The organism is Nitrincola tibetensis, from assembly GCF_003284585.1.
GTDB lineage: Bacteria > Pseudomonadota > Gammaproteobacteria > Pseudomonadales > Balneatricaceae > Nitrincola > Nitrincola tibetensis.
Map to the genome: position 1 here is coordinate 230,686 of NZ_QKRX01000004.1, position 57,671 is coordinate 288,356.

The following is a 57,671-nucleotide window of genomic DNA, read 5'->3' on the forward strand; positions in this document are numbered from 1 at the left end:
CTGGATCATCTTGCAAACTATGCCAGTTTCTTTTCTCCACAGCTCATAGGCGTCACTGGATCTAAAGAAGAAGTCGACAGTGTTGTACGCCAGTATGGTGCGTTTTACCGCAAGGTAGAAATGAAAGACTCAGCAATGGAGTATGCCGTCGACCATTCTTCTCGTCTTTATCTAGTGAACCCTGACGGTCAACTTGAAGCAACAGTCACGCACAATGTCGACCCTAACACACTGGTTCAAAACCTTAACAAACTGATTGGAAAATCTTAGGATCATTTATATGAAGAAATTACTCATTGCCTGTAGCCTTTTCACCTCTGCAAGCCTGTTCGCCTGTGAGGATTTACACATTGTTGATCCATACGCCCGGGCTATGCCACCGGGCCAACCCAATAGCGCCGCGTTTATGACGCTGTCCAATCATGGCAAGACAGACGTTGCCATCGTGTCAGCACAGTCAAGCGTTGCCAAGGTTACAGAGCTGCATACCCATACTGAAGTCGATGGCGTTATGCAAATGCGCCAAGTCTCTCAGATTGAAGTTCCCGCTGAAACCGATATCCATCTTGAACCAGGCGGCTTGCATGTCATGCTCATTGGTTTAAATACAACCTTGACGGAAGGCGAAGAGATCGACCTAACACTCAATCTTTCAGATGGGACGGAAAAACAATTAAGTATCCCCGTTCGACAAGTGATGCCAATGCGCTCAACTGAGCATGCGCATGGTCACTCGCATAAACACAGTCATTAAGTTAACCCAGCCACAAAGACCTGTATCTAAGTGGCTGTAAATCTGTAATTTGTCTTCGCAGCATCACAGCTAACGCAAGTTAGCCAAACTGAAGTGCTTAACACAAAGATCACTAGGTGTTTTATAAAAATCAGCCAACGCTCGGCGAAAAATGTCAGTCCGAGCGGGTAGACCCTCTTCACAGTAGTGACACACTTGCTGATACACTGCGCGCTTAAACTCACTATTGTCCGTGGGTTCCCCATTAAGATTATCGGTACTTACCCGAAAGCGATATCCAGCTGCTTCAGATAAAATCCACTCTGTTGCTTGAGGCTTAATTTCAACCCGCTCGAACAGAGCTTGCTGCGCTGCCGTGCGACCATCGGGTTCGTACCAATAGCCAAAATCTTCTAATAAACGCCGCTGAGGCCCAGCAATTAACCAATGAGAAATTTCGTGCAACGCACTGCTAAAGAAGCCATGAGCAAATACTATCTCGTGCAAAGCCTGCCCTGGTTGAGCAGGCCTATATAGCGGCTCAAAATCCCCTCTGACTAAACGAGTTTGGTATGTACCTTCAAAACACTCTTTAAAAATACGGATCAGATCGTCAACTCTGTGCTCCATCGTTAATTCAGTGCCTGCCAAGTGTTATCATTCAGCCACCAAGTACGACCATCACGCTTATCAATTCGGACAGCAACAAACCCTTTTACGTCTTGATCTGCTCGTTGCACCTGAACTTCAAAAATCGAATTACGAAGCGTGCCACTTTCACCAATATCGATCCAATTGCCGCGATCTGCCAACCAAGCCTTTCCTGACTCAGCATGATAGCGAATCAAAATCCAACCATTGCGTGTATACGCCGTTGATATACGGTAAGCACCGACAACAGACCCCATATCTGGAGACTGCATACTCAAAGCAGACAAAAGTTGCGCAACTGCCGAATCAATTTCCTGAACCGCTTGTTCTATATACTGTGTGTTTTCACTTTCAGCCTGCCCTGCTACAGAAGGACCTAGCGCACGACTCTCGGTTAAAAGTTGCAAGCGAGACATATTCAGCTGACCTTGTTCCAACGTCTGTTGGCTTAAAGAGCGAATTTGAATCACCTGCTCTTGTAACAGCGTTAATCGCCCTGAAATTTGATCCAATTGTTGTTGCAACGTCCCCGACATATCGCCTTGTCTTACTTCTATTGGTCCACCGTCACCTAAGCTAGCGGCTATCTCAGCACGCCCCTCAGAGCTATGTGGATCCACAACGTCAGAGCCACCCTCGTCTGGGCGTGTATTTGCTTGGTTACAACCTGCCAGCAAATATGACATTAACGACACGATGAGCAATTTTTTTAACATAATACTAAGACCTGATTCGGTTGGAATAACGTATTTTCTCGCACTGAGACACTAAAAGCATATATCATTTGAGTATAAAAAATGTTTATTTTATTCTTTTAAGAATCAATCAACCTATGCTAATTTTACACCTACTGAATAACTAACAACTAAGGCTGGACATATCATGATTTCAGGCTACCTGCCTTGCACTCGAAGCACGCTCATTAAGCTGCTCTCTAGTGCAACTTTACTCTTAGCAATCAATGCTCAGGCATCAGACCTTCCAGAGAGACAAGTCTCATTAATGTCGAGTTCCTGTGCCAATTGCCACGGTACAGATGGCAAGTTAGCTGGTGCTATTCCTGCAATTGCAGGCCGCCCTGCCAGTGTACTAGAAGCACAACTTTTGGCCTTCAAACAGGACTTACAACCGAATACGACGGTCATGAACCGAATCGCTAAAGGTTACACTGATGAAGAATTGAAATCACTGGCGAACTACTTTGCCAACGTCAAAAGAAAGTAAGGGTAACTGACTATGAGCAACAAGAATACGAATTTTTCTACGTCTCGCCGTCGCCTTTTAAAAGGCCTAGGCATGGTTGGTTTACTTCCTGCTATTCCTACTATCGCTGCCAACACCTCGGGTCACGCTGGGCATGTGATTGTTGTTGGTGGTGGGTTTGGTGGCGCAACGGCTGCAAAATATATCAAGCGCGGAAACCCAAAAATTGATGTCACACTGATCGAACCCAACTCCACTTTTTACACCTGCCCGTTTTCCAATTTAGTCTTAGCGGGTGAGCGCAGCCTTGACTCGATTGGACACAGCTATGAAGAGCTTAAAAGCGTGTTTGGTGTGAACGTCATTCATGCATTTGCTGAAGATATTGACGGTGTCGCACATAAGGTTACCCTCTCGAATGGTTCAGTGCTGAGCTATGATCGTTTGCTGTTATCGCCGGGCATTGATATGCGCTGGAACGCGATAGAAGGCTATGATGAAGCCGCATCCGAAAAAGCGCCTCACGCTTGGAAAGCGGGTAACCAAACGCTTCTGCTTCGCAAACAATTAGAAGATATGGAAGACGGCGGTACCTTTGTCATGTCGGTCCCTGCTGATCCTTTTCGTTGCCCACCGGGGCCTTATGAGCGTGCAAGCTTAGTGGCACACTATTTAAAACAACACAAACCTCGCTCCAAAGTGCTTATCTTGGACTCGAAAGATAATTTCTCAAAACAAGGTTTGTTTACGAGCGCTTGGAAAGATATTTATGGTGACATGATAGAGTGGGTGGGCGTTTCCGGCGATGGCCGCGTCGTTCGTGTTGATGCGGATAAGCGTGAAGTCGAAACGGAATTTGGCACCTTACACTCAGCATCAGCCTTGAATATCATTCCTCCACAAAAAGCGGGTTTTATTGCTGACCGCGCAGGTGTAACAAATGAAAGTGGCTGGGTTCCTGTAAACCCAAATACATTTGAATCACAGCAGGTAGCTGATATTTATGTTGTAGGCGATGCAACCTTAGCAGCCCCCATGCCAAAATCAGGATTTGCAGCCAATACCCAAGGCAAGGTTGCTGCGGCTGCCATTGTGGCCTCTTTAGCGGGCATTACTGCACCCGATCCTTATTGGGCAAACACCTGCTACAGCCTTGTGAACCCAGATTACGGGATCTCTGTTGCCGGTGTTTATAAGGTTGAAGACAATCAAATCATTACGGTTCCTGGTTCTGGTGGATTAAGTGCAGCGGATGCTAGTCTAGAAATACGCCAAGCCGAAGCAGCCTATGCTGTTGGCTGGTATGAAGCCATTACTCAAGACACCTGGGGGACCCAATACTAACGTTATGGACGCCTTCTTTAATGACCATGAGCAAGCCGTCCTAATCCTTGGAGCACTGTTAGGCATTGCCTACGGTGCCATTGGACAGTGGAGCCGTTTCTGCTTATACCGTGGTATAGAGCAACGCTTTACGCGCTCAGATACAGGCAAGCTGCATAGTTTTGCCTTGGCTATGGCCTGTGCATTGCTTTTAAGCCAAGTATTGGTTGAGCTAACAGGCATTCAGTTTAACCAAACTCACTATTTTCAGAGCAATCCTTCAATACCGCTTCTTATCGTTGGAGGGTTGATGTTCGGGATAGGCATGCAGTTAGCAAATGCTTGCGGTGCCCGTTCGTTAGTATTGTTAGGCAGTGGCAATCTGCGCTCACTCCTTGTGCTCTTATGCATTGGTTTAAGTGCTTACATGATGATGTCAGGTGTGTTTGCCAACCTTCGCATAGGATTAGAAAACCTTACTCGCGTTCCTCTTCCAAGTGCTTCAGTACCCGAAGCACTCACGATAATGGGCCTCTCCTCTTCAGTGTCTCGCTGGAGTGCGAGTCTTGTCATCGCTGCCGGATTATTGATGTATGCATCAAGATCTGAGCATTTACGTACAACACCCAGAAATTGGCTGGGTGCCGCAATCATCGGTGTTTTGATTAGTGCGGGCTGGTGGATCACTGGCGTAATCGGTGCAGATGACTTTGACCCTGTCCGACTTAGCTCATTAACCTTCGTTGCCCCCATCGGCGAATCCTTACAGTATTTAATGCTTGCGTCTGGAATGAGTTTAAGCTTTGCAAGCGTCGTTGTGCTCGGCGTCATTCTGGGCAGTTTTGGGCGTGCGTTACTCAGTCGAGAATTCCAATGGCAAGCCTATGACAGCGTTGGTCAAATGCAAAGAGGCATTGTGGGTGGGATTTTAATGGGAATAGGTGGCGTTTTATCCTTAGGATGCACGCTAGGCCAAGGATTAAGCGGTTTTTCGACGCTTGCATTCACCAGCCTAATAGCCTTACCCTCGATCATTTGTGGAGCGTACATATCCTTACGCGTCTTTAAATCTTACTAAAGGAAAATTCATGAGTGTAAGAAGTATCTTGGCCGCATTCGCGCTCGTCAGCTGTCTACCCGCGATTGCACAGACGACCAACGATTGGCAGCGCGTTGCCCCTCTGGCGCAAGCGGTTAATTCTGAAGTCGTATTATCCAAGGGTATCGATATAACTCTACCTCTCGTTGCTGAAAATGGTGCTGCTGTCCCTTTACGGGTCAACTTCGACACTTCGCAACTCGCCGAGAGTGAGTTTATTCGTTCAATTCGTGTTTTTTCAAGCGGTAACCCGAATGCCGAAGTGATTGATTTTCACTTCGAAGCCCCTTTCAGCCGGATTGAGCTATCGACACGTATCCGCCTTAGCGAATCGCAGAAAGTATTTGTACTCGCAGAAAGTAACCAAGGTCGGCAATGGTTGAGCCAACGTGATGTAAGAGTCACTGTGAGTGGCTGCTTAATGACGGGAGACGACTCGGTGGATGCAGCGGTCATGAGCTCTCCTCGAATTGCATTGCCTAGAAATGCTCGCTCTGGTGAAGCGGCAGAAGTCAGAACGCTCATTAATCATCCGATGGAGACAGGCTTTCGAGAAACAGCGGCAGGTGAAGTCATTCCTCAACAACTTGTTGAGTCACTGACCATCAAACAAAATGACCAACCTATCCTGCTTGTTAAGTTCCATACAGGTACATCAGCGAATCCCTTTGTGAGTGCTTTCTTAGATGAAGTTGATAATCTTCTCTTCAGATGGGAAGACCAACTGGGCGAGCATATAGAAGAAAAACCTTAACCAACACTCGCAACCTGTGACTCAGTGTTAACACGCGAAGTCACAGGTCATCTCGAATGTGAGAATTACGAATTACTCTGCTTCTTTCTCTTCAGCTAGCGCGCCCATCGATTCAACGATTTCCGACGCTTTTTCTGCAACGGCTTCTTCTGCTTGCTCAGCAAGTTCAGCAACGGCTTCAGCGTTTTCAACAGCAACGTTTTGCAAGGCATCAATAGCAGTCTGTGCATCGGCTTTTAATTCTTCAACCGCGTCTTCAACTTGTGCTTGTCCCGCTTCAGCGGCCTCACTAACGGCTTCTGAAACCTCTTCAACACGAGTTTCAATCGACTCAATGGTTTCTTCAATCAATGCTTCAGCCTCTGAAGTCGACTCTTCAACAGCTTCTTCCGTAGCCTCTATCGCTTCAACCACTTCAGGAGCTGTCTCTTGTTCAACCTGAGATGCCGCAGGAGGTGGCGTGACAGGCGCAGGCTCTTCTTTCTTGTCACATGCGGCCAAGCCTAATGAGGCCGCTAATACAAACGCTAAAGTCATGGGGGATTTCATATAGTACGGACTCCATTTTGTACAACATTATAGATACGCTGCAAGCTTATCATACTGCAACGCAACATGAAAAATAGAATTATTATCGATTAATATCGACTCAGGCTTAAGCGCCTGATTGAGATCAACATATTTTTACGTGTTTGGCAATTCTACATGAGAATCAGGAAAGTTTAGCTATTTACACTTGAGCAATTGTCATAGATGATCTCAGGTATAACTCACGCTGACTCTGAGTGGTATTTCTATGAACAACCCGAAGCATACAATTTTTTGGATGACGATTTTTTTAGCCATCGTCGGCGCCGTTTGTGCCTTGATTTTTGCTCCATTGAAAACGGTTTTCATGGCAAATTGGGTATTTAATTTACTTATTTTCGTAGTGCTTTTGGTTGGCATTGTCATCACCTATCGCCAAGTATTTATGCTGTTCCCAGAGATTCGTTGGGTGGCTCAGTTTAGAACCGGACGAACCGGACTCTCTATTTTACGGGAACCAAGACTCCTCAAACCCTTAGCCAGACAACTCGGAGAAGACTCTAAAAGAGATCGTTTTTCTCTGTCTAGCATGTCATTGCGTACCGTTTTAGATGGTATTCGTACGCGCCTTGATGAACAACGTGAAATCACTCGCTACTTTATAGGCCTTTTGGTTTTCTTAGGCTTATTAGGGACATTTTGGGGCTTACTTGGCACCATTTCCTCTGTCGGACAAGTCATCATGAGTTTAGATATGCAACAAAGAGACTTCGCTGAGGTGTTTACAGCGCTGCAGAGTGGCTTATTAAAGCCACTTGAAGGCATGGGAACAGCCTTTAGTTCGTCCTTACTAGGCTTAGGTGGTTCGTTGGTTTTAGGCTTTCTCGATATTCAAGCGGGCCATGCTCAAAACCGTTTTTACGATGGTTTAGAGGAGTGGTTAACAGGCGTGACCAATCTTGTTGAAAAAGCACGCTTCCATGGCGACCCAAATGACCCCGACGCAATTCCTGATGACAAAGCACACTTAGATGTTCTTCTGGAGATAGACCGATTACGGCAAGAAAATCTCAAGCTTGCGACTGAGCTAGCGCGCAAACAGTCATAATTGACGAAGGAGACTTTACTATGCTGAGTTCGGGACGTCGCAGTCGGAGTAGCATCAATATTTGGCCGGGGTATGTCGATGCACTTTCGGCCTTGCTCATGCTCGTCATTTTCATGCTAATGATCTACATGGTCACGCAACTTTACTTATCTCAAACACTTTCTAACCGAGACACTGAGCTTGCCAGTTTAAACGATCATCTAAGCGAAATTACTCGGCTGCTCGGTGTTGAAGAAGAACGAACACTTCAGCTATCAGCAGAACTTGACGCTCTTCAATCTGAATATGAACGAAGCCTATCACGTGAAGCCACTTTAGAATCAGTTTTAGAAAGCTTAGTGACAGAGCTAAATAATGCTGAAACTCAACTCAACTCAACTCAAGCCGAAATTCTAGAACTACAGGCGTCACTCGAAACAGAAAGGCTACACAGAGCGGCTCTTGAACGTTTGCAGCAAGAAGCCTTGTCCGCATTACAAGAATCCAACGATGCCCTCACTGCAAATCAAGAGCAAATCAGCGCATTAGAAACTCGCTTAATGGACGCACGGCAAGAAGCCGAAGGCTTACAACTACAGCTGGCCACCCAACAAAATCAAATTGTTGAACTCAGAGCCACATTAGAAGAAGAGCAATCCGCCCTTGCACAAGTGCGAGCAGAACTCATCCTAAGCCAAACCGAGCTGCGAAACCAAACCCTCGCCTTAACGAACACCCAGCAACAAGTCCAAACACTGACTCAGCGCCTGACGTCAACGGATGATGACTTAAGAGACGAGCGCCGCTTAACCACGAATCAAGAGGCTTCAATTCGACGTTTAACACATCGAATTGCTTTGTTACAACAACAGCTTCAACAAATCAGCAATGCATTGCGCTTACAGCTGTCACTCAATGAAGAGAAAGACACGGAGATTGCGGGGCTAGGGACACAAATCAATCGGCTTCTGGCAGAACGAGTCAATGAGTTAGAGCGCTATCAGTCTGTATTTTTTGGTCGATTACGAGAAGCACTGGAAAGCCATGCAAATATCCGTATTGTCGGAGATCGCTTCTTGCTGCCATCCGAATTGTTCTTTGAGTCAGGTTCTGCTCAAATTGGCGCGGCAGGACAAGTTGAACTCAATACCTTGGCCACTCTTCTACTAGATGTAGCAAAGGATATTCCATCGGATATTGACTGGATTGTTCGGATCGATGGACATACGGATCGCGTTCCCATCAACACCCCACTTTTCCCGAGCAATTGGGAGCTTTCAACGGCACGTGCCGTTTCAGTCGTGCGATATCTAATCGACCAAGGTATTCCTCCTCATCGCCTAGCGGCAACGGGATTTGGTGAGTTTTATCCAGTCGATAGCGGACAATCTGCACAGGCATTTCAGCGCAATCGACGTATCGAAATAAAACTCACTGATCGTTAATTGCTTAATTCCGCATTCGTTGCTATTTAACCAGTGGCCATTCTTATGGAAACCTCCTAGCGTTGAAAGCCGAGAGGTGTGTCGATGGCGAGTAAGCGTTTTTTGTCAATACACCAATGTGACCTACCGTTTAAGAGGACTGATACTCATAGAAGAGCAAGGCTCATTCTATTAACTACCCGTTTCACACCTCACTTTGCGAAGCACCTGAGGTGATTTGCCCACCGCCCGAGGTGCGACAGCCAACATAGGCGATAGGTTTACCGTCATCCAAGGCATGAGCAGCACCCTGAACGATCACGCAACCACATGAAACTCTATCTCCCATACGTGCCACAGGGCTGCCTACAACAATTGAATTGCCACCACTAACGATAGTCCCTCTTCCGTGCCCTTTTCTAGGACAAATATGTGAATCCCCAACACGCGCAATGGCTGGCATTTTTCATTCCTCTTATTAATCATTGTCTCACACCTGCAATCACTACTCTGTGACGCGCTTACGTCGTCCATGACTCGCTCAACTACCGCCGTCCTGGCGGCAGACGGTCACAGAGCAGCCATTGCAGGGCATCGGGTAAACTCCGCAGTTGCTTCTGGGCCAAGATCAAGGCTATTCAATCCTACGTATCAACAATCCTTGATCACCATTGGCTGACCTCTTCAGACAAATTACAAAATATCGGCTGAAATTCCTCTAGAGCACAATCGCAGCAACCATCAAAACACCCTCTTCATTCATATAAAATACAAAGCGAGAAAACGTCGTTTGCGTTGATCCCGGTCGCTTCCAGCGTATAGGGTCGGGCAACAGACGAACGACACGCCCATCGGCCATAAACTGTAAATGATCTAACTCAAGCGGCGTTTCTAATTGATCAAAATGCAAGGGTTGAAGTGTGCGACCATCTTCTCGTTTTTTAACAAACGCTTGCCGTGAATTGGCACTGCGAATAAAGTCATCTGCTGAATTGCCCATATTCAAGGAAATGGCCGCGTTTTTCCAACCCGGCTCCATGATCCTGCGCATACCACCAAAGTCACCATTCTCTATCAGCTTGTGAATATAACGATAGGCATCGCGAACTTCTCTGCGCAGTTTGGGTGTATCTTCCAATACAACCGCTTCGTCCAACCAATGGAAGCGTGGGAAACGGTCAGATGTCTTGAATTCGGCGATTAGGTGTTGGCTAGGAATCGGTGATTCAAGGCCATGATTCACCCAGACATGATTGCTTTTTAACTTTAACTCACCCGTGGTCTGCATATGCGGTTGACGATAAACAGGATCAGTATCAAATATCGTTTTTTCGTTACTGACAATTTGCCCTGTTTCCATATCATAGCGTGCATCCACTAGTGTAATTCGCTCTCTTTCCCGCGTTTTTAAATGAACGGATTCAATGGAAATGTGAATGAAAAAGTTTGAATTAGGTTCGACAATAACCTTACCAAACTCATCATACTTGAGCTCAGTGGGGCTAAAATTAAACGTCACGCGATTAATATCAGATTGCATTAAGCGATTGATAGGCAAGTTAAAGCTAGTTGAACCAACATCATTTTCTTTTTTAGTTGTAATGCCGTTAATAAATACATCATACGCTGCACCGTGAGCATGTACGATGACATAATAATTTCGATCAATCACATAATCCGATGCACGTGCCATCTGAGTTCCTTTTACATTCCATATCATTAACGTCACTGCAAGCAGCAGCACGCCACCCACAACCCAAGCCATAGGTTTTGTTTTCACTCACTACCTCCTCAAAAAAATTGAAACTCTGTCCAGTCCGGGCTATTCGCGTTCATAAAAGAATAACCACCTTCAATTTTCGGATTTAGAGTGCGCTTGGCTTTTCACTGGATATGTACAATGTCTATTAATGAGCTCTGCCCTGACGATATTCGTTTCTATGGGGGCGACGATGCCAAACCTAATGTGTGTACCACTTATTTGAGTGACTGTCAGGTTGATGTCATCGCCCAGCTTGATGGTTTGACCCATATTTCTTGTAAGTACAAGCACTTAAGCATTCCTTTGATTATGTTACAGTCGTGTTAATAGTGTAAGTTTGGCATAGTCTCACCCCTGTAATCACTACTCTGTGACGCGCTTACGTCGTCCATGACTCGCTCAACTGCCGCCGTCCTGGCGGCAGACGGTCACAGTGCAGCCATTACAGGGCCTCGGGTAAACTCCGCAGTTGCTTCTAGGCCAAGATCAAAGCTATTCAATACTACGTATCAACAATCCTTGATCACCCTTGGCCGACCTCTTCAGACAAATTACAAAATATCGGCTGAAATTCCTCTAGAGCACAATCGCAGCAACCATCAAAACACCCTCTTCATTCATATAAAACACAAAGCGAGAAAACGTCGTGTGCGTTGCTCCCGGGCGTTCCCACTGTATTGGATTGGGCAACAAACGAACGACACGACCATCGGCCATAAACTGCAAGTGGTCTAACTCAAGCGGCGTTTCTAAGTGATCAAAATGCAAGGGTTGAAGTATGCGACCATCTTCTCGTCTTTTAACGTAGCCTTTATATGGCTCCACGCTACGAATAAAGTCATCTGCCGAATTGCCCATGTTCAAGGAAATGGCCGCGTTTTTCCAACCCGGTTCCATGATCCTGCGCATACCACCAAAGTCGCCGCTCTCTATCAGCTTATGAATATAGCGATAGGCGTCGCGAACTTCTCTGCGCAGTTTGGGTGTGTCTTCCAATACAACCGCTTCGTCCAACCAATGGAAGCGTGGGAAACGGTCGGTTGTCCTGAATTCGGCGATTAGGTGTTGGCTGGGGATTGCAGGCCCATGTCCATCGACAAACTCAAATCCAGATTTAAGGCGCAGTTCACCCGTGGTAGACATATGCGCTTGCTGATAAACAGGCTCCATATCAAAAATTGTTTTTTCATTACTCATGATTTGCTCTGTTTCCATATCGTAGCGCGCATCAACTAACGTAATACGTTCACGCGCTCGAGTTTCTAAGTGCACAGATTCAATGGCAATATGTATAAAAAACTCTTTATTAGGGCCAAATAACGTCTGATCCTTATCATCCCGACCTTGAATGGGTACGAAATTATAAGTCACTCGATTGATATCTGACTGCATCAGATGATTGATTGGTAATGAAGTGCTAAATGTATCTGCACGACTGTACATCTGGGTATTAATTCCATTCACCATCACATTAAACCAAGCGGAGTTGGATTGAATAATAATGTAATAATTTCGATCAATCACATAATCCGATGCACGTGCCATCTGAGTTCCTTTTACATTCCATATCATTAACGTCACTGCAAGCAGCAGCACGCCACCCACAATCCAAGCCATAGGTTTTGTTTTCACTCACTACCTCCCCCAAAAAATTGAAATCTTGTCCACTTCGGGCTATTCGCGTTGATCGGATTGACCGTCGGTGCCAGTATTTGATGAACTCCTAAGCTATTCGGATTTTTCAAATCATGGTAATCCTTTGTAATCTCGCGCAAGAGGTTATCTAATGCAACTTGATTATCCACTTCATAAGGATGCAACCTTACACTGTTTTCTAAACGTTCCAGCTCTTCTCGCTGCGCAATTGGTTTGGGCAAGTCGTAGGTCCTTAACACATACTTCGCTTCTTCTACACTCAGTCTAGGGGGCTGCGAGGACTCACTGGCTCTTCGTTCCAGATCCTCGGCTTCTAAACGGGCAGCTGTACGATCCGACTCTGCAATGTTGGCGTCTACCGCATCAAAAATCGTTTGTGTGGTTTTGACGGTATCGACTTGGGTAGTTCTTTGATCAGAACGCCCACCATCCGCCGCTTTCGCGGCGGTGTCTTCATAAAACACCTCCGCATAGACATTCACCTCTGCCACGAGCCCTTCAAAATAACTTCTCGATTCCCATTCGCCAGCATCATCTGGGTTTTGACGCACTTCGGTGCACCAAGCGGTGTGCAGGGAGCCGTTGGCTCCGACTTTCGCACTAACGCCCCACACTTTGCCTTCTACGTGAAAACGCAGTTCGGCTTTGCCCATCACTTTTAACTGGCCCGATAGCGTCGATTTCTGCCAGAGCCCTTTAACACTCGTGTCATCTCCGTTCGCATGAAGCGTGAAGCTTGCGTTAGGGTGTATTTTTAGATTCACGTTACTGTCTGCGGCCAAGATGATGTTGGCCTGCAAATCACCATTGACACGTTCGCCATTGGCGATGGCTGTTCGCGTTTTCCTGATTGTGCTCGCGGCTGCGGGCATAAACATTTGTGCTGCGGTATCCAGAACGTCGATCGTCCCCGTCACACCTGCTTTTAAAGTGGCATTGACCTCGCCAAAGTTCAGTAGCAAATCGGGGGTTCTCGACTTTGCTTGTAACTCTATACCAATGAATCCCAGCCGCACGGAGGTACTAAGCGTCACACGGTTTCCGTGGGTAACGTTTGAGCCTGCAGTGTTTGATGGCGTACCCTTCCTCTGAGTGTCTGACACTTGATCCACTAATTGTTTTAGCAATCCAAACACACCGGGGGCTTTCTGCTCATTAGATGAGTGGCCGCCGGATGAGTCGGCAGATGAATAGACCGACTCCTTCGCCTCACCCTTGTACTCTTGTTTAAGATTGCCGTAGATATAGGTGAGTGCAGATTTTGCACCATACTCAATTTTCAGTGGCGCTGTTGTACTGAGACTGAACAGAAGGCTAACTTCTGCGGAACCCTCAAGCTTGATTTGAGGAAGCGGAATGACTTCAAACGTTTTTGTTGAGGGTGGATGATTGACGCACATACGAGGCGTGATACGAGTGGTATCCGAGCCTGATAACTGGCGGTGAAAGGTCACAATCGTATCCAGAATCATCAGTGCCGTCAGCACATCCTTGGGTATCCAGTTTACAAATGCAAAATAGGCTTTACCTGGCATCACAACTTTGGATTCAAAGCTGTAGTCCGTTTTGGTTTCAGTCCCCTCTTGGTTTTGAACCGAAAGGCTGACTCGCTGAGGATCGGGTTGCTTACAGTCTTGACCACACAGAAACTTTTGATAGCTAACCTTGACGTTGGCAAATAGCGTGCCTATGTCGCTTGCTTCACTGCCTTCCACTTGATCGGCAATCACTAATAGACGCAAGCTAGGGTTTGGATTGACGTCCGTTTCTGCAAAGGGCCATTGGATGTATCGCGACGAATCCTTCGCATCTTGAATTTTACCATTAAACTCGCAGCACTGATTGGCAGACTCACAGGGCACGCACGCTGTATCAAGTGGCATGTCATGAAGGTACAGTCGTGGTCCTCGCACAGGAGCTTGAGGTGTTGTTTTTTGCTCATTCATTGTCTACGTCCTGCTTCTCTTAAATGGGAGCGTCCATCTATTGCAAGGGGGGCGGCTGTTTTTATCGATTGCAACCAAGCGTACAGGTGCTGCAACCCTTGTGACTGGGGATCGTTGATTAACACTGCCGCATCAGGACTATTTTCTGGAAAGTTATGACCTAACCAGAGGAAACAGTCAGCCAGTACGGTCATTTCATTCTGTGTTGTAAAGCGATACTTGGGTGCATTTTGATAGGCGAGTTGAGCGGCATCCACGTAGTTATAAGCCGGAAATTGCTCATCATAGGCTTGGAAAAGTGCAACAGCTAAATTTAAGACACTCCGTTGATTAAGCAAATGAATGAACATTTGGTATTCATTAGGATTTACTTTAAAGCTCTGGTTAGAATTATGCTGAGCCAAGTCAGGTACATTTTCTAGTGCGAGTTTAATAAATCGAGTGGGTGAAGATGCTCTCTTGCCTAACTCTTCAGTCGCTATACTTGACGATGCAGGTAGCTGCATTTGAAACGTGAGGGGGACATAAAAGGACCCAATTCCGCTGTAAAACTGTGAGAGCTTTTGGATATTAAGAGCGCTCACCATATCCAGCAGTACTCTTGGATCGTAAAAACGAAAGTAAACTGGCGCATTCGGATTGACTGGCGTCCAAAGCATAGTGAAGTGGCGAAAATGATCACGCAGTTGACGCATCTCCTGTTCGCTGTGGAAAAAAATGACCGCATGGGTATTGGGATCTCTCTGCAACAACAGGCTCTGTATTTCTGAGTCAGATTCAACACAAATCAACCAAGGCGCACTGCGTTGCGAGTCTGGATCAGCCGTACTGTAAAGACAGATATGATGTGGCGCATAATCTGCCAAGATAGATTGAATTTCAGGCCAATTCGCACCATCAACCAATGCCCATAAACGAGAGGTTTTGATTGACTGGATTACTGGCCAAGTGGTTTCGGATATTGAAATACACGGTTTGTTATTCACATCCTGTTGAAAGGCGTCCATTGTTATTCTGTCCTTAGTAATTGCTTAAGTCGTTTTTGGGCAATGTGATACAAAGGGAGATCCTGCCCCCGCGGCGACTTCCAATATTTCAGGTATCGACGGTATAGCCGCTGTACCTGGGGATGCTGAGCCCACATTAATACTGGGAGCTATGTTGATACCTCCAGATGTGATCACAATCGAAGCACCACCTGACACCAAGGTAATTTTGCTGGCATCAAGTACGATTTCCCCCGATACTTTATACGTCATATCGCCGCCGACTTTAATGTGCTGGCTGCCTCCGAGCGTGACGCCCTGATTTCCGTCTATTTTTTCGGTTAGGTTGCCGATGATGGTGGTATGTTGATTTTGATCAACTTTTTCAATGCGATCCTGTGCAACAGCTAAATAGGAGTTATTTCCAATCGTCGCCGTGTCATCGTATTCAACTCGTTTGTGGTGTGAGTTTTGTACTTGAACTTCCATGTTCTTTTGAGCATGAATATAGATAAACTCATTACCAGCCTCATCCTCAAACGAAAACTCATTAAACCCTTTACCCTTATGGGTTTTACTGCGAATAGTAGAGCGGGGTTTATTGGCAGGTAGGCTGTTTGGCGGCATCTGCTCAGCATTGTAAACCCGACCCGTAATAATCGGACGATCCGGGTTGCCGTCGTAAAAGTCGACGATGACCTCCTGGCCTATGCGCGGGATGTAAATCGAGCCCCAGTTTCGGCCGGCCCACTGGTGGCTAACGCGCACCCAGCAGGAGCTGTTTTCATTGTTCTGGCCGTAGCGATCCCAAGGAAACTGGATTTTGACACGGCCATATTCATCGGTGTAGATCTCTTCGCCCTCAGGGCCGACCACCTTGGCATGCTGCGGGCCAAGCATTTTTGGCCAGCCAGTTTTAAGCGGTGGACGGTAAACACGCGAGGCAGGCATGCAGACAAATTCGTTTTCGTAGCCGCGACTTTCTTCATCACAGCTGGTGTAGCTGTAGTCTTCGGCTCGGTGCTGGACGCTGACCAGTAAGTAGGTGTCGAGTTCTTGGGCGGCGTCATCATGGCGCACCAGTTCAAATTTATGGCCGCTGCGAAAACTGCGACAGTGACTTTTGCCAAAGACTTGATCGTGCAGGGCTTCGTTATGCTCGGTGCGCAGGCGAATGAGTGGCTCACCCAGAAGTTTGCTTTGATAACGTCCGGGATAGGTAAACTGCTCGAAACGCTCAACGCCCGGCACGTCCATCATGGCCTTGTCAAAGGTTTGCAGGCGATCAGCAGGCTTGGTGAAGTCATAGTCACGGTGGACAAGACGCCCTGTGCGAAATTCGTGCTGGTGCGACCAAGCAAAGATGGCATCTTCGCTCAAACCGCTGCTGCGGTAACTGACCTTACCTTCCTCACAGACATTCGTTCCAATGTCGTGATCGGACAGAATCATGGTGTGTTTATTGGCTTCGTGCTTAAAAAAGTAATAGATGCCCTCTTCTTCAAACAAACGCGAGAGAAAGGTAAAGTCACTTTCTTGATACTGAACACAGTACTCTCGTACAGGGTGTTGGCCGAATAAGCGAAACTCGAAATCATTAAAGCCATTGTCAGCAAAGACTTCGCTGGCAATCTGGCGGATGTCTTTGTTTTGGAATATTTTTGAATCGCTGGTTTGCGTTAAAAACCAGAGCCAAGGCACCACATCTGCACGATAACTGCGCAGATTTTGGAGTTGCTGACCCTCTTCCCGAAAGCGTCGAACATGGGCATTGATAAAGGTGTAGGCATCCGTTTTTAGCCCCTCCTCATCGGTCTGCATAATTTTAAGCGTGACATTTTGGCCGACAATGTCGGCGGCCTTCACCGATGCGCGTTCGGAGTAGAGTTCGATTTCGAATGAAAAGAGGCTCGACATCGCCTCTTCGCCTTCTATTCGAGTCAATAAAAAAGCGTCTTCACCGAGAGGTGTGTCGATGGCGAGTAAGCGGGATTTTTGTGAATACATCAATGTAACCCACTGTTTAGCAGGACTGATGCTCATAGAAAAACGAAGCTGACAGCGATTAGGCTCAGCACAGAGGGGGTCGTTCATCCATGAAGCAGCGACTACTTCCTTGTTGTAAAGGGGGCATTTAAACAATTAATAGACAAGTAGGTCAACTGTAAGTGAACGATTGTTTAGAACTTTATAATAGTTCTAGAGCAAATCTGTATGTTAATCTTATCTAGTGGCTGCACCACAAGCGCTATCTTAAATATACAAGCATGGGACTTGAGTTTCGTGCAAAAGGTCTCAATATGTTACTTGATGGAAAAGAAATTTATCGCGGTTATGATGAATACGGCCCTGTTCTTGTTATCGATGATGGTACAAAACGTTATCTATCATTTGGTGAAGGTGACGAGCAGAGCTGTTGGTTAAAATCTGAGCCCCATCTACCTCAACTAGACTACATTCGCGCCATGTGTTTAGTGCTTCTTTTAACAGAACCTAAACGCATTATCAGTCTAGGCTTAGGTGCTGGCACACTCAACTCATGCCTGCACCATCACTTCCCCGAGTCGGTCCAACAAATTGTCGAACTTAGACGCGAAGTGATTGATGTTGCCCATCGCTATTTTCAACTGCCACGCGGCAAGCGCATTCAAACACACCATATGGATGCAAAATCCTATCTAGACTGTGTTGAGTCCAAGCCAGCTGACATTATTTTTAGTGACATTTATGATGAAAACGGGGTGGATGAGCAACAACATGATCCAGCGTATTTACATGAATGCTACGAGCGATTAAAACCTAAAGGTTGGCTTGTCTTAAATTGCTGGAAAGAGCACAAGGGGGAAACCTTACTCACCGAGCTATCGGGTCTTTTTGATGATATTCGCACCTGCACGACGCAAGAAGGCAACTGGATAGTGTTTGCCGGAAAACAAAGTGATACACAAACTCAAAAGCAATTGAAACAGCAGGCAAAGCTGCTTAGCCAAAAGCTCGGATTTGCTCTATGCCCTTATTTAAACCGAATGAACTCACTTAACGAGCCACATTTACTCTGATTGAGGCTCCAAGATTTTTTAAAATACTTAAGCAAAACCTTAAGCTGAGGGCCTTCGTTACTGCTTCTCGTCCGATTGGGCGTGGGTTTACACAGATTCTACTAAACTGGTGGAAAGCTGAGTGCAAGACTCGCTTTCTTTCCAGAGTAAAGAAGGCTTTCAACTCCCCTCTAGATAAACGCCGTCATATTACTATTTTAAAACAGAATATTTTCTAATATTTTGATATGAATTTGGAAAATATCTCTCACAAAACATTGATAAATAGAATTTTAAAACGAACATATCTACGAATACAGGAAATTCAAAAAAGCTCTGCTAGAATGTATTACATCGTCAATTGACGCCTATTTTTTAACGCATATTCCCAATCAATGGGGCAGGCTTTTAGTTAAGGAGAGTTCATATGTCCGGAAATACCATCGTTCTCGGTGCAGGAATGGTTGGAGTCAGCGTTGCTTGGCATCTTGCAAAACGAGGCCGCTCCGTCTTATTGATCGATAGACGCCCTCCCGGACAAGAAACATCCTTTGGCAATGCGGGTATTATTCAACGTGAGGCGATTGCACCTTATGCGTTTCCACATGATCTAAAAACCTTATTGCGCGTTCTGCCCAATCGTAGCATTGATATACGCTACCGTCCTGCCGGAATGATAGCAGCGGTTAGTCCACTCTTTAGTTATTGGCTTAACTCTTTTCCAAGCCGTTATAAAAAGATTGTCCCTCAGTACGCCTCAATTATTTCGTTATCAACGGATGAACATGCTCCGATGATTGAAGCCTCTGATGCCAATCACCTTGTTAAAAAAGAGGGCTGGCTTGAGCTCTACAGAACCCCAAAAGAGCTGGATCGCCGTGAAAATGAAGCCTTAGATGCAGCACGTCTATATGGTGTTGAGTTCAGACGCCTCAATCGTGCAGAGCTTGACCAAGTGCAGCCTGGGTTATCGTCGGATATTGTCGGAGCGATTCACTGGCTAAATTCATGGACTGTAGAATCTCCGGGTGATTTGGTACAAGCCTATGCCAAATCCTTCGAAGCCATGGGTGGACGTTTTGAGCTGGCCGAGCTAAAAGGCGTTCAAAAAACAGCAACAGGTTGGACAGTGAATACAAGTGAAGGCAGCCACGAAGCGGATGACGTTGTCATTGCTCTCGGCCCTTGGTCAAAAGATCTCTTAAAAACCTTAGATTATGACTTACCCTTGTTTGTGAAACGTGGCTACCACGTTCACTATAACCAGCCTCAAGGAAAACCCTTGAAATACTGGCTAATGGATGCTGAAAAAGGCTATCTGCTCGAGCCCATGAAGGCAGGTGTGCGCATGACAACCGGCGCGGAATTAGCGGATTTAGAAGCTCCAGCTAACACAGGGCAACTGGACGCTGCAGAAAAAGTGGCCAAAACCTTATATCCCATTGGCGACCGAGTTGAAGCCCTCCCTTGGAAGGGTGCAAGACCTTGTATCCCAGATATGAAACCTGTGATTGGTCCAGCCCCCAAACATCAAAACCTTTGGTTTGCATTTGGACACGGCCACCAAGGCTTCACGTTAGGCCCTGCAACAGGCCGCTTACTGAGCGACATGATGCACGGCGAGTCAACTCCAATCGACATGGCTCCCTTCAGTCCTAGTCGTTTCTAGACGTCATATCCTGATGAAAGCCGAAACGATGCCTCTACTACCGCATCGTTTCGGCTTTTTTATTTTTGCCTATTAAAGGGAATAGCCCTCTCCCGAGTTTGAGGGTAAGATTAGTGTTTTTTTGAAGAATAGGGCTCCAGTATGGGTCGCGCTTATCAGAACCGTAAAGAATCCATGGCCAAAACGGCCGATCAAAAAACCAAGGTCTATAGCAAGTACGCACGTGAGATCTACGTATCCGCTAAATCAGGCGGAACTGATCCCAGTGGTAATCTCGCATTAAGAGGCCTGATTGAACGAGCTAAAAAAGATCAAGTTCCCGCTCACGTCATTGAAAAAGCGATAGATAAAGCCAAAGGATCAGGCGGTGAAGATTTTTCGGTCGCTCGCTACGAAGGCTTTGGCCCCGGTAACTGCATGGTGATTATTGAATGTCTGACCGACAACCCAAACCGTACCTTTGGTGATGTGCGCCACTGCTTTACCAAGACTAAATGCAAAATTGGTACACAAGGCAGTGTTAGTCACATGTTTGACCACTGTGCGATATTGGCATTCAAAGGCAGCGATGAGGAAGCCATTCTTGAAGCTTTAATGAGTGCCGATGTTGATGTCACTGACATCGAAAATGAAAATGATATGATCACCGTATTTACACCGCATACTGAATATGCCAAAGCCAAACAAGCCTTGGTTGAAAACCTTGGCGAGATTGACTTCGAGGTCGATACTATTCAATTCTTGGCGCAAACCACCACTGTTATCAGTGATGAAGATCAGCCCATGTTTGAGCGCTTTCTAGACCTTCTCAATGATCTAGATGATGTACAGAACGTCTACCATAACGTTGAGTAAACTTTTTCATCGCACCTCTCAAACGTTTTTCATAGCCGAGACGGGCACTGTCCTGCCTCGGCTAATTCTCTTAAGCAATAAATAAACCGCACTCTTCACATTAATATCATGACAACACAGGAGGCTGTTAACCCTCCCATAAAACGATTAAAGACAGTCCAATGTTTTGGCGTTTTTAATAAACGTCCGATCGCAACACCAAAACCCGCCCAGCAAGCAATCGCAGGAAAGTTAACAACCCCCATCGCAGCAATAATCATGATAGATGACAAAATAAAATCATCTCCGGTTAAGGTAAAAAGGCCAATCGCAGAAATAGCCATCATCCAGGCTTTCGGATTTACAAACTGAAAAGCGGCAGCCTGAAAAAAAGAGAATGGACGTTTTCCGTCTGCATTTTCCAATTGAGGCGGAGGTGATATTGCAATCTTCCAACCCAACCATAATAAATACACACTACCTGCAACTTTAATCAACGTCTGGAAAAATGGAAAACGCTCAAAAATAACGCCTAAGCCCAGCATCACCATGGCCATCAACAGCATAACTCCGATGGTAATACCGAACATATGAGGCAAGCTGCGAACAAAGCCAAAATTAGCTCCAGATGCGGTTAACATCACATTGTTAGGTCCAGGTGTTGCCGACATGCTCAATGAAAACAGCATCACAGGTAACAAAAAAACGGCCCAATCCGATAGATACGAAAGCATACCTCCCTCCTAAAATTGCAATCATACAATTATTGAAATTAACGCCATAAGAGCGATACAATTACATTAATCTGAACACACAATGACATCAATGTTTAAGTTGTCATGACTACAATTGAATGTAAGGGCGACAATTCAATGACGCAACTATCCGAAACCAAAGCATTACTTCAAAAAAAAGCACGTCAACGTTGTCATTGGCTCCCCACCCTCGATAAATCCTCAGGCATATTGTATCTTTCGTTGGTGAATCAATTAGCTGCAGATATTGCCAATGGCACGCTGAAAGCAGGTGATACACTTCCTCCTCAGCGTCTTCTTGCAGATGCATTACAAATTACACTTGGCACCGTCACCCGAGCCTATAGAGAAGCTGAGCGCAGAGGCTTAACGGAAGCAAAGGTTGGCAGCGGAACACGTATTCGCGGACAGCAGGTCGACTTGCCTAATTTTCATCACTTATCAAAGGCGTTAGCCGACAGTATCGATTTATCCCTAAGCACTCCGATTCCATCAGCTTTAAGAGGTGAACAGCTTCGACAAATTTTATTGCGCCTATCAAGCAATCACGCCGAAACAGAAAATGCCATTGTCTATCAACCTGAACAAGGGAACCTTGCTCACCGTCAACGCCTTGCCCACTGGATGAACGCTCAAGGGTTACGAGTCGATGCGCAGGAGCTACTCTTAACAGAGGGTGGGCAGCATGCCGATTACTTGGCTCTTCAGACATTTGTTCGCCCCGGAGAAGCCGTTGCCTCGGCCAACATCACCTACCCAGGTATGATTGCCGCCGCAAAACAACTGGGCTTAAAACACATCAATGTCAGTTCTGATGCCCAGGGTATTCGGCCCGAATCGTTAGACCGCATCTGCCAACAACAAAAAATTCGCTTGCTCTACTTGATGGCTGAGTACAACAACCCTAGCTGCGAAATGATGAGTGAAGCACGGCGTATCGATCTCGTCGAGGTTGCAAGACGTCACGACTTGCTCATTCTTGAAGATGGTGTTCAATTTGTTCCACCGAGTCACAGAGGCACACCTTTTTTTGAGTTGGCTCCCGAACGAAGCCTTTATATTTTCAGTGTATCGAAAATCCTAGATGGAGGCCTCAGATTCGGTGCTCTGCGCGCGCCATCACCCCTAATGCCCAAACTCTCGAGTGCATTACGGGCGCAGTGCTGGGGGATAGCCGGGTTAATGGGATCAGTCATTTGTGAATGGATTGACATGGGTGGGGCCGATCAACTGATTGAATGGCAATGGCAAGAAGTGAAACATCGCCAACAGCACCTACGCCAGCTATTTAAAGACTATGACTTACGTTCTCACGAGTTTGGTTTTCATGCTTGGCTTAATCTACCTGAAGACTGGAGAGCCTCGCAGTTTGTTGAAGAGGCCAAGCAACGCGGGGTTACTCTGATTGGACCTGAACCTTTCTGTGTTGGCTCATATCCTGCCCCGCAGTCTGTTCGAATATGTGTCACCCCTCCAAGGGATTTTTCAACCTTTACTGAAGGGGTCGCACGCTTAAAACACTTACTCGAACAAGGCCCATCAATGAGCACAGCCTTGATCTAACTCTTACAAAGAAAGAATATCAATACGCTCCATGAATTGAACACTGGATGGTGAAGTCGTACAGGCATCTTCATCATCCACTATGCCATGCGCGTAACCTCGCTGTAAGTTCTTGAAATCAAACAAGGCAGGATCTGCCAAATGAGATGGGACAACATTACACAAGGACCTGAACATTGTCTCAATCCGGCCTGGGTAGAGTTTATCCCAACTCTGCAGCATTTCCTTAATCACTTGACGTTGCAGGTTCTCTTGCGACCCGCAAAGATTACAGGGAATAATTGGAAACCCTTTGAGTTCGGCATAGACCTCTATGTCCTTTTCACGCGCGTAAGCGAGCGGCCGAATAACCATATTTTTACCATCATCCGATACCAACTTAGGAGGCATGGATTTTAATTTACCACCGTAAAACATATTCAAGAAAAAGGTTTCCAGTATGTCATCACGATGATGACCCAAGGCAATTTTATTGGCGCCAATCTCTTCAGCAAAACCATATAAGGTTCCGCGACGAAGACGAGAGCATAAAGCACAAGTGGTTTTCCCTTCGGGTACAACAGACTTAACAACCGAATAGGTATCGCGCTCGACGATATGAAAGGGAATGCCAAGACCCGATAGGTATTCAGGTAAAACATGCTCAGGAAAGCCTGGCTGTTTTTGATCTAGGTTAACGGCAACTAACTCAAAATGAATCGGCGCACTTTTCTGCAAGTTCATTAGAATATCTAACATTGCGTAAGAGTCTTTACCTCCCGACAAGCAGACCATGACTTTGTCGCCATCCTCAATCATGTTGAAGGCTTCAATCGCCTGCCCCACTTCACGACGCAAACGCTTTTGAAGCTTATTTAAGCGCGTTTTAGTTTTTTTATCTTCTAAGTTTACGGAATGGGTCAAGTCAGTATATGGGCTAGTCATCGAATTACCGGATCATGCATAAACGTGTTCCCTAGACTGGAACACGTCAAAATTCATTGGAGGTCAAAATGACGCATTAGTATACATGGCTGTTTATTGTTTAAACAGCCTCTGTGTAACAGACATAATTCGCACGCCCCTTAGACTTAGCCTCATACATCGCCTGATCGGCCTTGCGAATTAACTCACTCAAACCATGACCATTTTCTGGAGAACGGCTAATACCAATGCTCGCAGATACGGTCACTTGATGCTCGCGGATAATGATCGGTTGACTCAACAACGAAATAAGCTGACTGGCAACCTCGTGGCAATGCTCAGACTCGGATGATTCTTCCAAAAGGATCAGAAACTCATCACCGCCCATGCGTGCGACTATATCTGACTCCCGAACGATCTCTTTCAAGCGTGCAGCAATAATGATTAACAATTCATCACCCACTTCATGTCCGTAGGTGTCGTTAACGGGTTTGAAACCATCCAAATCGATGAATAAAACGCTTAAGCCCGCACCCATTGCGTGAGACTTCTCCAATGCGGCTTCCGCAGAGCGTTCCATACCTGATCGATTCAGTAATCGCGTCAAGGGATCAAAACGCGCTTCTTGTTCAAAAAATGCCGAGGTTTTTTTTTCCTTTTGCAAATCACGCCAAATAATTAATCCCACTAGCAACACACCACCGGCTGAGGCAATCAATACCAGCAACAAGGTCAGTTTAGATTGGCTCGACGCAAGCGCTTCAATTTTATCTACCGATACCTGTATTTCTAAAGCACCCATTAATTGATATTGCTGCCACTGTTTACCTGGATCTACGCCCGCCCCGACTCGTCTATCAATAATATCTTTGCGCTGTTCATAAGTATTATGACAACTCACACAGTTTTCTGAATTAGCCGCATCAGCGACCATGTAACGCAAGGTTTTAACTCCATTAATCCTTTCAAAACGTTTTACAGGCTGCCAATCAATAGGAACGGTCGGACTTGGTTGGTCTTGTGCCTCTAGCTGTGCCCATGCCCAATAGTGAAAATCATCAGATAAACCTTGATTTGAATCTAAATTCCAGAGGCTTAGAGGAGTGTAGCGATACGATGCCAAATTATTTGCACTGACATCACGGGCCACTAATTTTAAAAACTCCGAGGGTATAGGTAGCTCAGAGAAATGGCCCGGAGCTTCCGATAATTGACCCGCATACACGCTGCGTGCACTCAGGGCATGGCTTGTCACCACTTCTGCAACCCTCGTTGCTTCATGCTCAATGATTCGAGCTTGTGACCAAACCAATATACTGTAATTAGCGATACCGACCAATAAAATAATGACAGCCAACAAGACGAGCACAAACGAGGATGCTCCCTTGCAAAATTGCTTTTGTGTAGGATCAGTGATCATGCCGCACTCTTTTTATTAACTAAACTCATCTTCGGCTCATTCTTAAATTCATTACCGCTGATCATTATCAACCTCACCATGAGGTGCTAACCAACCAATTTCGATTGCAGTCGCTGCTCCAATCATAGCGTATTCTAAGCTAGGGGGTAGCATAAGCCAGCCAGGAGCTAATTGCAGACGACCACTCATAATCTCGGCGCGTGTTTGTGGATACAAAGGGTACTGTGTAGGATCTGCATAGCCGTCCGGCCAGACAGGCGCCAGGGTGTCCATATCATATTTATCTGTCGCACCCAGTGTATGCAAAAGCTCGTGTGCCGCCACCAACTGGTTGCGACCTAAATGCTCTTGACCCGCATAGCCGTTAACGACGCCAATCATGCCTTTTTGCAAACCTAACGAGTGTTGCATAGGCCTGGGGTTATCTGGAGAATAAAATCGAATAAAAATGCGTATGGTATCTGATTCACGCTCACTTTCATCGTATCTCCACGCCCAGTAGCGCATGCTTAGCGCCCAAATAACACCATCTAGAATACTGGGCTCATGAGGAATATCAGGCGGAATCGCATGAATTTGACCAACTAATTGTAGTTGAATGGGGCGCTCTAAAGGCAAGCGATAACGACGGGCTTCCCGATTGAAGAAACGCTCCATTTCATGAAAATCATCAAGTGTTAATGCATCAATCCAAGCTTGCGTTAAGTCAGATCCATCTGCATTAATGGGATAAATCCAAGCGGTAACGGGTTGCTGCCATCCCTCCTCCCGAACCTTAGAGAACCAGACATTCAACAGAACAATCAATAACAGCGTTAGTATCAGCAACGACCGAGCATAACGCATCATTGCAAGGCGACTCATGGTATATTTCCTTTGTTTTTAAGCAAACAAACCTGTTTAATGCCTGATTTTATTTTTATCTAAGCATACTCTTTTTACACACTGGAAACGATGCAGACATTCCCTCATTCTTCTAAAGGCTTTTTGGAACACTGGCAAGCACTCGATTTATGGCTGCTTGCACATCGTGAACTCTGGCAACAAGCACCCTTCTACCAACCGCAGCCTGACTGGACGATTCGACACCCTGAATTATCCGCCACGCTACAAGCATTATCGGATCAGCAGTGTGCCCTCTTCGAAACTCACCCTGAGGAGTTAATGCAGCACCTCCAGCACGCCATGCCATCACTGAGCGATGCAATGCAACTGTCGCAAATACCTCTCTTAAATAAGCCATCACTGTCTCTATCTGAAGTAAGGGCTAGTGGAATGCCTGGACGAAAACGACTCCAAGCCGGTGCTTTTACAGGCGCACTCTTCCCACTAAGCCATTCAATTGTTGATTGGTGCTGTGGCTGTGGCCATCTTGCCAGAACACTAGCGCCACATGTGTGTAGCGTTATCGGATTGGAGTGGAATCAACAACTCGTTGAAAAGGGCAACAAGACGGCTAAAAAGTATCAGGATCCCGTTGAGTTGCGTCATCAAGATGTGATGAGCCCTTCACTGCATCTACCCATTGATGCCCATGTCGTTGCCTTGCATGCCTGTGGAGACTTACATCGTCACTTACTCAATCATGCATCCAGTATCAAATCCAAGCGCATTAGCCTATCACCCTGCTGCTATCACTTAAGTCAAAATATACAATGGCAGCCTTTATCGAAGGGCGCACATACGAGCTCACTATTGCCTATTGGGTTTTCCACGCTGCGTCTAGCGGTTCAAGAAACCGTTACAGCCCCCAATCGAGTAACACTTCAACGCCTTCAAATAACCGCTTGGCGACTCGGGTTTGATGAGCTACGACGTAATTTCTGGCCATTGGAGCCTATTTCAACTCTTCCATCTGCCCCTAATCATCTGATTCAAGGCAATTTTGAGGGATTTTGTCGTTGGGCTCTAGACACAATCCAGCATCAGCCCCCTGAGGACTGCCACTGGAAAACATGGGAAGAGAGAGGGAAAGTCAGAGCGAATGTTTTACGGCGCTACGAGCTGCTGCGCCATCTTTTTCGGCGTCCACTCGAAATTTGGCTGGTGCTGGATTATGTCCTGCTACTCGAAGAACAAGGCTATGAAGTTCAATGGGGCACTTTCTGTGAACGGCAACTCACCCCCCGTAATATATTGATAGATGCACAGCTAGGGAGCGGCCAGACTTAGTGCAGACCCATCGCGAGGATAGCCTGTTTTAACCAAGGCAGATCACTTTCTAAACTTAAAGAAACAACCCAGCGATCACACAATAACGCACAGATTTACCAATGGTAATGGTCAACAAACTCCATCGCCAGTTAACGCCAAGCCACCCTGCGACAAAACACAAAGGATCACCAACAATAGGCAGCCAAGCCAGCAACAAAGCTAAGGCACCATAGCGCTCTATCCAATCACGCGCACGTTGTTGATTCGGCTTGTCTAATTGCTTTAAAGGATAACGTGTTTTTAACCATGCTCCCATCGCAAAGGTCACCATGCTGCCCAACACGTTACCCAACGTAGCGCTCAACAATAACAGGATAAGCGATTGCTGCCCTTGAGACACCAACCAAGCCAGCAAAGCTTCTGAGCCGCCCGGCAAGAGCGTCGCCGAAAGAAAGGCACTTACGAATAGCCCAATCAACTCGATATTCATTGCTACAGCCATCTCACACGGGCCGTATCCATTGACTTGATGGTGCCGTACGGTGGTCTTCAATCACATCCAAAAAGGCATCGCCGTAGAGCGCAAACTTACGCTCACCTATTCCGCTTAAGCTTCTCATTTGCTGCTCAGTCTGGGGCCTATAGAGCACCATTTCCATTAAGGTCGCATCGTGAAAAATGACATACGGTGGAACATCTTGCTCTTGCGCTAAACGTTTTCGCAACGCACGCAGGTCTTCCCATAAACGCTCTTCAGCAGGATCCAGACGACGCATCGCCGGATTATTTCGTTCGCGCCTTGCGGCGGTCCGATAGTCCGTCTTCGCTTTGCCTGAAGGTGTTCGAGGATCTTTTCTCAGCTGTAAGGTTTCTTCGCCTTTTAAAACGGCGCGGCATTTATCATTCAAAAGAAGCACACCATGCCCTTCGGCATCCACTTTAAGATAGCCTCCTGCCACTAACTGCCGAAATACTGACCGCCACTGATTACGATCCAGGTCTTTACCAATTCCCCAAGTACTGATTTTATGGTGATTGTTTTGTACTACCTTTTCAGTCTCTTGCCCTAACAGGATATCAACAACATGGTTAACGCCAAAGCGCTGACCACTTCGATACACGGCAGATAAGGCTTTTCGAGCCGCATCGGTTCCATCCCATACAGGGACGGGTTCTAAACAGGTATCGCAATTTCCACAAGGAGGATGATGCGACTCTCCAAAATAGCTCAAAAGCACTTGACGACGACAGGTGGTAATTTCACACAGTCCCAGCATTGCTTCCAACTTTTGTCTTTCAACCTGTTTGTATCGATCTTCTGCTTGAGAGGCTTCCAGCATTTGCCGCAAAAACAAAACATCCTGAAGGCCATACACCATCCAAGCATTGGCTGGCAGACCATCACGACCAGCACGCCCTGTTTCTTGGTAATAGGCTTCTATCGATTTAGGTAGATCCAAATGTGCAACAAAACGAACATTGGGTTTATCAATGCCCATTCCAAAAGCAATGGTTGCTACCATGATAATACTATCTTCGGTAAGAAATCGGTGTTGATGATGCTGGCGCATGTCTGCACTAAGTCCTGCATGATAAGGCAATGCATTAAAGCCCTTTTCACACAACCATGCAGCCGTTTCCTCCACACGCTTTCTGGACATGCAATACACAACACCGACATCCTGCTCATGCTCGGAGCGGATAAAGGTCAGCAGCTGCTCGCGGGCTCGTTCTTTCTGCCCGATGCGATATCGAATATTGGGTCGATCAAAACCTTGAATAAAATGTTTAGCATTGGACAAGGCCAAACGCGTAACAATTTCAGTTTGAGTTCTTGTATCAGCTGTTGCGGTTAATGCAATTCTGGGAACACCTGGAAACAATTGGCCTAACTGCCCTAGCTGCATATACTCGGGCCTAAAATCATGCCCCCATTGCGACACACAGTGGGCCTCATCTATCGCGAATAAAGCGATTTCAGTCCGCTGCAGTAAAGTCAGCGTTCTGGCCTGCAACAAACGTTCGGGTGCCACATACAACAAGTCCAATTCACCTGTTAACAGTTGCTGCTCTGTCTGCTGTAACTGCTCAAAGGGAATGGATGAGTTAAGGCAACCTGCTCGAATGCCCAATTGAGACAGAGCGCTAACTTGATCTTGCATGAGTGCAATAAGCGGCGAAACAACAACCCCGGTTCCTGAGCGCACTAGGGACGGCAATTGGTAACAAAGCGACTTACCTCCGCCTGTGGGCATCACGACTAGCGCATCACGCCCCTCAAGAAGGGTGTTAACGACGTCATCTTGGGGCGGCCTGAATTGACTAAAGCCAAAGACTTCGGCGAGCTGCCTTCGTGCGGAATTGAAAAGTGGGGAATAATCTGTCATGGGGCGATATTATCCGCGAAGCCGTCGAGATTGTCATCCTAAAGGTCAGCAATCCTTGCATCTATCCTTCACCCTTATTTTTTACCCTTTCACTCTAGGAAAATTGATGCATCAACACCCATGTCTCTTGTTTATGGATAGCCATTCATATTACAGTTAAAGCTAACGTTGCTAAGGCTCTAACAAATGAAAGAGCGATGATCAATATAGGGATTTGACGATGTATACCAACAAAAGTGAAGCTACCGCGCCGACGTCGACCAACGCAAGCCAGCCAAGTGCACCAAAGCCTTCTGCTGACAAACCGACTGCCGTTGCTCAACCCCAGACCGCCACACAGCCTAGCCCTCAACCCACCGTGCAATCTGCTGTTTCTCAGCCGGCTGTTTCTCAGCCTGCTGCTCGAATGCCGGTTAGACACGAACCTATTCCACCGACCATTCGTCCTGAAAACAATGCGTCGATTGGATCTACTATTGAAGTCGAAGGGACTGTCAAAGGTCAGGAAGACTTGCTGATCGAAGGTAAAGTCAAAGGCACAGTCGAGATCAAAGATCATTGCGTCACGATTGGTACGCAAGGCAATGTATCGGCCGACGTTTTTGCGCGTATCATTTATATCGACGGTACAGTCACAGGCAATTTGGTCGCATCTGAAAAGATCATTGTCCGTAAAAGTGCGGATATTCAAGGCAGCATTGTGTCTCCACGCATTAGCCTCGAAGATGGCGCACAACTCAACGGCTCAATTGATATGAACCCTCAGTCTGAAGTTCTGCATAAAGCCTTTGGTAAAGCGAACCAATCTTCAGGGTCCTCAACGATCAACACATCGTCGACACTCAAAACGGAATCTTAAGCATCAATACTTTCCCTCTGTGCCCTTACCCCGTGTTGATTAACAACAATATGGGGTAAGGAAGTAAGCTCAGGTTGACGACAATAGCGGCAAAAATGCCCTGAGCCGTCGCTATTCGAAGGTCATGTCAACATTAGTGAAAACAGAACACAGATAATCTATTCATAAGCTGATATACGGATTTTAAACGTATCAGATTAACGCATTACAGGTTAGAATAAGCCGTCATGCTAATGGGGATTACACAGATGAGCTCTGCAACAACCGGTTTAATTACTGAAGCTGAACTTGACCAACTCGAAACTTTTCTTTTTTCTTCCGCTGTATCTGAGGATGCATTGGATCTTATTGGAACACACGGACTTCTGTGTGCCATTAATATCAGTCCAGTTAAGATCCCTGAGCAAGAATGGCTTGATTTACTGTTCGACAGCGAGCCTCAGTGGGAATCCGATGCTCAGAAAGAGGAAATCCTCGGACTGCTTCGTAAACTTCATTACACCATTGGTAATGACCTATACAATGACCAAGAAACGCTTCTGCCCTGTGAGTTAACACTCGACCTAGATGAAGAAGACGAAGATGAGGATTTGGCCGAACTCACAATTTGGGCCCAATCTTTCATGGAAGGCGTTTTTCTTCGTGAAGAAGACTGGTTTGGTGATGACGAAGAAACCGTTGCTGGATTACTTTTGCCAATTATGGTTGCCTCTGACTTATTTGAAGACAAAGAAGTTCTTGAAATCCGCCAAGACCGCGCCCTAAGTGAAGAAATGGCTGAGCAAATCCCTGAGCTCCTAGTCGATTTATATTTGCACTACCACGCTCCAGAGAAGTAGTTGATTGTAGGTGGATGACTGTGATTAAAAAGACAGGCATCCACCTGAAATATCAAAACGACTTAGTAGCTTACACGCATTGTGCTGCCTTGACCTAGTACTCGCACACGCTGACCTGGACTGAACGCTTGATTTTTATCGGCCTCTTGAACCACTGACACTAAACTACCGTTATCTAAACGCACGGTAATTTCATATCCTTGACGACGACTTGTCGCTTCTTCAATTCGCTGCCCAGCAATACCGCCTGCAACAGCACCAATTACTGTAGCAATTGTACTGCCACTGCCGCCACCAACATTACTACCGGCAATACCACCAATAACCGCTCCCGTACCTGCACCAACGACACCATCAGTACGTCCTTCGATGATAACAGGTACAATCGTTTCGATCCGTCCCATCTGTACCGATTGAGCTTGACGCGCTTCGCCGCGACTATAGCTAGTGCCCGTTAAACTTGATTGAGCGCAACCCGTTAACACTGCACCGCTTAACACCAGTGCGATGATCATTGCTGATCGTTTCATTGTATTTCTCCTTACCCAACGTAAATGTTGGCTATTATGCCTAATAAATCTATTATACTAGAATTAAGATGAATGCTAGCTGACCCAACTTCTCTCTAAAACTCAACTTCGTTGATACTTACCATAAAGACGTGAGTAAAGGCCGTTTTGTTCCATTAGCTGGTCATGATTGCCTTCTTCTGAAACTTTTCCATCCTCAAAAACAAACACTCGGTCAGCTTGTTTAACCGCACTCAGTCGATGAGCCACTATTAAGGTTGTGCGCCCTGCCAGAAAGGTTTTCATCGCTTTATGCAGAGCATACTCGGTTTCAGTATCCAATGCAGACGTCGCTTCATCTAAAATTACCACTTTGGGATCGGCCAATACCATTCTTGCAATGGCTAAGCGCTGACGCTGTCCTCCTGACAAGCGAACACCTTGTCGTCCAACAAGCGTATCCAAGCTATCGGGTAGCTCATGTTCAACAAAATAGTCCAATTGTGCCACTTCTAAGGCCTTCCATAGCCTTGTATCATTATAACTGCGCCCCATGCACAAATTGTCTCGGATTGTACCGTTAAACAACGCTGGCTGCTGTAACACCGTCACAACATGCTCACGCACGCATTCAAGGCCTATTTCAGTGACAGGCACCCCATTAAATGCGATGCTCCCTTGTTGCGGTGTATAAAGACCCAATAACACCTGTATCAGGGTAGACTTACCACCCCCACTGGCCCCTACTAACGCAATTTTCTCGCCGGGTTTAATGGTAAGGCTAATCCCTTTCAATACTTCCTGACCAGGTACATAACTAAAGTGAATATTGTCTAATTCCACCCCAACGCTCAAATCTTTCACAAAGGGATTTTGATTTGCAGGATACTGTGGCTCCAAACTCAGATCCAAGAGTTTGTTCACTCGCTGCAGCGCCGCTTTTGCTCCAAACCAGGAATATTGAATACTTAACACTTCTTGAACCGGCCCCATCATAAACCACAGGTAACCAAACACCGCCATCATTTGCCCAACAGACAGGTCTGAAAACACAACCATCAGCATCGTGACCGAACGAAATAAATCAAAGCCAATTAAAAACACCATAAAACTAAAACGACTGGCTGCATCAGACTGCCACTCAAAACGCGAAGAGTGGTCCCTTACGCCTTTTGCTTTGTCGATCAAACGCATTAAATAATGACGCTCACGATTACTTGCACGTATTTGAGTGATGGCATCAAGGGTTTCGGTTAACGCTCCCTGAAACACCTCATAGGCTTGATTTTCCTGTTTTTTAAGATGTTTGACCCGTTTGCCAATCAGCATCGTTAGCCAAATAACAAAAGGGTTCAGAAAAAGAATAAAGAGTGCGAGCTGCCAATGCATCCAAAGTAAAATCACCGCTGTTCCAATAATGGACAGTAGTGCAACCAATAACTTACTAATTGAACCACCCACAAAGCGATCCACTGTTTCCAGATCGGTTATAAAGTGAGAGGCGACACGACCACTGCCCAGTGTCTCGTACTCAGCCATTGAAATACGATTCAACCGATTTAACAAAGATGCACGTATACGAAAAATGAGATCCTTTGAAATAATCGTAAATTGTCGTGCCTGCCAAACATTGAGAAAGATAGACACCACCCTTAAAACAAGCGTGATGACAAACACAGCCATAATATATAAAACAGGCCCTTGCCAAGCGTCAGGAAAGATACGATCCAATTGCGCAACAATAAACCCAGGCTGGTCCAACAATACCTCATCAACCAGCAAGGGCATAAGCAGGGGCAAAGGAACAGAAGCGATAGCGGCCAAAAATGCAATGATATTGGCCTGAATCAATTCTTTTTTGTGCAGTAACGCGATTTTCCAGATGTAATTCCAATCGTAATGGGATTGCCCAAGCTCACTCACTAAAAACTCCTTAGACGACATTTATGGTCCAAACCTTCGCTGTGACTCGCGCTAAAAACGAATTAATGGTAGTTTATGTTAACTTTAATTCTAATAATTTGATGACTGACCCATGGACAGCTTAACACTCAATCCGCTTGCCTTCGTTAACGGTGAAGTACAACTTCCCGGTTCTAAAAGCCTATCTAACCGATTATTACTCCTAGCTGCATTAGCCGAGGGCGAAACTCGTATTACAAATTTGCTCGATAGTGATGATGTCAAACACATGCTGAATGCTCTGTCTTTGCTGGGTGTTCAGTATGAGTTATCGACGGATCGTCGTACTTGCTTGGTTCAAGGTACGGGTGGCCCCTTTAATACAGATCAAGCACTAGAGCTTTTTCTTGGCAATGCTGGAACCGCCATGCGCCCATTATGCGCAGCCCTGTGCTTAGGACATGGGGAGTTCACCCTAACGGGCGAACCACGGATGTATGAACGCCCCATTCGCGATTTAGTCGATGCTCTTATCCCACTCGGCGCTGAGGTCACCTACCTAAAAGAAGAAGGCTTTCCCCCTTTAACACTGCACTCACGTGGTCTCAAAGGAGGACAGGTTAGCATTAGGGGCAATATCTCCAGTCAATTTCTAACAGCTCTTCTTATGTCAGCTCCCATGGCTGAAGAAGACCTCATTATCCAAGTTGACGGAGAATTAGTTTCCAAACCTTACATCGATATCACCCTGCACAGTATGCAACTCTTCGGCGTTATTGTCGAGAATGATAACTATCAGCGTTTTGTAATTAAAGCTGGCCAACGCTACCGATCACCCGGGGAAGTCATGGTTGAGGGGGATGCCTCTTCCGCATCTTATTTCTTAGCGGCTGCGGCTATCGCAGGCGGCACTGTTCGAGTCTATGGCGTGGGTGCAGACAGTGTTCAGGGAGATAAAGCCTTTGCAGAAGTGCTTGCCAAAATGGGCGCCGATGTCACCTATGGACCGACATGGATCGAAGTCAGTAAAACAGGCCCCCTACAGGCCGTGGATTTGGATTTAAACGCCATTCCCGATGCCGCTATGACCATTGCGACCACGGCTTTATTTGCCTCAGGCACCACCTGTATCCGCAATGTTTATAATTGGCGTGTTAAAGAAACGGATCGCTTATATGCTATGGCAACTGAATTGCGCAAAGTCGGCGCCAAGGTTACAGAAGGAGATGATTTTATCGAAATTACTCCACCTGAGCAGATCATGCCTGCCAGCATTGACACTTACGATGATCATCGTATGGCCATGTGCTTTTCTCTAGCAGCATTTGGTACAGCACCAATCACCATTAATGACCCTGGCTGCACACGAAAAACCTTTCCTGAGTATTTCGATCTGTTTAGATCAATCACTGTCAGTCGATAAGATAAAACGGCCTGACTCAAGATCAGGCCGTTTATCTACAAGAAGATTACTTCTTAGAGCCTCCCATACAATTTGGCGATAACGGTACTTGGCCTTCTTGCTCGGCCCACTCGTCCGGAGTATAAAGGTGCATCGCCAACGCATGTATGGGGTTTTGCATCAACTCCGCCACCAGGCTGTAAATCGTTTGATGACGACGCACTTTTGTCAAACCCACAAAGTCCGGGCTCACCACCGCCAGTTTAAAGTGGCTTTCACTTGCAGGCCCAGAGTGCATGTGGCTTTCATTTTCCAACACAAACCCTTCGACTCGGATACCGCCCTTAACCAATGCTTCTATCCGCTTTTCAACACTCATGATTCTTTGCCTTGTTTATCTGCTAAATGTATAAAATGATGATGAATTCGACGAATGCTAAACCATACCGTAAACAAAACAACGGGAATCATCACCCCGATCACTAACGATTTATCAAACTCTACGCCTGAGTTATACAAAGCGTCCACTAGGTACTTCAATAAACCCACAAGGTAATAACTGATGGCCACCACCGAAAAACCTTCAACTGTGTGCTGCATCATCAACTGTACCTGAGAGCGCTTATCCATTGAACTCAGGAGTTCTTGATTCTGATGCTGAATCGACAACTCTACTCGCGTTCGCATCATATCCGATGCTCTATCGACACGGCGTGACAAATCCTCTAATCGATAACCGACCGACTCACAGGTTTTTACGGCAGGGGTTAAACGACGGGTCATGAACTCACGGATGGTTAAGTGCCCAGAAAGCTCATCCTCGCGCAGTTCTTCAAGCCGAGTTAGCACCAATTGATGATAGGCACGCGTCGCCGAAAAACGAAAAGTTGAATGTGCGCGGTAGGCTTCAATTCGTGCCGCCATATGGGTCAACTCAGCCAGAATTTGCTTCTCATCCACTTGCTTATTGTCTGCTAACATCTGCGTTAGCTCCGCAAGCTTATAATCCATTTCTGCAAGCGAAGGTGAAATACTGCGCGCCATCGGCAAAGCTAACAACGACATAAGACGGTAGATTTCAATCTCCATCAGCCTCTGGGTTAGACGTCCTACCTGACTGTCTGACATGTCTCGATTCAAAATGGTAAAACGACCAAAACCGTCACTGTGTAAACGAAAGCTGCTCCAGACTCGAGCGCTCCCCTGCTGAGGGCTACTACCGACAAGACGCATTCCTTCAAACCATGGCCGAATCAACTGTAAATCTTGCTCGGCTGAATCCGTCATAGGCTCTAAAGCAATATGAAAAGCCCCGACTATCTGCCCTTCTAACGCCTCAATCCAGCCACTTGGTAATAACGAAAGACCGGTTTGTGTAAAATCCGGAGCCGTTGTTTCTCGATTCAAATTAATAAACGTGTAGGAAGTAAACTCCATGTGCATTTCACGTCGGACACGCAAATCACCACAAATTAACTCATAGCAACTTTGCTCTTCCTCGGGAACAGAGCATCCTAACTGCTGGTGTAACGCCTGCAAGTGACGAAACTGAGATTGCTTTTGTTCAGCATTGGCCAAGAGCGCTATATGGGTGATCCGCGCAGGACAAGGAATCACCTGAAAAGGACGCGAATGCAGTTCTTCGTAAATCTCATCCCTCAGTGGGTGTAAATCCAACTGATCAAGCTGACAGCTCATCCATTAATACCTATAAGTTTAGCGAAAATAATAACCCACATTCACCATGAGGCCCGCCGTTCCAAATGGGATCACTTCTAAATTCATGCGATGATACTCTACACCAAAGGCGGGCAATATCGCAGGTGCCACACCAAAGCGATTCAGCGGAATCTTATCGCGATAGTCGCCTTTGTAACCGTGGATTAGACCGGCCGTTAGTTTACCGTAGGCTTTCAAGTCACCCGAGTTATGAAAATCATATCGCCCACCCATATAGAGATAGGTCGTGCGTTGATCAAAGGAGTTCGTGAAGTTAGCACCTCCAACCAACCACCGAACTTCATCACGCCAATCTCGGCCTGAAGGACGGGGAAGTGCATCTACATCGGTCTCTGGAAAGTACCATTCAAGATTAATCATTTTCTGATGATTATTGTGATCCGGCTCAGGATCGTAATGAGCTGTCCAGAGCGAGGTTTGAACCAAGAGCTGATCACCTTCCTTAAAGATTCCAGCTAACGCCGCTTGACCGTACATGATCCCTGTACACATAAATAACAATATCAATCGCTTAAACACAACTAAATCCTCTTTACGTTTCCTATCGTGAGGTCATTATAGTGAATTCTGTTGAAAAATAATGCTCTTGAGCACACACTTCAACGGCAAGTCCAGTGGTAAAAACATAGCCTAGATGAAGAGCGATTAAAAAACAGTCCACTCAATTGGCTGTATCCATTATACTTTTGCAGGATATTAGTGCGGAGATTGTATGCTAATCAGGGTATTGCCAAGTTTAGAAACACGCAAAGACTGGCTCAGCTTTTTGCGAAGAGAAGCACCCTATTGCCTAGTCGAAACACCGGAGGTATTGGTTGACTTTCAAAGCACATTTCTTCAGTTAACCCTATTTAAAGAGCCCACACTCGACCCTGTTCGTTACACGCTAGGCTCACGTCAACGTATGGAGCCCGCATGGCAACTCATCAAAGGCTGCCAATGGCGCTTAAGCTTTTTAATTGAGGGTCTTGAGAGTTTGGATTTTAATACCAACGTCCGCGACAAACCCTCTTTTAAAATACCAACGGATCTATCTGTTCGTAAAAGCTTTACTCGTGAACGGCGTTTAATCTCACCATCGCAATCCGGTATCATCACCCCTTTAAATGAAGGGGATGCATACTGGACACTCAAAAATATTCAAGCCTTGCTGGCCTATGACCAACTACAAGAGTGGACATGCTTAACCGACCGATTTGTGAGCCCTAAAGCCGCATTAACATCAATCACCTTAGAGCCCGAGCGCTGGGGTGTCGATACAGATGCACAGGGAGTGAGGCTAAGCTTGGATGGAGAACCTTACATTCAGTTTAGTCATAATATTCGGCCCGCCACCAGACGCCTGATGACGAACCAAAATCCACTGATATAAACCGATTAAATACTCTCGTCCGCTGTCTCCAACGCATCAGCGGCCATTATTTTGTAAGGGTGATCAGACGCTAACAATTCCTTTCCTTTTTCAGTCGGAAATTCAACGTCAATATCAACCACTCGCCCATCACGACACACGTTGATGATCGTATCCATACAAGAACTTAGCAGTGAATACTTCTCATCGGGTGCAGCAATAATGGTTTGCAGCCCTAAATCCGTCATAAAGCCTAAAGATGTAACAGTATTTTCTGAGTCCAGCTTGTTAAACGCCTCATCAAACACCGACAAACTCAATCCCCCGACAGGTTGACCGTCACTGCCCTCTTTCAGACGATAGGTTGCGCCTAATGCTGCCGCCATGGCCACATAGAAAGGCACTTGGTGCTCACCACCCGAACCCGTTTTAATACGCTGGGTTAAGGTGGTTTTCCGATTTCCGTCTAAGTCCTTAACCACTAACTCAAAGTTATAGAAATTCCGGTAATCCTGCAGCAGTTCGCTCTCACCTTCATTCTTCAAAACTTCATGAATTTTTGCTAAGGCATCTCGATGCCCAGTATCTGTTTCATGGTTAATGTCGAATAAAGAGCCTACATTCGCTTGATCCATCCGCGTATAGGCTTCAACCAACTCTAAGATGTCACGCAACTCAGGGTTAGGCATCATCTCAAAGCTATACATTTCTTTATGGAAAGGACGGTTCTTCAAGTGGCTGTTGAGCTCACGAATCAAATCCTTAATTTTATTGATTTGATCATTTAGATGCGCAACAAAATCTGATCTAAAAGCAGTCTCGGCCTCTAACCGTGCACGTTCCGCTTTTTGGGTATACTGCGCCAACTCAGACTCTTGTAAGGTTACAACCGTCTCATTGACATAGCCTTCCAAGTCTTCATGACTTGAATCAGGACTGATGTTATCCAACCCTTGATGACTTAAGCCGCCTGCATGGTAGCGTGCTTTATATTGCGCAACGGCATCACGAACACCGTTTTTCTTTTTCTCATGCAGTTGAAGCTCCGCTTGAGCTTTTTTGGCGGCTTCAAAGATAATACGCTCAATATCTGAATCACAGCTATCGTCTAAGTAGTCACGTTTTTCTTGGGCAGACTGTGCATCAAACTCTGGCTTTTCCTGACAACGCCCACGCGCCATGGCATGTTCCGTTAGCTCTCGCTCAAGCACTTCAAGCGAAGCATTGTCTTTGATCATGCCTGTCCGCGTTTTTTGCAACTTATCCATCAGAGCTTTTTGGCGAACTTCTAACGACTTTTGCTGTTCAGCATATTCGGCAATACGTTGCTGAATACCCGAATCATCATGATTGCGAAGATCCGTAATGCCCTGCTGATAGCCTTCGATTTCAGACGCAAGCTGCTCACGCTGATTCACCAGATCAAAGACGCGCTCATTCACCTGAAGCAAACCTGATGCCATTTGAATTAAGCCATCACGCAGCTTTTCAAGCGACTCATGCTGCTTGCCCAGTGTCGTAAACTCAGCAATCAGATCGTCGACTTGCTTACCTTGCAAGGCCAACTGATCGCCACGGCGACGAATCCCCATAATCGGGCTAAGCTCATTAATCGAGGTGGTCGAGCCTTCGCTCTGCAACATGCAATCATAGGTTAACGCACGCTCATGGCGCAGCAATTCAGTTTCGGTTTCGACAGCCATAACCGCGCCTAAGGCTCGGTTCATATAGGCTTGAGCATGCTCATTGTCACTGTCAACAAACTGCGCCAAGCTACCAGCTTTCGTTCGCGTCAACCACTCACCTGACTTGGTCGTATTGATAATACGACAGCCTTTTAGATGACGTCCTTTGCGACGATAAAGAGTGATCGCTTCTTTAACACGATCCGGTGCCACCACTAAAGCTTCTCTACGAGCACCTAAGAAAGACTCAATGGCAATTCGCCACTTATCATCATTGATATCGACCAGCTCACAAATTGGCGTAGAGTCGATTCCGTACTCTTTCAACAAATCGATAAGTTCACGAGTGGCGTGCCGGACGGGAGCTCGCCCCTGCTGTAATTGCTCAACAGCACTCTTTTGACTTTGAATCTGGGTACGCAGCTCATTAATCCGAATCACAGACTCTTCATAACGTTTAGCAATGGCTTTACGCACGGGATCAATCTGCGCACGCAACTGTGTAAGCGCATTATCAACTTCAACAGGTGCTTCTGGCCATTGCCCAGCCAAGGTGTTTTCACCTGAGCGCCATAATGCAACCGATTGCTCAACCACTGGCTTAAATGTATCGGGTAATACATCTGGATTTGCAGCAAAGCCGACAGTGGTTCTCATCAGGTTATACACCTGTTGAATTTTCTCTTTCACCACCGAGGCTTCATGCTGGCGAGCCGAAATACGAGACTCAAGAGCATTTACTTTATGTGCTGAATCTGTGTTGTTTAATTCTGCCCGCGTATTCGCCAACCGCTGCATGGCTTCATTCAACTGCTCACTGTTTTTTTCTAAATCAGCTTGCAGCAGTTGCTCTTGCTCAGTGAAGGTTTCTAAGCGCTCAGCCGCCGCTTCTTTTTTCAAATCAGTGTGTTCGAAACGCGCCTCATGAACGACCCATTCGTATTCGATGGCATTTTTAAGATTTCTAGAAATCCCTTTACACATCTCCTGAACCTTTTCGAGCTCAGCAATGCGGTTCGCCACTTCACGCGTTTTTTGCTCCATCGCGCGATACTCATCCAGCGACTTTCGAAAAGCGCCCACATGAACGATGTTTTCGTCCAAAACAAATTCTCGAATAAAACGCGTAGGGCTATCGATGGGGACGAACTTCAAGGCATTTTTAAAGTTCTTAATGAATTTTTCATCGTCATTTGGCATTTGAGGATCATGACTAAGGTGCGTGACCATTTCTCGAACAAAGCGGGTCGCTCGCTTTTCAAGAACCATATCAGGGCACTGCTTTAATAAACTGTCACGAACTTCAGCCCAAGGACGAGGCAAGCGTCCTGCACCTTGCTTTATTGAGAAATCATCAAGGGTGACCGAAAAATCAGGGAGAATAAAGCGCCCTAAAATATCTTCTTCTGCATTGGCAGTGGACGCACTGATCGCGATGCCCACGCAACTTTCTTTTGCTGTTTCTGTGTCAAAAAAGCTCAACGCCATATAAGTAAGAGAGTCCTCTCGCGCATTCACTTTCTTGCCGAGATCATCTAAAAAACCTAAACAGTAAGTGCGCAAAGAACGCTCTGACTTTTCGCCAGCAGAGGCGTTGAAACTCAAGTGGCGCTTGTGCCCCCCCATTAAGATGGTTTGGATCGCATCCAGTAAGGATGACTTACCAGATCCATTGGGCCCCACAATCGCAACATTGCCTTTAATGGGGATTTCAATCGCCCCCAAAACATACCAGTTAACCAGGACGATACGATTAAGCTGTTTCATTGGTATTCTCTCCGTCCGGTGCCTGGGTTTTCTCTTGACTTACACCATCCTCATCATCTGCATCATCCGCTGACTGCGCTGAAGAACGACTGGACTCGATATCACACAAGGCTTCTAGCTGACCGATATAATCTTCAACAACCACATGACGAATAGTCGGGTTAATTCGCAGAGGTAGGTTTTTTGGATCGGTTTCGTCGGCCTTTCCTCTTTCAATCACGCCATGACGACTAAACAAAGAAATAATTTCTTTTAGGCGCGTTTCGTTCGGGATTTCTTTGGCCGTTAAATTGCTATATAAACGCAATAAAGCATCAGTGGTGGTGATTGCCTTCCCGTTCTCAACCTCGAAATTCTCCAGCTTTTGCTCATAGGTCTGACGTAAACAGAGTAAAAGCAAAGACTCATCTAACTTCAGCTTGAGGACCCGCTCCTCTCCCTGAGGAAGCACACCCAAATAAGCTTCGTCAGGTTGATACACTAAGGTCCAACCTATGGCCGCAAATAGGTTTCGATAGTAGTCAATGTTGGCCGCAATCAGAAAATAGCTGTCGCGATGAATAGGGCGATCAGCGTACAAAAACTGGCTGACAAGAAGCAAATTGGCAGCATGAATAAAGTCTTCGGCCTGATGATGCTCAGTCCGGGATACGATTTTTTGTAGATCACCTAACATTATGCGTTCCTGTGTATCACAAAACCACGACACTCAACTACATCAGCGACGCGGACATAGGTATCGTCAAATTCAATACGGTATTTTTCAGTGGTTTTACGTGCTTTTTTACCCAACGAAGGCAAATGGCGCACGTAGCTGAAACAAATATAATCCTCAACCGATTCAATCGTGAACTCGGTTGCATTTAAGCGGGTGCGACCGAGAAAATGACGGTCTAAATACTGCTCAATTCGGTCAACACGCACCTCACGCCGCTCTTTGTATTCTTTAAACAAACGACGCAACTCTAAAACTCGAGGATCAATCTCACTTTGAGTAATCACACGTGGCTTCGCTTCCACCCGCTTACGTATCGGTGAGCGAATACTCATTGGTGAAATAAACCCTGTTTCTTCCAAGGTGGTTAGCGTTGGAATCTCGTCATCCTTCTTTTTTGCCAACTCGGCAATCAAACGCGATAAGCGAGCCGCCATACCTGGTGTGGTTTTATCCATGTAGCGAACCGTATCCGCCACACGTTTTTCCAACTGATAACGAAAACCATCAATCGCCGCCAAGCGCTGATCCACAGACTCAAAAATACGAATAACTCGATTAATATGCTGATGCACTAAGGCCTCTGCCGAATCAAAATCCAATTCATATTGAACCTGATAATGTTGCGTCAGCTGCTCTAACTTTAATAAATCGAATTGCAAATCACGGAGCATCGATAAAATCTGGCGACGATATCGAAAGGGGTTATTGCGTGTTTTAAGGGTTTTGTAATCTGAAACCAGAATGTGCTCAACAAAACGATCAAAGAAGCCTCTGACAATATCCTGCGGGTTGTTAATTTCCGATAAGGAAATCTTGATTTCACGTAGGCCCAGCAGCATATCCGTTAAATGTGCACTGAAATCAGCAGCCGTTTGTGATGCCTCGGACAGTGTAATCCCACGGCCCACCGGATCATTTACGGCAGCCTCTAACGAACTAAGTACGTTAAGGACCGCACCGCCATAACTCCGTTTTTCGAGCCGAGCGATAGAGACCAACGACCGGAGCAAATAGGAAACAGAAGGCGACAAAAGAACATAGGTTCGATACACCTTCTGCTCTTCTTCAAGCCAGCCGCACTGAACCAAACGTCGGTAAATCCTATTGGTATAGTCAACACTTGAACGTGGCGGTTCGCCGTCTTCGTCAGCTTCGGTGACCCAACGACGGACCCCTAACCGAACAACGGCATTTTCGATGGTAGAGCGCACCAGATCCTTGGCGATGAAAGGATCGATGAGATCCTCATCAAAGAATAAATCGGCCAACTCAAGAAGAACCGCTTGATAGACTTGGCGGTTCTGCCCTGATAACGGCAGAAAAATATCATCCGGTAGTTTATTGAAGAGCATGCGTTTCCCTGATCTCTCACCCGATATGCATTACACTGCATGAACAATCTTGAGCGCAGATTCTAGCGGAAATAGAGACATCTTCCCAACTTTTATGCGCAGATTAATTGATCTGCTGGTTTTGTTTGACCTGATGCAATCGCTCATAGGCCTTTAACAGCTGCTGATGGCGACTAAACGTACTGAGGCTTTCATCATGAATGCCCATATCATCAAAAACCTGCCCCCCTTCCATCATTAAGCGCACTTGAGACAGCAACTCGGCTCCATAAATCCGTTCAATCACAGGTACAAAATCTTCAACCTTTCGTGACGCGTCAAGCGTTAGCGCCAATAGCTGATGCAGACAGCGGTACTTCATCAGTACTTTTTCCGGCACGCCCCCGAAATTAAGCAACCAATCGGACAACTCCAACGCCAATTCTTGCTCGCCTAGGGCCAACGCCAAGCGTAGCTTAAGCTCACCAACACGCAACCAAGACCAAACCGTATCTGGATTAGGTAGGAGGCCGATGAGCTCTGCAACTGGCTGCTGCTCATCGAAGCCACCCTCATCCAATGCTTCAAGAAGATCCGCATAGGCTTCATTATCAAGGTCAGGCAAAGCCAATATTGCCGCCCTTAGCGGTGCCGCCGCATTATTATTGCGCCAAATCAACTCGTCAACCGGATAGATTTCCGACATACCAGGAACAATAATACGGCAGGTATACACGCCCAAATGTTCATAGTCCGCAATGTAGATATCCATATCGACACGATGGATTTTAAAACAAAGCTCTTCAAATTCGGCTTGTGTATTCCCTTCAATATTCCATCGTGCGAAGGGGTAATCGGTTGTGGAGGACATTAAATCCCACGCGACGACTCCACTTGAATCAATAAAGTGTGTTTCAAGATTATGGGGATCAGCCGCCTCTTCAATGTCCAGCGTTGGCTCAGGAAAATCATGCAATTCATCTAACTCGCGCCCTTGAAGCAACTCAGTCAGAGTACGTTCCAGCGCTACGGCAAATTTAGGATGGGCGCCAAAGGAGGCGAAACAGCCACCATCAACAGGATTGATCAAGACAACATTTACTAAAGGAAACTTCCCTCCTAATGATGCATCTCTCACCTCAACAACAAAACCTTTGTTGCGGAGTGTTCTCAGTGCTGCCTTAACCCTTGGATGCTTAGCAATTTCAGACTCTGGAACGAGGGGCAAACTGATGCCTGAAGATATAATGGTATTTTTGATGTGACGCTCAAATATCTCAGACAAGGCCTGAACACGCGCTTCATACACACTGTTCCCTGCCGCCATGCCATTACTGACGTATAGGTTACCGAGGATATTAACGGGGAACCAAACGGTTTCACCCGTTCTTTGCTTCACAAACGGCAAAGCACAGATCCCGCGGTGAGCATTGCCTGAATTGAGATCGATAAGAGCACCGGGCGATATTTCATTATGGAGGTCATAATGATTACGTGTGGCCTCATCAAGCAACCCTTCCGGCCAAACCGTTGCTTTCACCGGAAACCAGCGTTCTTGGGGATAATGAACAAACTCTCTTTCAGCGAACTTTGAGCCTAAGAAATAATCGGCCCAAAAAAAGTTGCAACTTAAACGCTCAAAAAACTCACCTAGAGCACTGGCCAGAGCAGCCTCACGCGTTGCCCCCTTACCATTCGTAAACAGCATCGGACACACACGATCACGAATATGAACAGACCAAACATGCGGAACGGGATTTAACCAGCGAACTTCTTCAATATCGAAGCCTAGCGCCTTCAAACCAGCACTCATTCGCTCGATGGTTTCTTCCAGAGGCGCATCTTTTCCTAAAATCTGTGTCATGGGTTACTCCTGCCCTATTCGCTGGATGCATCTTTCAGCGGAGGACTCAACATCTCTTTAATTGTTCAAAGATTATACGTGAATACGAGCTTAGCTTACACTCCTTGAAACCGACCTCGCACTGCTAAATGCATATCATTTGCGGCAATAGCAAATTGACAAAACTTACAAACACCTATAACGGCGACGATATCGGTTGCTTTTTAATCAATTATTTTCAATGGCCTACCAAATATCAAAAAAATTCATTATTTTTAAAAAATAGTGTTGACGACCTCAAGCTGGATCATTAATATTTGCGACCTGAGTTGAGCAGTTCCCTGATAGCTCAGTCGGTAGAGCAGTAGACTGTTAATCTATTGGTCGCAGGTTCGAGTCCTGCTCGGGGAGCCAACTCAATGTTTTTCGGAGTGTAGCGCAGTTTGGTAGCGCATCTGGTTTGGGACCAGAGGGTCGGGGGTTCGAATCCCTCCACTCCGACCATTTCTTATAAATTTCCCTTTAAAGACAATGAATTGCATCTTAATACCGAGAGGTATCTTTAGATGTCTTACATATTGTCACACAAAACGTCACACAAGCCCCCTTCTGTACCCTGTAAAAGTCCATCCGTACCTTACACGACTCAACGACGTGGAATTTACCATTTTCGCATGCGTGTACCTAACCAAGATCGTGTAATACAATTTAGTTTACGAACTTACGATCCTGATCTTGCGAGGGAGATAGCTGCAAAGCTTGCTCATGACATGAAGAAAACCAATAAACCTGATAATGGTAACTCAAACAGTACAGGCAATGACGACTACAATAATCCTCCCTATGATGTTAACGATCCTATAGCAATCATGAAAGCGTGGATGAAGAATACATACATCATACGCAAGACTAACGGACCAGAAGAAATTGAAAATCGGCGCTTAGCAAAACTTGCTCGACGACAACAAAACCAAGAGCGCGCTAAAGCTGACAAGATCAATGGAAAAAATATTATTGCTGCTCTTGAAGAGCAAATTAAAGAACAAAATCCTGCACTCGATAAATTAGTGCAAGCCCTTGATATTACCTTAAATCATGACGCTGGAAGCCTTCCTAATTTAAATAGAAAGTATGTCAGACAGCCTCATTTCATGTTCAAAAATCCCGATGATTTTAATTCAAACCTTGAACAAGAAAAGCAAAACATTGCTGACAACGAACCAGATACATCCAATCGTTCAAATACTGGAGAAGCCAACACTCCATCAACAATTACAAAGACTGATCTAACTGAACTTCATGAAGAGTTTTGCAAAAGACAAACGGATAATGATGAAATCTCGATTGACACCATAAACGACTATAGAGAAGCGTTTACTATTTACCTCGAATACGCAGGAACACCCATATTTGAAGAAATCGATCAACATAAGCACAATCGCTTTGTTGATTTTCTACGCCAACTACCCAAGAATAAAACAAAAATGCCTCAGTATCGTGACTATTCTTATCAAGAGCTGAGTAAAATGGATATACCGAAAGAGGATAAAGTAAAACCTCGAACAGTTAATAATAAAATCAGAGCGGTGAATAGGTTTTTTAACTACCTTAAAGAGGATGGAAAACCAAGTTTCACCCCCATTAAAGAACTATCAGCCAAAGTTATCGATAATGAATCAACAAAAAAGCTTCCCTTCAACAAGTCTCATTTCCCGGTCTTAAAAGAAATTCTGACTAAAACAAAGTGTCACCAACAAAAACTCATTATTAAATTATTGATGCTGACGGGAGCAAGAGTACAAGAAATTTCCCAAATTGAACTTCAAGACATCAAGTATGAAGCTGATATTTTAGGTATTCACATCACAAACCTTAATGACAAAGGAGAAGTTGTAAATCTTCAACTATATCAAGGAGAAGCCGATTCATTCAAAGGTGTCAAGAATATAAGCTCTAAACGGTTTATTCCTGTACCTTCTGCCCTAGTAGAGGAACTACTTGCATTTAAAAATAATCGTATAGCACAAAAAAATGGCAATCGACTCTTTGACCAGATAACCGTCCCTAAAGCGACGAAAAAAGTGGGTGAGACAATTTCTCGTGCATTTAATAGAAAGCTAAGAAATAGAAATTTATCCAATGAATATACTCTTCATTGCCTCAGACATACTTTTATTACACTTACCAGTAAAGCTAAGGTCACAGTTGATTCTAATGGGATAACTGTAAAAGTTCCCATATTTAGGGATGCTTACATAAAAGCAATTACTGGACACCATATAACAGATGTCCATGATAGAGTATATTTACATACGGATGCAGAAGATCTTTTGAGTATTGTGGATTACATGTATGATAGCTTTTATAAAGAAGTTTTGTAAAAACCTCTTGACACACTCAATATTAGCCGCTAGGCTTTTAAGAGTGTGTCACTTATAATAAACTACAAGGTAGTTTATTATAAGTAAAGGGATTCAAAAGGGACTCCCCTTTTGCCGCGTCTTATAAAAGTTTCGTAGAAAGTTTTATAAGACATAGTCGGTCTCTCAGACTTACAATAATTGTCAATTTAAAGGATTTTATTATGATAAGGAAATCATTATGTCAGGTTATCAATTCGTTCACTATGAAGCCTATTCGCGTAAAGGCAAAGACAAAAAAAGAAGCTTACTTTCAATTGCTTTAGAAGCAGATCGCTCATCTGGAAACCACCCACACGTTCAAGCCCCCCTCCCCCCAGAATATATTATTGGTACGTCATTTGAAGAAAGTGCCAACAAAATAATCGATGCCGCAGATAAAAGCACAACATTACACAGTGGCAAGAAGCGAAAAGTCCGGTCGGATGCAAATGTTGGTATCGGATTAATTGCAAGTCACCCTATCTCTATTAACCAATTGAATGAGATGACAAAGCTGGAAAGGGAAAAGGTTATCCTTGAAGTAAGAGAATGGGCTTTATCTGTCATAGAATTCACTAAAGATGAGTTTCCAAACAATGTGAGGTCGGCATGCCTACACTGGGACGAATCTCACCCTCATATTCATGTTTTGGTTGGCTCAGATGAGCCAATGGAGGATTTTCATATAATCCATAAAGGTGAAAGTGCTAGAAAACAAGCTCAAGGCAATGATCGGTCAAAACATGGTAAAAAAATTGGTAATGATGCCTACAACGCAGAGATGCGATCATTTCAAGATAGATATTACCAACACGTAGGCATTAACTTTGGTCAGACACGCTTAGGACCTGCTAGAGAAAGACTCACCAGAGCTGAATGGAACGCAAGGAAGAAAGCTGCTGAAGCCACCACCGAAGCTGTCAGACGCTCTAAAGAAATCGAAGCAGAAGCCCTTCAACGTCTTGAAAATGCACGTTTTGATGCTGAGTTATTAAAAGAAACAGCTATAGAAGAAATTAATCGCCAAAAGAAAGTTGCTGAAAATGCCATCAAAGAAGCTGAACGTATCAAATTAGACGCAACTAAACGCTCGGAAGAAGAAAATCAGCATATTCAATTATTATTAGATGAAGCCAAACAAGCCAAAGAAACCGCTGAAGCTCTTCATCAAAAAGCAACTAAGTATGATTCCAAAATAGGAGGGCTTTTGAATATGTTTGGCGTAAAAGACAGAATTATTGAGCAAACTGAAGATACATTTAAAATAGAACTCAAACAATTAAAAGATCAGGTTGAGAGTGATAAACGAGTCATTAGCAGATTGAGATCTGAAAACTCAGAATTGAAAATATATAAAAAAATCTATGCATCGATCATAAAAATTTCTAAAAACATTAGAAATTTAGAAAAGAATCCTAGTATAGCACTTCAAGCTTACTCCTATATATTTTCTCTATTTTTAAAAAACAAGGACAATCCAATAGAGCTTGAGGATAAATTACAAAATCAGAACTCATTATTAAATAAAAGGATAACGAAGGAAAGTAAAGAAAAAACAAAGGACACTGTCATTTCAAACCAGATTAATGACTTTGAATAAACGAGTCGCCATGATACGAATATTATCAAAGCAATCGGAATAACTAGATTTTTTAGCCTAAATACTGTTAACAATTTTTAAAATTCTAAGGTTGAATGGTTATATTCTTACAGGCAAAATTATCATTTATAAATAGTTTTCATTTATTTACTGGTAAGCCACTTTGGCCTACCAGCTTTACGAATTACAGAACTCTCTTTACTTCCTCGTAATTACCCGCTGTTCTTAGAATCAGCGTCACATTTTCTGATGTGCGATTACGGAAGAACCAGCCGTGATTTCCAGTAAATGCCGCAGTCAATTCACCTTCATCATGTTGAACACCTCGACCTTTCTCGTAACTGATGGAACGACCACCGCCATCACCATGAGTGTCATAGTTAAGCGGGCCTTCAACTCCATCCCATGAGAAACGAGCAGTACTTCCTTCAGCCATCACTAATTTAATCTCTGTACCTTGTCCCGGTGTCAGGATAATTTCAACCGTATCACGCCAGACCAATGCTTCTTCTTCCAAGATCACTTCTGACTGAACGTTTTCAGCGGAAGATTTCATTACTGAGGGTGTTACTATAGGTTCAGCAGCTATCTCTTCAACGGCTACCTCTTCAACTACATTTAACTCGGTCTGAGCATCAGCAACGTCAAAACTCATAGTTTTGTCAGTGTTTTCTTGTGCAAGATAACGAGCATCGGCTTCAGCTTCGGCAGCTAGTTGCTGTTTAATTTCCCCCATTTCTGTCAAACCAAGCCAGCGACCTACGCCTGTTGGATCAACCGCATACTCAGAGGGCAATATCACCGTAACTAGAATAACTAATGCGGTAATCAGAGCAATGAAGGTAGAACGGATTAGCTTCTGAGTGGTTGGCAGCTCTGCACGTGATGGAATATCTGTGTTATACATAACTTAATACCTTAAAAATGATCGAGTTTAGGCAACAAAAAAGCCCGTGAGCTGATAGCCAATCAGAACAAAGCCTGCACACATCATGGCAACATTAGCAGTGTAGGCATGACGCAGAAAACTGCCCGTCCGACGCCAAAAGCCCATCATGATCAGAATAGCGCTTAATGCTAGAAGCTGGCCTATCTCAACACCGACATTGAACGCCAGTAGATTCGGTAATAGCCCATCTGGAGAGATATCGTATTCAATGATCTTGCTTGATAAGCCAAAGCCATGACAAAAACCAAAAATCAGTGTTGCCATGAGCGTATTTGGTTGCCAACCAAACCAGCGTTGATAGGCTCCTAAATTATCCAATGCTTTGTAGACTACTGAAAGCCCGATAATCGCATCGATAATGTAGCTATTGATGCCGATGTTGAAGTAAACACCAAGCAGCATGGTTGTCGAATGACCAAACGCAAACACACTGACATAGATGGCAATATGCTGCATGCGATACAGGAAAAATATGACCCCTAGAAGGAACAATATATGGTCATATCCCGTGACCATATGTTTGGCGCCAAGATAGATAAACGATACCAAGTGAACACCGCTTATCTCTTGAATATATCCCTTATCACCTTGCGCGACTGCATGCGCAAAGACCTCTTGGCTTATCCCCATCAATAACAAGCCAATAATAGACACGAACAAAAACAGGCGTCGTTTCACCCTGTTCGACATGCTGGCTGAGCCAGCAGTAGATATGAACATGAAATACTCCAATAAACTCTGGTTAAATTGCATTAAAAATAACTAAACAGAGTTTTTTGGAGGTCGTTCCAGCAGCCAAGGGGTTCGTATCGGTTGAATTTTACCCAAGTCTTTAGTGTTTGGTGACTGAATTTGAGACGGACGCAATGAGACGACATCTTGCCTGTCCGGTGTTTCATGTGAATGACTCGTGGGATCATGTTGAGCATCAGAGTCACTATGATGATGGTCGTGATGGCCTGAGTGATCCTGCAAATCAAGCGTAAAGGAGTGATCTGCAAATCCCATTGAGTTCGCAACTCCCGGAAATGAAATAACTAGCCCCGGCAAGATCAGCACGATGATCAGCAAGTATGATAACGTTCGCCTAGTGCTCTTCATTGTTAATTCAAAAATCCAGTGTTTCTCGTGATTCTGCTAATGTAATAACCTTAGCACTAGTTTAATATTGTTACAATATATCATTCCCGTTGGGGATACATAAAGGTCATTTTGAATATGTGTCGCTATGTTTACTGTTTTAGCTAATCACTCTTATCGACAATTATTTTTAGCCCAAATTGTCGCCTTACTAGGCACGGGCTTGGCAACGGTTGCGCTAAGTTTGCTTGCCTATGACTTGGCTGATGACCATGCTGGAATGGTCATAGGAACAGCATTAACGATAAAAATGCTCGCCTATGTTTTTATTGCTCCCTTGGCTTCAGCCCTGTTTCGTGCGCTATCCAGAAGAAAGCTACTCGTCACACTGGATCTCATTAGAGCAAGTGTGGCCGTATTCCTGCCATTTGTCTCAGAAGTTTGGCATGTTTATATACTCATTTTTATTTTACAGTCAGCGTCCGCCTGCTTCACTCCACTGTTTCAAGCCACCATTCCTGATATTTTAGAAAATGAAGAGCAATATACTCAAGCCCTATCTCTCTCAAGACTTGCGTATGATCTGGAGAACCTGATCAGTCCAGCTTTAGCCGCACTTATGCTAACCTTAATGACGTGGCAGGGGCTTTTTACCGGCACGGTGATAGGATTTATCGCCTCAGCATTGCTAATACTGAGTGTCACCTTTCCCATCATGAAGGCGGCAAATAAAAATCGTTCAGGAATTTATCAAAAAACAACCCGAGGGATACGCTTTTATTTAGCCACGCCACGATTACGAGGCTTGTTAGCCATGAATGTTGCCGTGACCTGTGCTGGTGCCATGGTGATCGTCAACAGCGTGGTGATTGTACAATCAACGTTCGGGCTTTCCGCTCAAGATACCGCACTCGCGTTTACCTTTTTTGGAGGAGGGTCGATGTTTGCAGCATTGACCATGCCTTGTTTGCTAAAGCGTATGCAGGATCGCACTCTGATGCTGGGTGCAACGCTATTGTTAATACTCGGTCTGTTTAGCGCATCACGTATCAGCCATATCATTGAACTCTGGACGATTTGGTTTTTACTTGGTGCAGGCTATGCATGGATACAGACCCCTTCGGGCCGCTTGTTGACACGTTCGTCACATGAAGAGGATCGGCCTGATCTATTTGCAGCACAGTTTTCGTTATCTCATGCCTGCTGGCTGTTTGCTTATCCACTCGCAGGCTGGTTGGGAGTTAAACTGGGCGTTAGTCTTACCTTTTCTGTGTTTGGCATGGTGGCGTTATTGGCCTTTTTATTAGCGCTAAAACTCTGGCCCGCTGAAGATCCAGAGGTTGTTGAGCATTACCACGCTAACTTTCCAGAAAATCACCCTCATATTGCTCATTCCAAGCGTCTACACTCACATCCATTCGTCATTGACGATTTGCATGAAAAGTGGCCTCGAAAAAGTAACTGAAGATGTTATTTTTTTAATTACATGATTTGACCATGCATTTCATCATCGGATTTTTTTGCACCTCACTTTCAGCAATTTATTGTATATCCATTGTAAGGCTTGAAAATGTCACACAAATTGGTTAACGTATAATTTAAAGAAACATAACTTCAATGCAACCATTTGTTTTTTAAAGAAATATATTGTTCGAAGCTGGTATGATTTAACCAAAAAAGATCCCTCCACTCCGACCACTTTCATTTATTCAATAAACCCTTATCTATCTTTGTTCTATTTAATACATAGATTGAAAGATTTTTGTTGTTCTTAAATCATCTACCTCTAACTTCTAGAACCAGACACATAGAAGCGCATAGAATTTAAGAATCTTGCACAGTACCACACTTTCTTTTAAATACCCTATCTTGAGTTAATAGGCTCAACGGCATAATGTCTTTTGATAGCTGGATTCAGCAATGAATACCAAGCCAATCATTTTCCCTATCTAACTATATAAAACCACGCTTGAATTTTTCGTGATTTTCAATATTGCTGCGAACATCCACCTCATCCCAAATTTGCAATTCCCAAGGGAAGTAAAAATTACTCTTGTTTTTGAAATACACATGCAAGCCACGATAACCCTCCTTATCGCGCAAATACCAGTTTTTCAAACCCAACTCATCTTGCAAATCATCCAGCATATCCATCACCCTGCTGATTTCATCAGCGCTGAGAACAATGCGAACACCAAAAATATCATTCAACCAGTTGTTCACTGGATACTGATCTTCGCGAGTTGAAAAGCGCTCGATCTTGTCATCAATACTCTCACGGGTTTTCACGCGATAAAAGTATTTAATGTCAATATCTGCCGCCATCAGGTAGTCATTAATACTCTCATGCAGAGTAAGACGATATCGATAAACATGTTCTACTGGAACTTGCCTAATAGTTCTGGATAGATTGATTTTTGTGATTTTTCCTGTTTCAAAATAATCCTTAGAGAAATCAGAATGAAGGCGATTGATTTCGCTGACGAGTTTCTGAGTCTGGCTGATTTTATCCATGCTTAACCTTATGCTGTCCGGTAATGGCAAAATGAAACGCTTCCTGCAGATGCACATAAAACAAACAGAGCATTTCCGATTTTGGATCCTAGTCGCTGCTGTATTGTGCAATGATGCTGGCGATTTTTTTGCAAATGCACCGCTTTCTGGGACAAGTGGAGCGTACCCCTTCCAACAGGGTTTTAAAATAGTCTCTGCCAAATAAGTGAAACAACAAACCAAATCAACGCACAGCCTCCACGGGCATACCCAAACGTCCCACCCCAGGTAAATTAATCGCGATTGGCCAAAAATCGATTCCCGCACTCAAACCCAACAGATTCACTTCCAGACCTTCTTCAGGTGCTGCAATTAAACCCAGCAAACCCGACATAGAGACTTGAACACCCGTACCACTCGGTGCAGTTGCAACAAAACGCCCTTCTGGTAAGTAATCTTTTCCAATCGCCGTCGAAGGTAAATTTAAGCGCAACTCAGGAACCTCCCGCCCTAAATAGGCAATAAAGGTATTGCTATTCGGTCCCGGCCAAAGGCGATACTCACCCTTATGCGGGTACTCCTCTGCAGCTTGGTAAAGCTGCTCAATCAAATGATCGACCTCACTTCCTCCCCGTATATCTCGCAGCAAAAGGGGGTAGCTACCATACCAATACCCATCAGCGACACCTCTTGCGACACGGACAGCATCCCCTCCACGCCCGCGTACGACATTAAATCCTATGACTTCAAGGCGTGTAAAATAGTCTTGGTTTTGTGGTTTGACCGCAATCCAAGTATGCACACCCAACGCACCCCGCCAACGAAACGCACGTGCCGCATACACCTGAATAATGGCTTCAGACGTCGTCGCAGGATCGGGCGCTATGCCTGCACTGTCTCGACGTGCCGTTTGCCAATCTTTAGGACGCTCATCATTCGTATTATGCGAGACTAGTGCACACCCGACGGGGACAATAAAAATCAACAATACCCATAGAACAGCACTAAGCAATCGTTTCATTTGTGATATCCTTACACAGCTTTAAAATTGAGAAAATTAAGACTGATTGCATCATCAAACCGACTCAACTTAGGATTAGAATAACAAGAGTCAAGCGATTGAGCAGCAACCAACATGGATAGGCAGACCAAGTCAATCGTGATTAAAGACAGATCCACGGGCACCCCGTATACAGTCATTGTAACTTTCATTCTTACGGCAATCGTTTCGTTGCTGATCATCTGGCAGGTTGAGTCTCACAACCAAGACTCCAGACGAAGTGATCTCGCGCTCCACGCACACAATCATGCAAGCCTGCTTGAAACGCTTCTGAACCAATCACTGTCTGCCAACTATGCCCTTGCTTCTTTAGTGCGTGCTGGAGGCGGAGAGGTTCAACAATTTTCCGAAATTGCCGCAAATCTACACCAACATTACCCAATCGTTTCTCACTTTACACTTTCAGCCAATGGGGTCGTATCAGAGGTCTACCCACTCGAAGGCAATGAAGCCTCACTGGGCTTTAACCAATTAGAAGACTCTATTCAAAATGCAGAAGCTCTACTCGCTAAAGAAAGTGGACTCATGACCTTGGCAGGCCCAGTGGCACTGGTGCAAGGTGGAACCGGTGTCATCGGCCGCTTACCCGTCTTTATCGATCACAATCAAGAGGAAAGTTTCTGGGGCTTTACAAATGTCACACTTCGCCTTGGAGAACTGCTGCGAACGGCTAACCTCGACACTCTGTCAAGTCAAAACATGGCCTACGCGCTATGGAAACTCTCCAGCGATGGAGCCCCATCACAACTGATCAGCAGTAACTCCGAACGCATAAGGTCTGACTCTGTCGATGTTATCATTAATGTCCCAAATGGTGCTTGGCTTTTAAAGGTTGCTCCGACTCACCTAATCTTTGAAAGTGGGGCATTAGCGCTTAAGTTACTTTTAGGCTTATTTATCAGCTCATTAGCCGCTCTTCAAACCTGGTTGATTATAAGTCTACGCCATGATCGCGCTTTTCTCGAAGAACGTGTTACAGAGCGAACACATGAAATTTTTCAAGCCGAATCCCAGCTAAGAGCCACTCTTGATGCTATTCCTGATCTATTATTTGAAGTAGACATCAAGGGCACGATCCATCTTTTCCACTCCCCCAAGAAGGAACTGCTTTTAGCAAAGCCAGAAGACTTTATCGGACACTCCTTCGATGATTTTTTGCCGAATGATGCAAAGGTGATCTGCTATGGCGCATTAAACGAGGCGAATGAAAAGGGCTTTTCCAGCGGTAAATGCTATTCACTTGAAATAGACAATCAATGCCATTGGTTTGAGTTATCCGTCTCTAAGAAAGCGGCCTCACCTGACAATTTACCTAGATTCATTTTAATATCAAGAGACATAACGGAACGAAAAACAAACGCATCCAGTATCGAGCGCTTAGCCTTTTACGACCCTTTAACGGGCTTACCCAATCGACGCTTGCTACTTGATCGACTACAACAAGCTCTTGCGTGGAATGAACGTCATGAGACCAAAGGCGCTTTACTCTTTATTGACCTTGATAACTTTAAAGTTATCAATGACTCACTTGGGCATGCGGTTGGTGATCTTTTATTGGAAAAAGTTGCGATTCGCCTGAACGCGGCTATACGCAAGGTTGACACGGCTGCTCGCATCGGCGGCGATGAGTTTGTGATTTTATTGTCGGATTTACCAGAAGATACCCATCTTACAGCACTTCATGCCGAACGAGTCGCTTCCAAAATAGCACAACTGCTACGCAACCCCTTTACACTGCTCGATAATGAATACGTCGTTACCTCAAGCATTGGCATTACGCTCTTTACGTCAGGCCAAGCCTCATTAGATGAAGTCCTACAACGAGCCGATTTGGCTATGTACCAAGCTAAAAATGCCGGTAAGAATACTGTTTGCTTCTTTGACCCTGCTTTGCAAGAACAAATCGACCACAACTTGGAACTATCAAGAGGACTTAGGCTTGCTTTAGATTACAATCAGTTTTTCTTGGAATTTCAGCCTCAAGTTGACCGCAAGGGTGCCCTCGTAGGTGCTGAAGCACTGATTCGCTGGAGCCACCCTGAGCTGGGTCTTATTCCTCCCAATCGTTTTATCCCTGTCGCTGAAGAAACAGGCTTAATCATTCCTATCGGTGACTGGGTACTACGAAATGCCTGCAAACAATTGCAAATATGGCAAACACTAAGCAAAGCCAAGCACCTAACTCTATCCATTAATGTCAGTTCGCGCCAATTCGCCCAATCGAATTTTGTTGAACAGATCAAAGCGTGCCTGAATCAATATAAAA

At 45.2% G+C, this 57,671-nt stretch carries 51 protein-coding genes and 2 tRNA genes (2 of these 53 only partly in view); 23 read left to right on the forward strand and 30 right to left on the reverse strand.

Annotated elements, in window-relative coordinates; all coding sequences use genetic code 11:
- Nucleotides 1-270, forward strand: the 3' end of a protein-coding gene (locus DN062_RS07390; protein WP_112158692.1) for an SCO family protein. It extends 327 nt beyond the left edge of the window; only the last 270 of its 597 coding nucleotides appear in the window; its start codon lies beyond the left edge, outside the window; its stop codon occupies nt 268-270.
- Between the two features lie 10 nt (nt 271-280).
- Complete coding sequence (locus tag DN062_RS07395; RefSeq protein ID WP_112158693.1) at nt 281-754, forward strand: copper chaperone PCu(A)C; 474 nt, start codon at nt 281-283, stop codon at nt 752-754.
- A 69-nt stretch (nt 755-823) separates the two neighbouring features.
- On the opposite strand, the gene DN062_RS07400 is transcribed toward DN062_RS07395, so the two are convergent.
- Nucleotides 824-1,363: an elongation factor P hydroxylase gene (locus DN062_RS07400; RefSeq protein WP_112158694.1), complete on the reverse strand. Its 540-nt coding sequence runs from the start codon at nt 1,361-1,363 to the stop codon at nt 824-826.
- Nucleotides 1,364-1,365: 2 nt separating this feature from the next.
- The gene (locus DN062_RS07405) at nt 1,366-2,100 is read right to left on the reverse strand and encodes a hypothetical protein (protein WP_112158695.1); all 735 of its coding nucleotides are present in this window, start codon (nt 2,098-2,100) and stop codon (nt 1,366-1,368) included.
- A 166-nt stretch (nt 2,101-2,266) separates the two neighbouring features.
- Here DN062_RS07405 and DN062_RS07410 point away from each other — a divergent pair, with 166 nt between their 5' ends.
- Genes DN062_RS07410 through DN062_RS07425 form a run of 4 tightly spaced genes read left to right on the forward strand, consistent with a single transcriptional unit; the run spans nt 2,267 to nt 5,763 of the window.
- Nucleotides 2,267-2,608, forward strand: a complete 342-nt coding sequence (locus tag DN062_RS07410) for a c-type cytochrome (protein WP_112158696.1) — start codon at nt 2,267-2,269, stop codon at nt 2,606-2,608.
- Nucleotides 2,609-2,620: 12 nt separating this feature from the next.
- Nucleotides 2,621-3,931: an NAD(P)/FAD-dependent oxidoreductase gene (locus tag DN062_RS07415; protein ID WP_112158697.1), complete on the forward strand. Its 1,311-nt coding sequence runs from the start codon at nt 2,621-2,623 to the stop codon at nt 3,929-3,931.
- Between the two features lie 4 nt (nt 3,932-3,935).
- Nucleotides 3,936-4,988: a YeeE/YedE family protein gene (locus DN062_RS07420; protein ID WP_112158698.1), complete on the forward strand. Its 1,053-nt coding sequence runs from the start codon at nt 3,936-3,938 to the stop codon at nt 4,986-4,988.
- Between the two features lie 10 nt (nt 4,989-4,998).
- On the forward strand, nt 4,999-5,763 hold the full coding sequence (locus DN062_RS07425) for a thiosulfate oxidation carrier protein SoxY (protein WP_112158699.1): 765 nt from the start codon (nt 4,999-5,001) through the stop codon (nt 5,761-5,763).
- 72 nt (nt 5,764-5,835) lie between these two features.
- Here DN062_RS07425 and DN062_RS07430 read toward each other — a convergent pair whose 3' ends face one another.
- Nucleotides 5,836-6,312: a hypothetical protein gene (locus DN062_RS07430; protein WP_112158700.1), complete on the reverse strand. Its 477-nt coding sequence runs from the start codon at nt 6,310-6,312 to the stop codon at nt 5,836-5,838.
- Between the two features lie 247 nt (nt 6,313-6,559).
- Between DN062_RS07430 and DN062_RS07435 the strand changes: the two genes are divergently transcribed.
- Together DN062_RS07435 and DN062_RS18700 are read left to right on the forward strand one after the other, a co-directional pair.
- On the forward strand, nt 6,560-7,399 hold the full coding sequence (locus DN062_RS07435; RefSeq protein ID WP_239995729.1) for a hypothetical protein: 840 nt from the start codon (nt 6,560-6,562) through the stop codon (nt 7,397-7,399).
- A 20-nt stretch (nt 7,400-7,419) separates the two neighbouring features.
- The gene (locus DN062_RS18700; RefSeq protein WP_205126682.1) at nt 7,420-8,823 is read left to right on the forward strand and encodes an OmpA family protein; all 1,404 of its coding nucleotides are present in this window, start codon (nt 7,420-7,422) and stop codon (nt 8,821-8,823) included.
- Between the two features lie 184 nt (nt 8,824-9,007).
- Here DN062_RS18700 and DN062_RS07445 read toward each other — a convergent pair whose 3' ends face one another.
- The 7 genes from DN062_RS07445 to DN062_RS07475 form a co-directional block, all read right to left on the reverse strand.
- Nucleotides 9,008-9,265, reverse strand: coding sequence for a PAAR domain-containing protein (locus tag DN062_RS07445; RefSeq protein ID WP_112158701.1), 258 nt, complete (start codon nt 9,263-9,265; stop codon nt 9,008-9,010).
- A 255-nt stretch (nt 9,266-9,520) separates the two neighbouring features.
- Nucleotides 9,521-10,582 (reverse strand): hypothetical protein, encoded by a 1,062-nt coding sequence (locus DN062_RS07450; protein WP_112158702.1) that lies wholly within the window; start codon nt 10,580-10,582, stop codon nt 9,521-9,523.
- A gap of 72 nt (nt 10,583-10,654) precedes the next feature.
- Entirely contained in the window at nt 10,655-10,834 is a 180-nt protein-coding gene (locus DN062_RS19195) for a carbon storage regulator (protein WP_420811666.1), read from the reverse strand.
- 306 nt (nt 10,835-11,140) lie between these two features.
- Nucleotides 11,141-12,196, reverse strand: a complete 1,056-nt coding sequence (locus tag DN062_RS07460; protein WP_112158704.1) for a hypothetical protein — start codon at nt 12,194-12,196, stop codon at nt 11,141-11,143.
- Nucleotides 12,193-14,166, reverse strand: a complete 1,974-nt coding sequence (locus DN062_RS07465) for a hypothetical protein (protein ID WP_112158705.1) — start codon at nt 14,164-14,166, stop codon at nt 12,193-12,195. Before DN062_RS07465 ends, DN062_RS07460 begins: the two co-directional genes overlap by 4 nt.
- Nucleotides 14,163-15,173 carry a DUF4123 domain-containing protein gene (locus DN062_RS07470; protein ID WP_112158706.1) on the reverse strand — a complete coding sequence of 337 codons (1,011 nt, stop codon included), beginning with the start codon at nt 15,171-15,173 and terminating at the stop codon, nt 14,163-14,165. The genes DN062_RS07465 and DN062_RS07470 overlap by 4 nt, the downstream gene beginning before the upstream one ends.
- Nucleotides 15,174-15,197: 24 nt before the next feature.
- Nucleotides 15,198-17,159, reverse strand: coding sequence for a type VI secretion system Vgr family protein (locus DN062_RS07475; protein ID WP_162301267.1), 1,962 nt, complete (start codon nt 17,157-17,159; stop codon nt 15,198-15,200).
- Nucleotides 17,160-17,452: 293 nt separating this feature from the next.
- On the opposite strand from DN062_RS07475, the gene DN062_RS07480 reads away from it, so the two are divergent.
- From DN062_RS07480 to DN062_RS07490, 3 genes are all read left to right on the forward strand, one after another.
- The gene (locus DN062_RS07480) at nt 17,453-18,211 is read left to right on the forward strand and encodes a spermidine synthase (RefSeq protein WP_112158810.1); all 759 of its coding nucleotides are present in this window, start codon (nt 17,453-17,455) and stop codon (nt 18,209-18,211) included.
- Between the two features lie 406 nt (nt 18,212-18,617).
- Entirely contained in the window at nt 18,618-19,859 is a 1,242-nt protein-coding gene (locus DN062_RS07485; RefSeq protein WP_112158708.1) for an NAD(P)/FAD-dependent oxidoreductase, read from the forward strand.
- 141 nt (nt 19,860-20,000) lie between these two features.
- The gene (locus tag DN062_RS07490) at nt 20,001-20,714 is read left to right on the forward strand and encodes a YebC/PmpR family DNA-binding transcriptional regulator (protein WP_112158709.1); all 714 of its coding nucleotides are present in this window, start codon (nt 20,001-20,003) and stop codon (nt 20,712-20,714) included.
- 95 nt (nt 20,715-20,809) lie between these two features.
- Here the strand turns inward: DN062_RS07490 and DN062_RS07495 are convergent, their stop codons facing one another.
- The gene (locus tag DN062_RS07495) at nt 20,810-21,427 is read right to left on the reverse strand and encodes a LysE family translocator (RefSeq protein ID WP_112158710.1); all 618 of its coding nucleotides are present in this window, start codon (nt 21,425-21,427) and stop codon (nt 20,810-20,812) included.
- 138 nt (nt 21,428-21,565) lie between these two features.
- Between DN062_RS07495 and DN062_RS07500 the strand changes: the two genes are divergently transcribed.
- On the forward strand, nt 21,566-23,011 hold the full coding sequence (locus DN062_RS07500) for an aminotransferase-like domain-containing protein (RefSeq protein WP_162301268.1): 1,446 nt from the start codon (nt 21,566-21,568) through the stop codon (nt 23,009-23,011).
- A 3-nt stretch (nt 23,012-23,014) separates the two neighbouring features.
- Here the strand turns inward: DN062_RS07500 and ttcA are convergent, their stop codons facing one another.
- The 3 genes from ttcA to DN062_RS07515 all read right to left on the reverse strand — a co-directional run bounded on the left by ttcA (nt 23,015) and on the right by DN062_RS07515 (nt 26,198).
- Nucleotides 23,015-23,935 carry a tRNA 2-thiocytidine(32) synthetase TtcA gene (gene ttcA / locus DN062_RS07505; protein WP_112158712.1) on the reverse strand — a complete coding sequence of 307 codons (921 nt, stop codon included), beginning with the start codon at nt 23,933-23,935 and terminating at the stop codon, nt 23,015-23,017.
- Between the two features lie 100 nt (nt 23,936-24,035).
- Nucleotides 24,036-25,334 (reverse strand): diguanylate cyclase domain-containing protein, encoded by a 1,299-nt coding sequence (locus tag DN062_RS07510; RefSeq protein WP_112158713.1) that lies wholly within the window; start codon nt 25,332-25,334, stop codon nt 24,036-24,038.
- A 51-nt stretch (nt 25,335-25,385) separates the two neighbouring features.
- On the reverse strand, nt 25,386-26,198 hold the full coding sequence (locus DN062_RS07515) for a hypothetical protein (protein WP_112158714.1): 813 nt from the start codon (nt 26,196-26,198) through the stop codon (nt 25,386-25,388).
- Between the two features lie 90 nt (nt 26,199-26,288).
- Here DN062_RS07515 and DN062_RS07520 point away from each other — a divergent pair, with 90 nt between their 5' ends.
- A complete protein-coding gene (locus DN062_RS07520; RefSeq protein WP_112158715.1) occupies nt 26,289-27,506 on the forward strand; it encodes a methyltransferase in 1,218 nt (405 codons plus the stop codon).
- 55 nt (nt 27,507-27,561) lie between these two features.
- On the opposite strand, the gene DN062_RS07525 is transcribed toward DN062_RS07520, so the two are convergent.
- Both DN062_RS07525 and recQ read right to left on the reverse strand, forming a co-directional pair.
- A complete protein-coding gene (locus DN062_RS07525; protein WP_112158811.1) occupies nt 27,562-27,978 on the reverse strand; it encodes a YqaA family protein in 417 nt (138 codons plus the stop codon).
- A 13-nt stretch (nt 27,979-27,991) separates the two neighbouring features.
- Nucleotides 27,992-29,875 (reverse strand): DNA helicase RecQ, encoded by a 1,884-nt coding sequence (recQ, locus tag DN062_RS07530; RefSeq protein WP_112158716.1) that lies wholly within the window; start codon nt 29,873-29,875, stop codon nt 27,992-27,994.
- Between the two features lie 220 nt (nt 29,876-30,095).
- On the opposite strand from recQ, the gene DN062_RS07535 reads away from it, so the two are divergent.
- Together DN062_RS07535 and DN062_RS07540 are read left to right on the forward strand one after the other, a co-directional pair.
- Nucleotides 30,096-30,734 carry a bactofilin family protein gene (locus DN062_RS07535; protein ID WP_112158717.1) on the forward strand — a complete coding sequence of 213 codons (639 nt, stop codon included), beginning with the start codon at nt 30,096-30,098 and terminating at the stop codon, nt 30,732-30,734.
- 248 nt (nt 30,735-30,982) lie between these two features.
- Entirely contained in the window at nt 30,983-31,573 is a 591-nt protein-coding gene (locus DN062_RS07540) for a YecA/YgfB family protein (protein WP_112158718.1), read from the forward strand.
- 62 nt (nt 31,574-31,635) lie between these two features.
- Here DN062_RS07540 and DN062_RS07545 read toward each other — a convergent pair whose 3' ends face one another.
- Nucleotides 31,636-32,103, reverse strand: coding sequence for an outer membrane lipoprotein (locus DN062_RS07545; RefSeq protein WP_112158719.1), 468 nt, complete (start codon nt 32,101-32,103; stop codon nt 31,636-31,638).
- 102 nt (nt 32,104-32,205) lie between these two features.
- Nucleotides 32,206-34,005, reverse strand: coding sequence for an ABC transporter ATP-binding protein (locus tag DN062_RS07550; RefSeq protein ID WP_239995731.1), 1,800 nt, complete (start codon nt 34,003-34,005; stop codon nt 32,206-32,208).
- Nucleotides 34,006-34,117: 112 nt separating this feature from the next.
- On the opposite strand from DN062_RS07550, the gene aroA reads away from it, so the two are divergent.
- Nucleotides 34,118-35,407, forward strand: a complete 1,290-nt coding sequence (aroA, locus tag DN062_RS07555) for a 3-phosphoshikimate 1-carboxyvinyltransferase (protein WP_112158721.1) — start codon at nt 34,118-34,120, stop codon at nt 35,405-35,407.
- Between the two features lie 46 nt (nt 35,408-35,453).
- Here the strand turns inward: aroA and DN062_RS07560 are convergent, their stop codons facing one another.
- The 3 genes from DN062_RS07560 to DN062_RS07570 are packed head-to-tail and all read right to left on the reverse strand — an operon-like array spanning nt 35,454 to nt 37,645.
- The gene (locus DN062_RS07560) at nt 35,454-35,765 is read right to left on the reverse strand and encodes a BolA family protein (RefSeq protein ID WP_112158722.1); all 312 of its coding nucleotides are present in this window, start codon (nt 35,763-35,765) and stop codon (nt 35,454-35,456) included.
- Nucleotides 35,762-37,084 carry a DUF3422 family protein gene (locus DN062_RS07565; protein WP_112158723.1) on the reverse strand — a complete coding sequence of 441 codons (1,323 nt, stop codon included), beginning with the start codon at nt 37,082-37,084 and terminating at the stop codon, nt 35,762-35,764. Before DN062_RS07565 ends, DN062_RS07560 begins: the two co-directional genes overlap by 4 nt.
- Before the next feature lie 18 nt (nt 37,085-37,102).
- Nucleotides 37,103-37,645: a hypothetical protein gene (locus DN062_RS07570; RefSeq protein WP_239995732.1), complete on the reverse strand. Its 543-nt coding sequence runs from the start codon at nt 37,643-37,645 to the stop codon at nt 37,103-37,105.
- Between the two features lie 193 nt (nt 37,646-37,838).
- Between DN062_RS07570 and DN062_RS07575 the strand changes: the two genes are divergently transcribed.
- Nucleotides 37,839-38,498 (forward strand): hypothetical protein, encoded by a 660-nt coding sequence (locus DN062_RS07575; RefSeq protein ID WP_112158724.1) that lies wholly within the window; start codon nt 37,839-37,841, stop codon nt 38,496-38,498.
- Between the two features lie 5 nt (nt 38,499-38,503).
- Here DN062_RS07575 and DN062_RS07580 read toward each other — a convergent pair whose 3' ends face one another.
- The 4 genes from DN062_RS07580 to ycaO all read right to left on the reverse strand — a co-directional run bounded on the left by DN062_RS07580 (nt 38,504) and on the right by ycaO (nt 45,842).
- Entirely contained in the window at nt 38,504-41,929 is a 3,426-nt protein-coding gene (locus tag DN062_RS07580) for an SbcC/MukB-like Walker B domain-containing protein (RefSeq protein WP_112158725.1), read from the reverse strand.
- Nucleotides 41,916-42,605: a DUF4194 domain-containing protein gene (locus tag DN062_RS07585; protein ID WP_112158726.1), complete on the reverse strand. Its 690-nt coding sequence runs from the start codon at nt 42,603-42,605 to the stop codon at nt 41,916-41,918. The genes DN062_RS07580 and DN062_RS07585 overlap by 14 nt, the downstream gene beginning before the upstream one ends.
- Entirely contained in the window at nt 42,605-43,999 is a 1,395-nt protein-coding gene (locus DN062_RS07590; protein WP_112158727.1) for a Wadjet anti-phage system protein JetA family protein, read from the reverse strand. The genes DN062_RS07585 and DN062_RS07590 overlap by 1 nt, the downstream gene beginning before the upstream one ends.
- Nucleotides 44,000-44,102: 103 nt before the next feature.
- Nucleotides 44,103-45,842 (reverse strand): 30S ribosomal protein S12 methylthiotransferase accessory factor YcaO, encoded by a 1,740-nt coding sequence (ycaO, locus tag DN062_RS07595; RefSeq protein ID WP_112158728.1) that lies wholly within the window; start codon nt 45,840-45,842, stop codon nt 44,103-44,105.
- A gap of 317 nt (nt 45,843-46,159) precedes the next feature.
- Between ycaO and DN062_RS07600 the strand changes: the two genes are divergently transcribed.
- The 4 genes from DN062_RS07600 (at nt 46,160) to DN062_RS07615 (ending at nt 49,823) form a co-directional block, all read left to right on the forward strand.
- Nucleotides 46,160-46,235: transfer RNA gene (locus DN062_RS07600), tRNA-Asn, on the forward strand.
- A gap of 13 nt (nt 46,236-46,248) precedes the next feature.
- Nucleotides 46,249-46,325, forward strand: a tRNA-Pro gene (locus DN062_RS07605).
- 170 nt (nt 46,326-46,495) lie between these two features.
- A complete protein-coding gene (locus DN062_RS07610; protein ID WP_162301269.1) occupies nt 46,496-48,202 on the forward strand; it encodes a tyrosine-type recombinase/integrase in 1,707 nt (568 codons plus the stop codon).
- Between the two features lie 220 nt (nt 48,203-48,422).
- Nucleotides 48,423-49,823, forward strand: a complete 1,401-nt coding sequence (locus tag DN062_RS07615; RefSeq protein WP_112158730.1) for a plasmid recombination protein — start codon at nt 48,423-48,425, stop codon at nt 49,821-49,823.
- 184 nt (nt 49,824-50,007) lie between these two features.
- On the opposite strand, the gene DN062_RS07620 is transcribed toward DN062_RS07615, so the two are convergent.
- The 3 genes from DN062_RS07620 to DN062_RS07630 all read right to left on the reverse strand — a co-directional run bounded on the left by DN062_RS07620 (nt 50,008) and on the right by DN062_RS07630 (nt 51,780).
- Nucleotides 50,008-50,730 carry a hypothetical protein gene (locus DN062_RS07620; RefSeq protein ID WP_112158731.1) on the reverse strand — a complete coding sequence of 241 codons (723 nt, stop codon included), beginning with the start codon at nt 50,728-50,730 and terminating at the stop codon, nt 50,008-50,010.
- A gap of 27 nt (nt 50,731-50,757) precedes the next feature.
- Nucleotides 50,758-51,462, reverse strand: coding sequence for a HupE/UreJ family protein (locus DN062_RS07625; protein WP_205126686.1), 705 nt, complete (start codon nt 51,460-51,462; stop codon nt 50,758-50,760).
- Nucleotides 51,463-51,534: 72 nt separating this feature from the next.
- On the reverse strand, nt 51,535-51,780 hold the full coding sequence (locus DN062_RS07630; RefSeq protein WP_112158733.1) for a hypothetical protein: 246 nt from the start codon (nt 51,778-51,780) through the stop codon (nt 51,535-51,537).
- Nucleotides 51,781-52,000: 220 nt separating this feature from the next.
- Between DN062_RS07630 and DN062_RS07635 the strand changes: the two genes are divergently transcribed.
- Entirely contained in the window at nt 52,001-53,317 is a 1,317-nt protein-coding gene (locus tag DN062_RS07635) for an MFS transporter (RefSeq protein ID WP_112158734.1), read from the forward strand.
- A gap of 488 nt (nt 53,318-53,805) precedes the next feature.
- Here DN062_RS07635 and DN062_RS07640 read toward each other — a convergent pair whose 3' ends face one another.
- Complete coding sequence (locus DN062_RS07640; protein WP_112158735.1) at nt 53,806-54,366, reverse strand: nucleotidyltransferase family protein; 561 nt, start codon at nt 54,364-54,366, stop codon at nt 53,806-53,808.
- Between the two features lie 223 nt (nt 54,367-54,589).
- Nucleotides 54,590-55,366, reverse strand: coding sequence for a DUF3750 domain-containing protein (locus tag DN062_RS07650; protein ID WP_112158737.1), 777 nt, complete (start codon nt 55,364-55,366; stop codon nt 54,590-54,592).
- 114 nt (nt 55,367-55,480) lie between these two features.
- Between DN062_RS07650 and DN062_RS07655 the strand changes: the two genes are divergently transcribed.
- On the forward strand, nt 55,481-57,671 hold the 5' portion of the coding sequence (locus DN062_RS07655; RefSeq protein WP_112158738.1) for a bifunctional diguanylate cyclase/phosphodiesterase. 404 nt of this gene lie beyond the right edge of the window; only the first 2,191 of its 2,595 coding nucleotides appear in the window; the start codon lies at nt 55,481-55,483; its stop codon lies beyond the right edge, outside the window.

Coding starts and splice junctions, on each gene's coding strand:
- DN062_RS07535 (WP_112158717.1), top strand. CDS start 30,096: ATGTATACCAACAAAAGTGAAGCTACCGCGCCGACGTCGACCAACGCA.
- DN062_RS07560 (WP_112158722.1), bottom strand. CDS start 35,765: ATGAGTGTTGAAAAGCGGATAGAAGCATTGGTTAAGGGCGGTATCCGA.
- DN062_RS07425 (WP_112158699.1), top strand. CDS start 4,999: ATGAGTGTAAGAAGTATCTTGGCCGCATTCGCGCTCGTCAGCTGTCTA.
- DN062_RS07420 (WP_112158698.1), top strand. CDS start 3,936: ATGGACGCCTTCTTTAATGACCATGAGCAAGCCGTCCTAATCCTTGGA.
- DN062_RS07615 (WP_112158730.1), top strand. CDS start 48,423: ATGTCAGGTTATCAATTCGTTCACTATGAAGCCTATTCGCGTAAAGGC.
- ttcA (WP_112158712.1), bottom strand. CDS start 23,935: ATGACTAGCCCATATACTGACTTGACCCATTCCGTAAACTTAGAAGAT.
- DN062_RS07545 (WP_112158719.1), bottom strand. CDS start 32,103: ATGAAACGATCAGCAATGATCATCGCACTGGTGTTAAGCGGTGCAGTG.
- DN062_RS07400 (WP_112158694.1), bottom strand. CDS start 1,363: ATGGAGCACAGAGTTGACGATCTGATCCGTATTTTTAAAGAGTGTTTT.
- DN062_RS07590 (WP_112158727.1), bottom strand. CDS start 43,999: ATGCTCTTCAATAAACTACCGGATGATATTTTTCTGCCGTTATCAGGG.
- DN062_RS18700 (WP_205126682.1), top strand. CDS start 7,420: ATGCTGAGTTCGGGACGTCGCAGTCGGAGTAGCATCAATATTTGGCCG.
- DN062_RS07475 (WP_162301267.1), bottom strand. CDS start 17,159: ATGTATTCACAAAAATCCCGCTTACTCGCCATCGACACACCTCTCGGT.
- aroA (WP_112158721.1), top strand. CDS start 34,118: ATGGACAGCTTAACACTCAATCCGCTTGCCTTCGTTAACGGTGAAGTA.
- DN062_RS07635 (WP_112158734.1), top strand. CDS start 52,001: ATGTTTACTGTTTTAGCTAATCACTCTTATCGACAATTATTTTTAGCC.
- DN062_RS07515 (WP_112158714.1), bottom strand. CDS start 26,198: ATGAGTCGCCTTGCAATGATGCGTTATGCTCGGTCGTTGCTGATACTA.
- DN062_RS07435 (WP_239995729.1), top strand. CDS start 6,560: ATGAACAACCCGAAGCATACAATTTTTTGGATGACGATTTTTTTAGCC.
- DN062_RS07500 (WP_162301268.1), top strand. CDS start 21,566: ATGACGCAACTATCCGAAACCAAAGCATTACTTCAAAAAAAAGCACGT.
- DN062_RS07510 (WP_112158713.1), bottom strand. CDS start 25,334: ATGATCACTGATCCTACACAAAAGCAATTTTGCAAGGGAGCATCCTCG.
- DN062_RS07410 (WP_112158696.1), top strand. CDS start 2,267: ATGATTTCAGGCTACCTGCCTTGCACTCGAAGCACGCTCATTAAGCTG.
- DN062_RS07520 (WP_112158715.1), top strand. CDS start 26,289: ATGCAGACATTCCCTCATTCTTCTAAAGGCTTTTTGGAACACTGGCAA.
- DN062_RS07620 (WP_112158731.1), bottom strand. CDS start 50,730: ATGTATAACACAGATATTCCATCACGTGCAGAGCTGCCAACCACTCAG.
- DN062_RS07470 (WP_112158706.1), bottom strand. CDS start 15,173: ATGGACGCCTTTCAACAGGATGTGAATAACAAACCGTGTATTTCAATA.
- DN062_RS07565 (WP_112158723.1), bottom strand. CDS start 37,084: ATGAGCTGTCAGCTTGATCAGTTGGATTTACACCCACTGAGGGATGAG.
- DN062_RS07480 (WP_112158810.1), top strand. CDS start 17,453: ATGTTACTTGATGGAAAAGAAATTTATCGCGGTTATGATGAATACGGC.
- DN062_RS07430 (WP_112158700.1), bottom strand. CDS start 6,312: ATGAAATCCCCCATGACTTTAGCGTTTGTATTAGCGGCCTCATTAGGC.
- DN062_RS07415 (WP_112158697.1), top strand. CDS start 2,621: ATGAGCAACAAGAATACGAATTTTTCTACGTCTCGCCGTCGCCTTTTA.
- recQ (WP_112158716.1), bottom strand. CDS start 29,875: ATGACAGATTATTCCCCACTTTTCAATTCCGCACGAAGGCAGCTCGCC.
- DN062_RS07540 (WP_112158718.1), top strand. CDS start 30,983: ATGAGCTCTGCAACAACCGGTTTAATTACTGAAGCTGAACTTGACCAA.
- DN062_RS07585 (WP_112158726.1), bottom strand. CDS start 42,605: ATGTTAGGTGATCTACAAAAAATCGTATCCCGGACTGAGCATCATCAG.
- DN062_RS07395 (WP_112158693.1), top strand. CDS start 281: ATGAAGAAATTACTCATTGCCTGTAGCCTTTTCACCTCTGCAAGCCTG.
- DN062_RS07610 (WP_162301269.1), top strand. CDS start 46,496: ATGCGTGTACCTAACCAAGATCGTGTAATACAATTTAGTTTACGAACT.
- DN062_RS07575 (WP_112158724.1), top strand. CDS start 37,839: ATGCTAATCAGGGTATTGCCAAGTTTAGAAACACGCAAAGACTGGCTC.
- DN062_RS19195 (WP_420811666.1), bottom strand. CDS start 10,834: ATGGGTCAAACCATCAAGCTGGGCGATGACATCAACCTGACAGTCACT.
- DN062_RS07465 (WP_112158705.1), bottom strand. CDS start 14,166: ATGAATGAGCAAAAAACAACACCTCAAGCTCCTGTGCGAGGACCACGA.
- DN062_RS07525 (WP_112158811.1), bottom strand. CDS start 27,978: ATGAATATCGAGTTGATTGGGCTATTCGTAAGTGCCTTTCTTTCGGCG.
- DN062_RS07625 (WP_205126686.1), bottom strand. CDS start 51,462: ATGTCGAACAGGGTGAAACGACGCCTGTTTTTGTTCGTGTCTATTATT.
- DN062_RS07580 (WP_112158725.1), bottom strand. CDS start 41,929: ATGAAACAGCTTAATCGTATCGTCCTGGTTAACTGGTATGTTTTGGGG.
- DN062_RS07640 (WP_112158735.1), bottom strand. CDS start 54,366: ATGGATAAAATCAGCCAGACTCAGAAACTCGTCAGCGAAATCAATCGC.
- DN062_RS07485 (WP_112158708.1), top strand. CDS start 18,618: ATGTCCGGAAATACCATCGTTCTCGGTGCAGGAATGGTTGGAGTCAGC.
- DN062_RS07495 (WP_112158710.1), bottom strand. CDS start 21,427: ATGCTTTCGTATCTATCGGATTGGGCCGTTTTTTTGTTACCTGTGATG.
- ycaO (WP_112158728.1), bottom strand. CDS start 45,842: ATGACACAGATTTTAGGAAAAGATGCGCCTCTGGAAGAAACCATCGAG.
- DN062_RS07445 (WP_112158701.1), bottom strand. CDS start 9,265: ATGCCAGCCATTGCGCGTGTTGGGGATTCACATATTTGTCCTAGAAAA.
- DN062_RS07405 (WP_112158695.1), bottom strand. CDS start 2,100: ATGTTAAAAAAATTGCTCATCGTGTCGTTAATGTCATATTTGCTGGCA.
- DN062_RS07630 (WP_112158733.1), bottom strand. CDS start 51,780: ATGGGATTTGCAGATCACTCCTTTACGCTTGATTTGCAGGATCACTCA.
- DN062_RS07490 (WP_112158709.1), top strand. CDS start 20,001: ATGGGTCGCGCTTATCAGAACCGTAAAGAATCCATGGCCAAAACGGCC.
- DN062_RS07650 (WP_112158737.1), bottom strand. CDS start 55,366: ATGAAACGATTGCTTAGTGCTGTTCTATGGGTATTGTTGATTTTTATT.